General features: G+C 32.6%; 34 protein-coding genes (2 of these 34 cut by a window edge). 18 read left to right on the top strand and 16 right to left on the bottom strand.

Annotated elements, in window-relative coordinates:
* The 5 genes from galB to DK442_RS15340 form a co-directional block, all read left to right on the top strand.
* A protein-coding gene (gene galB / locus DK442_RS15360) for a beta-galactosidase GalB (RefSeq protein ID WP_109437009.1) crosses the window boundary here: on the top strand, positions 1-460 show its 3' portion. 2,033 nt of this gene lie to the left of the window's left edge; the window shows 460 of its 2,493 coding nt (coding positions 2,034-2,493); its start codon lies off the left edge, out of view; it ends in the stop codon at positions 458-460.
* Between the two features lie 6 nt (positions 461-466).
* Positions 467-2,143, top strand: a complete 1,677-nt coding sequence (locus tag DK442_RS15355; RefSeq protein ID WP_109436778.1) for a sulfatase-like hydrolase/transferase — start codon at positions 467-469, stop codon at positions 2,141-2,143.
* Positions 2,144-2,153: 10 nt separating this feature from the next.
* Positions 2,154-3,545 (top strand): glycoside hydrolase family 28 protein, encoded by a 1,392-nt coding sequence (locus DK442_RS15350; protein ID WP_109436777.1) that lies wholly within the window; start codon positions 2,154-2,156, stop codon positions 3,543-3,545.
* Between the two features lie 135 nt (positions 3,546-3,680).
* Entirely contained in the window at positions 3,681-5,090 is a 1,410-nt protein-coding gene (locus tag DK442_RS15345) for a glycoside hydrolase family 28 protein (RefSeq protein ID WP_109436776.1), read from the top strand.
* A 1-nt stretch (position 5,091) separates the two neighbouring features.
* On the top strand, positions 5,092-6,654 hold the full coding sequence (locus DK442_RS15340; protein ID WP_109436775.1) for a sulfatase-like hydrolase/transferase: 1,563 nt from the start codon (positions 5,092-5,094) through the stop codon (positions 6,652-6,654).
* Positions 6,655-6,733: 79 nt separating this feature from the next.
* Here DK442_RS15340 and DK442_RS15335 read toward each other — a convergent pair whose 3' ends face one another.
* The 8 genes from DK442_RS15335 to DK442_RS15300 form a co-directional block, all read right to left on the bottom strand.
* A complete protein-coding gene (locus DK442_RS15335) occupies positions 6,734-8,071 on the bottom strand; it encodes a family 43 glycosylhydrolase (RefSeq protein ID WP_109436774.1) in 1,338 nt (445 codons plus the stop codon).
* A 564-nt stretch (positions 8,072-8,635) separates the two neighbouring features.
* A complete protein-coding gene (locus DK442_RS15330) occupies positions 8,636-10,207 on the bottom strand; it encodes a carbohydrate-binding protein (RefSeq protein WP_109436773.1) in 1,572 nt (523 codons plus the stop codon).
* 687 nt (positions 10,208-10,894) lie between these two features.
* Positions 10,895-13,138, bottom strand: coding sequence for a glycoside hydrolase family 3 C-terminal domain-containing protein (locus tag DK442_RS15325; RefSeq protein ID WP_109436772.1), 2,244 nt, complete (start codon positions 13,136-13,138; stop codon positions 10,895-10,897).
* A gap of 199 nt (positions 13,139-13,337) precedes the next feature.
* A complete protein-coding gene (locus DK442_RS15320; protein ID WP_109436771.1) occupies positions 13,338-16,643 on the bottom strand; it encodes a VCBS repeat-containing protein in 3,306 nt (1,101 codons plus the stop codon).
* Positions 16,644-16,825: 182 nt separating this feature from the next.
* Positions 16,826-18,355, bottom strand: coding sequence for a glycan-binding surface protein (locus tag DK442_RS15315; RefSeq protein ID WP_160114207.1), 1,530 nt, complete (start codon positions 18,353-18,355; stop codon positions 16,826-16,828).
* A 30-nt stretch (positions 18,356-18,385) separates the two neighbouring features.
* Positions 18,386-20,278, bottom strand: coding sequence for a RagB/SusD family nutrient uptake outer membrane protein (locus DK442_RS15310; RefSeq protein WP_109436769.1), 1,893 nt, complete (start codon positions 20,276-20,278; stop codon positions 18,386-18,388).
* A gap of 13 nt (positions 20,279-20,291) precedes the next feature.
* A complete protein-coding gene (locus tag DK442_RS15305; RefSeq protein WP_109436768.1) occupies positions 20,292-23,459 on the bottom strand; it encodes a TonB-dependent receptor in 3,168 nt (1,055 codons plus the stop codon).
* A gap of 828 nt (positions 23,460-24,287) precedes the next feature.
* Positions 24,288-25,637: a family 43 glycosylhydrolase gene (locus DK442_RS15300; RefSeq protein WP_109436767.1), complete on the bottom strand. Its 1,350-nt coding sequence runs from the start codon at positions 25,635-25,637 to the stop codon at positions 24,288-24,290.
* A 273-nt stretch (positions 25,638-25,910) separates the two neighbouring features.
* On the opposite strand from DK442_RS15300, the gene DK442_RS15295 reads away from it, so the two are divergent.
* Positions 25,911-27,422: an arylsulfatase gene (locus DK442_RS15295; RefSeq protein WP_109436766.1), complete on the top strand. Its 1,512-nt coding sequence runs from the start codon at positions 25,911-25,913 to the stop codon at positions 27,420-27,422.
* Positions 27,423-27,626: 204 nt separating this feature from the next.
* Here DK442_RS15295 and DK442_RS15290 read toward each other — a convergent pair whose 3' ends face one another.
* Together DK442_RS15290 and DK442_RS15285 are read right to left on the bottom strand one after the other, a co-directional pair.
* Entirely contained in the window at positions 27,627-30,791 is a 3,165-nt protein-coding gene (locus DK442_RS15290; protein ID WP_109436765.1) for a glycoside hydrolase family 2 TIM barrel-domain containing protein, read from the bottom strand.
* Between the two features lie 83 nt (positions 30,792-30,874).
* Positions 30,875-32,983, bottom strand: a complete 2,109-nt coding sequence (locus DK442_RS15285; protein ID WP_109436764.1) for a glycoside hydrolase family 97 protein — start codon at positions 32,981-32,983, stop codon at positions 30,875-30,877.
* A 484-nt stretch (positions 32,984-33,467) separates the two neighbouring features.
* On the opposite strand from DK442_RS15285, the gene DK442_RS15280 reads away from it, so the two are divergent.
* The 4 genes from DK442_RS15280 (at position 33,468) to DK442_RS15265 (ending at position 38,137) form a co-directional block, all read left to right on the top strand.
* Complete coding sequence (locus DK442_RS15280) at positions 33,468-35,042, top strand: solute:sodium symporter family transporter (RefSeq protein WP_109436763.1); 1,575 nt, start codon at positions 33,468-33,470, stop codon at positions 35,040-35,042.
* 301 nt (positions 35,043-35,343) lie between these two features.
* Entirely contained in the window at positions 35,344-36,501 is a 1,158-nt protein-coding gene (locus tag DK442_RS15275) for a cytochrome P450 (protein ID WP_109436762.1), read from the top strand.
* A 53-nt stretch (positions 36,502-36,554) separates the two neighbouring features.
* Positions 36,555-36,869: a 2Fe-2S iron-sulfur cluster-binding protein gene (locus tag DK442_RS15270; RefSeq protein ID WP_109436761.1), complete on the top strand. Its 315-nt coding sequence runs from the start codon at positions 36,555-36,557 to the stop codon at positions 36,867-36,869.
* Between the two features lie 11 nt (positions 36,870-36,880).
* The gene (locus DK442_RS15265; protein ID WP_109436760.1) at positions 36,881-38,137 is read left to right on the top strand and encodes an NAD(P)/FAD-dependent oxidoreductase; all 1,257 of its coding nucleotides are present in this window, start codon (positions 36,881-36,883) and stop codon (positions 38,135-38,137) included.
* Between the two features lie 52 nt (positions 38,138-38,189).
* On the opposite strand, the gene DK442_RS15260 is transcribed toward DK442_RS15265, so the two are convergent.
* Entirely contained in the window at positions 38,190-38,948 is a 759-nt protein-coding gene (locus DK442_RS15260; RefSeq protein ID WP_235010971.1) for an AraC family transcriptional regulator, read from the bottom strand.
* A gap of 273 nt (positions 38,949-39,221) precedes the next feature.
* On the opposite strand from DK442_RS15260, the gene DK442_RS15255 reads away from it, so the two are divergent.
* Both DK442_RS15255 and DK442_RS15250 read left to right on the top strand, forming a co-directional pair.
* On the top strand, positions 39,222-41,780 hold the full coding sequence (locus DK442_RS15255; protein ID WP_109436758.1) for a sugar-binding domain-containing protein: 2,559 nt from the start codon (positions 39,222-39,224) through the stop codon (positions 41,778-41,780).
* Between the two features lie 50 nt (positions 41,781-41,830).
* Positions 41,831-43,240 carry a sulfatase gene (locus DK442_RS15250; protein ID WP_109436757.1) on the top strand — a complete coding sequence of 470 codons (1,410 nt, stop codon included), beginning with the start codon at positions 41,831-41,833 and terminating at the stop codon, positions 43,238-43,240.
* A 41-nt stretch (positions 43,241-43,281) separates the two neighbouring features.
* Here the strand turns inward: DK442_RS15250 and DK442_RS15245 are convergent, their stop codons facing one another.
* The 5 genes from DK442_RS15245 to DK442_RS15225 all read right to left on the bottom strand — a co-directional run bounded on the left by DK442_RS15245 (position 43,282) and on the right by DK442_RS15225 (position 48,625).
* A complete protein-coding gene (locus DK442_RS15245; RefSeq protein ID WP_109436756.1) occupies positions 43,282-44,664 on the bottom strand; it encodes an SGNH/GDSL hydrolase family protein in 1,383 nt (460 codons plus the stop codon).
* 90 nt (positions 44,665-44,754) lie between these two features.
* Positions 44,755-45,567: an alpha/beta hydrolase family protein gene (locus DK442_RS15240; protein WP_109436755.1), complete on the bottom strand. Its 813-nt coding sequence runs from the start codon at positions 45,565-45,567 to the stop codon at positions 44,755-44,757.
* 8 nt (positions 45,568-45,575) lie between these two features.
* The gene (locus DK442_RS15235; protein ID WP_109436754.1) at positions 45,576-46,697 is read right to left on the bottom strand and encodes a Zn-dependent alcohol dehydrogenase; all 1,122 of its coding nucleotides are present in this window, start codon (positions 46,695-46,697) and stop codon (positions 45,576-45,578) included.
* A 114-nt stretch (positions 46,698-46,811) separates the two neighbouring features.
* Positions 46,812-47,546 carry a LytTR family DNA-binding domain-containing protein gene (locus tag DK442_RS15230; protein WP_109436753.1) on the bottom strand — a complete coding sequence of 245 codons (735 nt, stop codon included), beginning with the start codon at positions 47,544-47,546 and terminating at the stop codon, positions 46,812-46,814.
* Positions 47,546-48,625 carry a sensor histidine kinase gene (locus DK442_RS15225; RefSeq protein WP_109436752.1) on the bottom strand — a complete coding sequence of 360 codons (1,080 nt, stop codon included), beginning with the start codon at positions 48,623-48,625 and terminating at the stop codon, positions 47,546-47,548. Before DK442_RS15225 ends, DK442_RS15230 begins: the two co-directional genes overlap by 1 nt.
* A 291-nt stretch (positions 48,626-48,916) precedes the next feature.
* Here DK442_RS15225 and DK442_RS15220 point away from each other — a divergent pair, with 291 nt between their 5' ends.
* From DK442_RS15220 to DK442_RS15195, 6 genes are all read left to right on the top strand, one after another.
* On the top strand, positions 48,917-51,190 hold the full coding sequence (locus DK442_RS15220; RefSeq protein WP_109436751.1) for a GH92 family glycosyl hydrolase: 2,274 nt from the start codon (positions 48,917-48,919) through the stop codon (positions 51,188-51,190).
* Between the two features lie 10 nt (positions 51,191-51,200).
* Positions 51,201-53,018 carry a sodium:solute symporter family protein gene (locus DK442_RS15215; RefSeq protein WP_109436750.1) on the top strand — a complete coding sequence of 606 codons (1,818 nt, stop codon included), beginning with the start codon at positions 51,201-51,203 and terminating at the stop codon, positions 53,016-53,018.
* Positions 53,019-53,090: 72 nt separating this feature from the next.
* Positions 53,091-55,526: a T9SS type A sorting domain-containing protein gene (locus tag DK442_RS15210; RefSeq protein WP_109436749.1), complete on the top strand. Its 2,436-nt coding sequence runs from the start codon at positions 53,091-53,093 to the stop codon at positions 55,524-55,526.
* A gap of 81 nt (positions 55,527-55,607) precedes the next feature.
* Positions 55,608-56,564, top strand: a complete 957-nt coding sequence (locus DK442_RS15205; RefSeq protein ID WP_109436748.1) for a glycoside hydrolase family 130 protein — start codon at positions 55,608-55,610, stop codon at positions 56,562-56,564.
* A gap of 1 nt (position 56,565) precedes the next feature.
* Entirely contained in the window at positions 56,566-57,663 is a 1,098-nt protein-coding gene (locus DK442_RS15200) for a carbohydrate-binding family 9-like protein (protein ID WP_235010970.1), read from the top strand.
* 1 nt (position 57,664) lies between these two features.
* A protein-coding gene (locus DK442_RS15195) for a putative glycoside hydrolase (protein ID WP_109436747.1) crosses the window boundary here: on the top strand, positions 57,665-57,671 show its beginning. The gene runs 1,100 nt beyond the window's last position; the window shows 7 of its 1,107 coding nt (coding positions 1-7); the start codon lies at positions 57,665-57,667; its stop codon lies beyond the right edge, outside the window.

Below are 57,671 nucleotides of genomic sequence, written 5' to 3'. Positions count from 1 at the left end.
AAAAGGAATGTATACCTCAAAATATCGCCTTTCCTGGGATGTACCTTATCAGCCAGGAAGTATAAAAGTAATAGGGTATAAAAATGGAAAAGCAGTTGCTGAAAAAGAGATTAAAACAGCAGAATCACCTGCAAAAATACATTTAATAGCAGATAGAACAGAGATTAAAGCAGATGGAAACGATCTATCTTTTATTACAGTAAAGATAGAAGATGTATCAGGAAATTTATGCCCAATAGCAGCAAATGATGTGAATTTTGAAGTTACAGGAGAGGGAACCCTTGCAGCTGTAGATAACGGTGATCAAACTGCAATAACTTCATTTCAAGCAAATCATAGAAAAGCCTTTAATGGATTATGTTTATTGGTTGTAAAGTCAAAAAATGATGCTGGAGAAATTAAAATTACAGCCTCTTCAGAAGGCTTAAAATCAGAAACGATAATTGTGAAAACAAAATAGTAAAAGATGCGGCAGCTATGTGTAAAACTAAAATCAGCAATTTTTGGGTTAATTTATGTTATCACGTTTGGTTATAGCATTGCTCAGGAAAAGCCCAATTTTATTTTTATTCTTACAGATGATCAGCCTTATGGCTATATGGGGTGCACAGGTAACACCATAGTGAAAACCCCTAATTTAGACAAATTAGCTAAAGAAGGGGTGTTATTTGAGAATGCACATATTACCAGTGCTATCTGTACACCAAGTAGAGTTTCTATTTTATTAAGTCAATTTGAACGTAAACATGCTGTAAATTTTAATTCGGGGACTAGTGTTTCTAATAAGGCTTGGGAAAAATCATATCCAGTAATTATGAGAAATTCGGGATATTATACAGGTTGGATAGGAAAAAACCATGCACCGATCGGAAAAGGAGGGTATGAAAGTGGTTTAATGGAAAAAAGTTTTGATTACTGGTATGCAGGTCACGGTCACTTATCATTTTATCCAAAAGATCGACATGAAATTTTTAATGATGCAGTTAGTGATACCCAAATAGAAATTATTAATGAAGGCGTTGAAGATTTTTTGGATACTAATGAGCAAAGATTAAAAGGAGCTGTTCATTTTTTGAAAAACAGACCAAAAAATAAGCCGTTTTTGCTTTCCGTTAATTTTAATCTACCTCATGGGGCAAGTACTAGTACAATGAAATTGAAGGCAACTGATAATGAAATGTATAAAACTTTATATAGAGATTTAACCATTCCTTTACCTAAGAATTACATAGCAAAAAGTGATATAAAAACTCCGAAGCTACCCTCAGATTTATTTAAGGTAGAAAACAGACAGATAGGATATAATTATGTAGAAACTCCAGAGGGAGTAAAAGAGAGATACATACGTCAATTACAAGCAATGACAGGGATTGACAATCTCATTGGAGATTTAAGAAAAAGACTTAAAGATCTAAAACTGGATAAAAATACAGTACTTATTTTTACTTCAGATCATGGATTGTTTATGGGAGAACAAGGTATTGGAGGAAAGGCATTATGTTATGAAAAAACAACACATGTTCCATTAATTATCATGCATCCTTTTTATCATAAAAAAACTAGAGGAATTACAAGTAATGCATTGGTTCAAAGTATTGATATAGCTCCAACAATGTTAAAAATGGCAGGAATTAAGATTCCTGAAACATTTCAAGGTAAAGATATTTTACCATTGATTAATGGTGGGAATGATAGTGTAAGATCATATGTTTTTACAGAAAACTTATGGTCAACTCAATTTGGTAACCCTCGCTGTGAGGCTGTACAAAATAAAGAATGGAAATATATTCGATATTATGAGAATACTAATTTCTCAGCATTGAAAAAGATAGAAACAGCTAATCAACTAGGAATCAATGTTAATAAAATGTTGTACTCAGTGCATGATAGTGATATAGCTATGTATCAAAGTTTTATTGAGTCACCCCTTCAAGGAGAAGAACCGGTTTATGAAGAATTATACCATCTTAAAAATGACCCTGAAGAACTTCATAATTTAATCGATCAAGATAAATATGCTTCCGTTTTACAAGAGTTAAAATTAGCCTGGAAGACTGAAATTACAAAAGCTCGGGGAACTGGAATTCCTAACGTTTTAAGATATACAGAAGATAGTAAATTGGAGGCTAAAAAACCTCACTAAAAAGTATAGAATGAAACTAATTATAACTTTTTTATTATTAAGTTTTTGTTTACAAATCAATGCAAAAGAATATAATGTATTAGATTTTGGAGCAAAAGGAAATGGTATACAAAAAGATACTCAAGCGGTACAATCAGCAATAGATGCAGCAACAAAAAATGGAGGAGGTAAAGTTGTAATTCCGGCAGGCAAAACAGTAGTTATAGGAACTATTTTTCTAAAAGATTTTGTTACCCTTTATGTTGAAAACGGAGCAGTGTTATTGGGAAGCCCGGATATAGAGGATTATTCTGATAAAACACATAAGAATATGTATAAGAACGAACCTCACATGGATCGTTGTTTGATTTTTGCTAATGAAGCAAAATCTATTGCCATTGAAGGGTACGGAACCATTGATGGTAATGGTTATCCAAAAAACTTTACAAATAAAACCGGAAGGCCGATGCTTATTAGGTTTATGAATAGTAATGATATTCATGTAAGAGATATAACAATTATTAATCCAGCTGCATGGACTTCTGCATTTTTGTATTGTAATGAAATCACTGTAGATGGTATCAGGATTCATAGCCGTGTTAACCATAATGGAGATGGGCTTGATTTTGATGGATGTTCTAATGTTCGTGTTGCTAATAGTTCTTTTAATACTAGTGATGACTCTATTTGTTTACAAGCCTCTCAACCTAACATTCCTTGTAAAAATATAGTGGTTACTAACTGTACATTCGAAAGTAAGTGGGCAGGTATGCGAATAGGCCTTCTTTCTAGGGGAAATTTTGAGTCTGTGACGGTAAGCAATTGTACATTTAGTAATATAGATGATTCAGGATTAAAGATTCAGATGAATGAAGGTGGAGAAATGAAAAATATGGTATTCTCTAACTTAGTCATGAAAAATGTGCCACGCCCCATTTTTATGACTTTTGCGCAACAAAAAGCATGTGTAGATGCACCAGAAGAAATGTACCCTACGAAATCTATGCATGATTTTATATTTAGAGGTATGGTAGTGGATAATACCGAATTAGATAAGAATTCTGCGATATTTATTACTGGTATAACAGGACATTATATTGAAAATGTTCTATTAGAAGATATACAAATGACAATTGCTGGAGGAGGCACGCTTCAAGATGCTCAAAAAGCAAATATCAAAGAGTATACTTTGGATGTTCTTGATGGTTGGTGGCCAGAGTTTCATTTAGTAGGGACATTACCATCATATGGTATTTATGCAAGACATATCAAAGGACTACATATTGATAATGTTCATTTAAAAATAAAGGATAGTGATAAAAGACCTCCAATTGTTTTTGATGATGTTGTTAATGGTGAAATTAGTAATGTATTTACTGATGGGAAACCTATTTCAGAAAAACAAATTGTAAAGAAGAAATAATAGAACTCAAAGTATAGAACTAAAACGATAGGATACCATATAAATTGAAAAATGGTATTACTGATTTTATATACTTGTTTATGATATAATTCTGAAGGAATTAATAGAATACTATTCTAAAAATAAAATAAATTGATGAATAAAAAGATCATTTTTTTAGTATTTATAGTAGCTTTTGCAATGATATCTTGTTCTACAAAATCTGGTCAATTTGATGTTACTGATTATGGAGCAAAAGGGGATAGTCTACACATGAATACATTGGAAATTCAAAAGGCTATTGATGATTGCAGTCAAAAAGGAGGAGGGATTGTAATATTTAAAAAAGGTATTTACATAAGCGGAACAATTTTGCTAAAAGATAACGTAACACTTCATATTAGTGAAGATGCTAAACTAGTTGGTAGCTCTAATCCATATGATTATCAAAGTATAGACACATTCGTTGATGCAACAGGACAAGAACGAGGAAATTGTCTTATTGGCAGTATAGAGGCTTCTAATATTGGGATTGTGGGTAAAGGGATTATAGATGGAAATGGAACTGCTTTTACATATGAGAACATTTTAGCAAAAAAGAAAATTTTGGGCATTACTTCTAACAATAAAAAATTTGGCACCAATCGTCCTTTCTTATTGCGATTTGTTAAATCATCAAATATCAAAATTAAAGACATAGAATTACGACAGCCTGCTGCCTGGACATGTCATTTTTATCAATCTAACGCAATAGATGTTGATAATATAAGTATTTATAGTCATGCAAATCATAACAATGATGGTATAGATTTGGATTCCAGCTTTAATGCGGTTATTAAAAACTGTAGAATTGACACAGGAGATGATGCTATTTGTTTTAAGACAACCAGTCCGCTACCAACATATGATATCAAAGTACAAAACTGTACTTTAAAAAGTGAATGGGGTGCTTTAAAATTTGGAACAGAATCAATGGGAGATTTTTATGATATCCATATTTCAGATTGTAGAATAGAAGATACAAAAGGAGGAGGTATAAAAATATTAAGTGTTGACGGCGGTAATATACACGATATTGATATTCAAAATATAACAATGAACCAAGTAGATATGCCAATTTTTATTCGTTTGGGGGAACGTTTACGAACCTATAGAGATGCAGAAAAACAAAAAGTAGGTTCTATTGATAATATTAATATTAAAAATATAATAGCAACAACCAGAGATATAGAAAAATCAAGAGTGTCTCCTCCTAGTGGTATTTTTATGACGGGAACTCCCAATCATAGAATAGGAAAAATAAAACTTCAAAATGTTGATATTACACTTCCTGGAAAAGGGAAAATTTCAGAATTGAAGGAGGTAAGTGAGCAAATTGATAAATATCCAGAATTCAGTTTTTTTGAGGCATTACCCGCATATGGTCTTTTTGGTCGACATATAAAGAATATCCAAATGTCTGGCATGAATTTTAATTTAGAAAATACAGATGAAAGAGCATCTATAATTTTTGATGATGTGATATATAGCATAAATGACGGTGTAGAAAATGTGAAAAAGCAGTAAAATGAACTTACAATATAAAATTACAGATTTAGTAATAATGATTTTTTTATTATTATCGTTCCCATCTGTAAAAGCACAAAAAAGTAATACTAACCAGCCTAATGTTTTAGTCATTTATACAGATGATCATCGATACACAGGAATCCATGCTTTAGGCAATCAGCAAGTAGAAACTCCTCATATGGATAATCTTGTAAATGAAGGTGTTTCATTTTCCAATACCTATTTAATGGGAGCATTTTCTGGTGCAACTTGTATACCTAGTAGAGCTATGTTATTATCAGGAAGAAATTTGTTTGATTTAGAAGGGCAGGGGCATGTTATTCCAAAAGAACACATTACCATCGGAGAAACATTTAAAAAAGCAGGGTATTATACACATATTGTCGGAAAATGGCATCAGGATAACAAGTCCCTAAGTCGATCATTTGATTCTGGAGATAGAATTATGGGGAGAGGAGTTTATCTTACAGATCATTTTAGAATGCCGTTATGGGATTGGGATAAAAGGGGAGAATATAAAAAAGATGATGCTTATTTATTAACTTATAATAACAAAGGTAAATTAGTTCGCAGAGCCCTAAATACAAAAGATAAAAGAGGTCCTATAGGAACAGAGAATAATGGGCCTCATACATCCGAAATTTTTGCAGAAAGCGCTTCAGAATTTATCGCCAACTACGATAAAAAACAACCTTTTTTTATGTATTTGGCTTTTCATGCTCCTCATGATCCTCGTCAGGCACCAGAAGTGTATAGAAATAAGTATCAAACAGAAAATATAAAGTTACCACCATCGTATATGATGCAACACCCGTTTGACAATGGTCATATGGTGTTACGGGATGAGGAATTAGCTCCATGGCCTAGAACTAAAATAGTAGCACAGCAGCATCTTGCAGATTATTATGCGATAATCACCCATTTAGATACTCAGATTGGGAAAGTGATTGAAGCCTTAAAGGAAAGCGGTGATTATAAAAATACACTTATTGTTTTAGCAGGAGATAGCGGTTTAGCTGTGGGAAATCATGGTTTGATAGGAAAGCAGAATATTTATGATGAGGATGGAGTACATGTCCCTTTTATTTTAGCTGGTGGAGTAATAAAAAATAAAGGAAAAAAGATAGAAACATATAACTATATTCATGATATTTTTCCTACTATTTGTGAAATTACAAATGTAGCTATACCTAATTCTGTAACTGGCAAGAGTTTATTACCAGTTATAAAACAGGAAACGACAGAGCATAGAAAAACTACTTATCACGCTTATAAACAATTTCAAAGAGCATATAGAAAAGGAGAATATAAATTGATTGAATATGTTCGCGCAAAAGATTTTAATAAGAGAAAAGGAGAATTTGAATCTGGTTCTAGAGTGACACAACTTTTTAATGTAAAAAAAGATCCTTGGGAGACTATAGATTTATCATTTCAATCTAAGTATAAAGAGTTGCTTCTTCAGATGAAAAGGGAAATGAAAGATAAAGCTATCGAATTAGGAGATAAGAAAGAAAATATTTATGGAGAGAAATATGATTTTTGGGACTATTATTATTAAAAAGTATTGTGGGCAAAAAAATCCTGAAGACTGATTCAGGATTTTTTTGTTTATATAAATCATTAAATAAGATGTTTGTTTAATCTTTTAAAATTAACCAATTAAGATTTGCAATTTTATCTGCTCCCCATAATGATTTAAAGACAACAACGATATTATGAACACCTGTTACCTTTTCTTTGATTTTTGCTTCCATGGTTTCCCAGGTATTCCATCCTCCAGTGAAATGTAGAGGAAAATCGGCTATGAGTTTACCTTTAGGGTTGTCTAATCTAACTTCAAAACTACCATTTCTTTGTCCACACGAAAAGCGTGCAGCAATACTTTTGGCTGTACCTTTGCCAAAGTCGACATCATTAAATTTTACATACCCCATCATTCTTGTATCACAAACCATCCAACCTTTAGGTTCATTGCCACCTACAAAGGCAGTTTTGGCTTCTCTGATTTCATTATATCGATCAATCTGAATAGTATCTCCTACAGTTGGTTTTGCAATTCCTCTTAAGGTCGGTTTTACTTTTTTGATAGTCCCATCTTCTTTAAATTCCATATAATCCGCTCGCATAGAACGAAGCCTGCTATATCCGCTAATTTCCCACCAGTGATAAAATAAAATCCATTTTCCTTTATATTTTACTATGGAGTGATGATTTGTTCCGTTTCCTATGTTATCCATTATTTTTCCTTTATAAGTAAAAGGGCCCAATGGACTATCACTAGTTGCATAACCAATGGTATATCCTTCTTCAGGAAAAACATGGGCAAATGTATAGTAATAAACCCCATTATGTTTAAAAGGAAATGATCCTTCTTTGTAACTAGAAGGTAAACCTTCTACTTTAATAGGTTTTCCTGTTATTTCTTTCATATTATCTTTTAGTTGAACGACATAGATATCATCTCCGCCACCATAATATAAATAAGCTTTACCATTATCGTCCAAAAGTAAACCAGGATCAATACCCTTAACACCAGCAATATAGTTTTCTTCCCATTTAAATGGTCCTGTAGGACTTTTTGAAGTACCTACTCCAATTCGTCTAAAAAAAGATCCATCTTCGGGAGGAGCAGGATAATAGTAGTAATAAGTATCTCCCTTTTTTATACAATCAGGAGCCCACATCCCATATGCATCTTTTTTACCCCAAGGTACTTCGTTTTGATCAAGTATTCTACCGTGGTCTTTCCAGGTAGATCCGTTTTCAAGAGAGAAAATATGATAATCAGGCATACAAAACTTCGGAGCCTTTCCTCCAGGTTTTGGCACGATATCATGAGATGGATATATATATAGTTTGTCATCGAATACACGGGCAGTAGGGTCTGCTGTATACATATGTGTAACAAGAGGATTTTGGCCAAATGTATATATACAGATAAAGCAAAAATAAAATAAGAAAGTATATTTCTTCATAACAGTAAAGATTTCTAGGCTATTTGTTTAAAGATATAAGTTCTATACTTACATTCTTTTTTTGCTAAATTCTGATTTAGATAGAAACTTCCTGGTGACAGATGTTTGCATTTATATAACATATGTATTTGAGAAGTGAATAAAATATAGAATTTTAAAGCTAAAATAACCTCCACTTCATTTTTGTATATAAAAAACACCTCTGTATGGGGTATACATTTACAAAGGTGTTTTGCAGTGGTTGGGGAAACCGAATTTGATTATTCTTTAACGAGTTTTAATTGTTCGTTAATTCTTTTTCCTTTATGGTTGAGCATATAAATACTTTTAGGTAAGCTTTGAATGTTTGAGCTCTATTATTTTTCAATTGTTGGTCATCGTTTAAGTTAGTTACTTTATTGCTTTAATATCCTTTTCAATATTTGTTATTTATTGATGATATGTCTATTCTAATACAGCTACCAATTCGGGTCTGTTTTTAATACTATTATTGAAAAAACACCCCTTGAATCTAATAATTCAGGGATGTTTTTTTTAGTATATAAATCATTAATGAGATCGCTTTTATTCGATCACTAGTTTGTCTTGTAAGTTTATATCTTTTCCTTGCAAATTAAGTATATACATACCACGTGGTAATTCTTGTATATTTATAGATTGACTTGTTGTATTTTCTAAGACTTCTCGATATACAATTCTTCCACTAACATCCGTTAATATTGCAGTGACATAACTAATTTTTTGGTTAAAATCAATGTTGAAATTTCCTTTTGATGGATTTGGATAAATTTCTATTTGATTAACCGTTGGTTCTTTTAACGGACCAATAAATGCACTTCTGCTCGAAGAAGTATTCCTGAATACAAATCCGTCGATATTAAATAAATATGGACCAGCACCTTTGTAAACAAGGCGAACTGTTTTTATTCCTGCATTAATAAAAATATTTCCTGTTGAAACTTTTTTGTAGTCATTCCAGTTATTGGTTTTTGGAACATCTAATTTTCCTAATGCATTTCCATTAATAGTAAAATCTATAGTGCCTCCGCTACCCCCAGAAGATGCATATACGTCTATAGCATAGGTTCCTGGAGCTGGGACATCAATATAGTGCTCAGACCATGAATTATTTTTAATATATCCAAGCGCTTTTTTATTATTTGGAATATTTACCACTCTTACTCCAGTAGATAAAGTTTTGTAATTTTCACCTTCAAGTGTTCCCGGAATTTTAACAATAGTTCCATTACCTCCACCATTATTTCCTCCACCACTACTGCCAGGATTACCACCTTGCCAAACTCTTACTGACCTAACTTGAAAAGAAGGAAGAATGTCAGATACTTTTGGTGCAAATCTGGGCGGAGTATCAGGATGAGTTACCACGTGTGGACTTGAAGAAAAAATCAATTTTAAAGGTACAGTTTCTTGAGCTGCATCCGCTGGACGATCCGAAGAGCCAAAAGGTACGCCATCGTAGTACCATGTAATTTTAGTAGGAGTCCAAAGTAAACCCCACCTGTGCCAATTAAATTCATCTCTGGGTGAATTTTTGTCGGTAATAGCGAATTTTTTAGCACCACCAGGTCCAATAGCAGCTTTGTTTCTGTAGTGATGTGAGCTGGTTGCATTACCATTTGCTTTAAAATTGGTCCATCTACTATATTCCATGATATCAAACTCGGTAGGTATATAATTGCTTTGTCCACCTTCCCAAAGCCACCATGTTGGCCAGATTTTTCCGCCTATCCAGTTAAAATTAATACCTTGGCGATTTATTCTTATATCAGCCTCAAAATATCCATATTTCGGAAAAGCCCCACCGTTTCCAAACTTTATTTTGGAATCTACCCATCCTCCTCTTCTTCCAGCTGTTCCTTCGCTGACAAGGTCGTTTTTAATAGTCAAAATACCATTAGCTACACTTACCATATTGGCTTTAAACTGTCCTTCGCCTGTTCCATTACCGCCGTTGTTCTTTACTCTCCACTTACTTGAGTTTAAAGAATTTCCGTTAAAATCATCTTGAAATACGGGGTTGCCCCAGCCACTGCCGGGTGGTTGCGCAAATGTTAATAAAGGAGATATTAAGAAAAATAGAATTCCAATAAGTGTTTTTGTGTTTAGTTGTTTCATTTTGTTTGTGTTTAAATTATAGTTTAGTTAAGGCATAATGATATTATGTTTTGATTGTAATGCTTCAAAACATAATTCTAAATTGATATGCATTTTTATAATTCATTACTATGTTGATTAATTAAGACAAATGTTTCTTAACGAAAACGTTTTCGTATAAAGCAATAGATCTTCTGTTAACACAAATAAATTGTGAAAACTATTAAAAATTTGGTTTAAAAAATTAATTATCGCTTCTATGCATCAGAAGCTTTTTTTGATCTGCAGATTTTAAAATAAATTGTATTTAACTTATGTTTTAATACTTACAATATAACAAAAATTTATCGGTTAAGTATTTGTTAAATAGAATATTACATTGGTTTGGGTGTATTATTGTAATAAATGTAATAAATACATTAATTCGTTAAATATTTTTCAAACATTTCGTTTAGCATAGGATGTCTTTTGGCTCATTTTTATTGAAAAAAAGAAAAATAGAGTCTCATTCAAAAAATAAAATAAATTATCTATTTCAGAATAATCATTTATTCATAATATCCCTTGTAAATTTCTTATTGATTAAAAAGATTATTTATTAATATAACATTTAATACTTAATGCTTACGTCTGATTTTATTTCGGAATTTTAATTTTTAATTTCCAGGTTTAAAATTAACTTTAGGTATAAAACATACCTCCAGTCAGCTATTTTTTAATATTTATTTCTTTTGTAATTACAGGTGTAGCACCTAGATCCTGACTTCGTTGAGAAGGTAGCGTTCCACCAACATAGATTGTATAATTTCCATCTCTTAAAATTTCCTTGCCATTTTCATCAAATTGATTGAAATTATCTATATTTAGTTTAAAAGTTATATTTTTTGTTTCACCAGGTTTAAGTTTTTCTCTTTTAAATGACTTTAGGTCATAAATGGGATCTCCTTTACCAGCAAGAGGAGAGCTTATGTATAATTGAACGACTTCTTCGGCTTCGATATTTCCTGTATTGCTTATTTGTGCTGATACATTAAATTGATCATCTATAGCTAAATTCTTATATTGAAATTGAGTATATGATAATCCAAAACCAAATGGATACAATGGCTCTTGAATCATGTATTTATAAGTTCTACCTTTCATATCATAATTTTCATATGGAGGCAATTGATCTACTGATTTAGGAAAAGTAATTGGAAGTTTTCCTGAAGGAACAACATCACCGAATAAGACATCTGCAACAGCATTACCACCTTCTTCACCAGGATACCAAACAAAAAGAATAGCATCTGCTAAATCATGAATTTCTGGAATTGCAATAGGACTACCTCCAGTTAAAACCAGAATTAATGGATTGTCACTATCCTTTTTTAATTTTTTGATATAATCGATTTGATTTTGAGGTAATTTTAAGCTAGTTCTGTCACCTTTTTCAGAAGAGGCCAAAGCTTCACCTTCTTCGCCTTCTAATAGAGCAGATATTCCCATAACAGCAATACAAACATCAGCCTTTTTTGCTTCCCCAGTAGACCAGTCAATAGGGTTTACATTATCTCTAAATGGTAAAACACCAGATTTATAGTTGATACTTGTTCCCGGACTAACTTTTCCTACGATACCATCCAAGATAGTTTGTGTACTACTTGTTACACCATAATAATTACCAAGTAGTACTTCTTCATTAGAAGCATTAGGACCAACTATATATGCTGTTCGAATATCTTTTTTTATAGGAAGTACATTGTTTTTATTCTTAAGTAAAACAATAGATTTCTGAGCAGTTTCAAGTGCTATTTTTCTGTGCTTATCAGAATCAATAACATCTGCTTTTATAGTATCGTAGAGGTTTGAACCAATGGGATCAAAGAGCCCAAGTTTAAAACGAGTTAATAAATTTTCTTTGAGTCTTTGATTTAATAATTCTTCAGTAATTAACCCTTGATTTAAAGTACTTTTTATATTAGAATATACGTTTCCGCAGTTTATATTAGTACCACTTTTAAGCGCAAGTGCGGTTGATTCTTCTTGGGTATTGGTTACTTTATGATAGGTATGAAAATCGGCTATTGCCCAACAATCAGATACTATATATCCATTAAAACCCCAGTCTTTTCTCAATATATCTTGTAACAGGTAAGGGCTACCAGAACATGGTTCTCCATTTGTTCTATTATAAGCGCCCATCACACCTTCGACCTTTGCTTCTTGAACTAGTGCCTTAAACGCTGGTAAATATGTTTCAAAAAGATCTTTTTTTGAAACTACTGCATCAAATTCATGTCTTAATTCTTCTGGGCCAGAATGAACTGCGTAGTGTTTGGCGCAAGCTGCTGCTTTCATGTATTTTGGATGATCCCCTTGTAGACCTTTTACAAAAGAGACACCTATTCGACTTGTTAAGAAAGGGTCTTCTCCATAGGTTTCTTGTCCACGTCCCCATCTTGGATCTCTAAAAATATTAACATTAGGAGACCAAAATGTTAACCCAGCATATCTACTTCGGTTTCCAATTTTAATAGCTTCATTATATTTTGCTCTCGCTTCATCAGAGATAGCATTTCCCACTCGTTGTATTAAATTTTCATCAAATGTAGCTCCAAAAGCAATTGCTTGAGGAAAAACGGTAGCTCTACCATTTCGAGCCACACCATGTAAAGCTTCATTCCACCAATTGTATTCTGGAATATCTAAACGCTCAATAGCAGGGCAAACGTCTAACATCTGAGAAGCTTTTTCTTCTAAAGTAAGTTCGCTAATTAATGCATCCGCACGTTCTTCATTTGATAACGTAATATCTTGCCATTTATATTTTGGTGGTGTAGATGATTCTTTACTAGGTGCTTTTTCTATTTGTATTGGTTTTTCTTTGGTATCAGTATTACAGTTATAAAAAACTAAAGAGATGGTTACAAATAAAATAGTTTTAAAAAGAGTAGGTAGGTTTGATCTCATAAGATGTGCGTAGTCAGTTTTTAATTATATCATAAATCTGCAATTATTTTAAGAATTTCTAAATTACAGATGTTTGTTTTTGTAGAACAAATGTTTTTTAACCATCTATGCTATTTTTTCTTTTTAATGCTTGGTATGTTGTTCCTGTATTTTTTATACAAAAATCAGAGGTGTATCATAACAGATATTGGTTTGAAGATTAATTGACGATATAGCATTTTAGATGACTATTATTAGATGCAACAAGAACTCCATTTTTATTATTTGATAATTTAATTTTTTTAATGTTTTTAACATTATAAGGAATAAAAAGACCACTTTGATGATAGCTTTGAGCTTTAAATTTTCCTGTTTTAGTACCTAAAAGGACAAGTCCAATAGATGCATCTGATCTGGTAGTTTCTATTTCAACTTCAAAACGATTTCCCCCAAGCAACATATCTTTTATACCATCTTGATTAAAATCATCAATAATAATCCCGTTAATAACAGAGAATTGTGCTTGTGTCGGTAGCTCTTTAATTATGAATTTGCCATTGTCATTTATTAGGAAAATACTTGCAAATATTTCCGCTTGATATTTTAAAGCAGATTCTTGGTCTTTGCCTATGATGTCAAATAATCCTGCATTTGCAAATTCTTTATAGGATTGAAACTTTTTTTCTAAACCAGGAAGTTGTTCTGTAGAACATTGTTTTCCTCTAATAGGTACTAGTTTATCATCCAGTTTTTTGGCAAGAAAAACATCTTGAGTTCCATTTTGGTCATAGTCGCTAGCAAATATATAGAAAGGCTTTTCTGTTGAGGCCTTAAATTTATAGTTTAACCCCAGATTACCGACTACAAAATCCATGTCTCCATCATTATCAATATCATTAGCTTCGATACGATTCCACCATCCGTGTGTTTTTGCAAGTCCCAAATCATCTGTGATATCATTGTACTTTCCGTTTTTCCATTTGAAGACATGTATTTTCATCCATTCTCCAACAATTAATAATTCTTTATCTTGATCAGTATCTATATTACTACTAATTGCAGAAGTAACCATACCTAAATCTTTTAATTCTGGAGCAATAGTGTTTGTTACGTCGATAAATTTTCCATTTCTGTTTTCCAAGATAAAACTTGATGAAGGTTTAGGATACTTTCTTGGTGTGTGTCGACTTCCTATGAATAAATCCAGATCTCCATCATTATCAAAATCTATAGGAACCAAACAAGAACCACTAGTGTTTATTTGAGGTAAACTAGATGACTTTGTAAAATTGCCAGAACCATTGTTTAAGTATAAACGATCGTTGTAAAATTTATTTTCAGACTCGAATTCATTACCACCACTAACTACATATAAATCCAAATCGTTATCGTTATCGACATCAAAAAAGGAAGCAAAAACATCTTCTTGTTCCTGATCGTTCACTAACTCAGGTTGCTCTTTTATTATAAATTTGCTATCCTTTGTTTGAAGATAGATTTGAGAAGAATAACCTTTACTTCCGCCTAGAAAAAAATCTTCTAGCCCATCATTGTTGATATCACCTATGGCAAGGGCAGGTCCTAAAGTAGAAAGTTTATGGGGCAACAAAATTTGATTTTTATAATCATCATATTCATTTTCTATATGATGTAAAGGAGATTTAAAAATTTCATTAGTTATATCTGTTAATAACTGAGATTTGTTTTTTTCTTCCTTAATCGCAGTATGAATAGCATTTTTATACTTAATTACTATTTGTTGATTTACATTGATATCTCTTAAAATATTTTGTTTTCCATCCGTCCAAACTACAGATAAAGAATCAATAGTTTTTATTTGACCCAATCCGAAATGTACTATAGGAGCTACAGAAGATAAATATCCTCTTACGGTTTTAAAATCTTTAAATTGAATACTATCTTGATGAAAAATAGTAATTTTTGCACCCAAACCATTTGAATTTAACTTTGGTCCATTTAATTTTACTTTCAGGAAATTATTTTTGGTAAGGTTTTCGGTTGTGTTTTGATAGATAAATGCTTCATCATCTATGTTATTAACAACTAAATCTAAATCTCCATCATTATCTAAGTCTCCATATGCGGCGCCATTAGAGAAACTTAAATCTTTTAAACCCCAGTCGGTTGCTCTATTTGTAAATGATAAATCACCTTGGTTTTCGAATATGTAATTTCGAAGTTTAACCGATGGGTATAAATTAACTACTTCTTTAATAATTTGGTTGGGAGTTTTATTTCTATCAACAGGTTTTGAAGTGTATTCATTTCTTTTGTTATTAGCATCTCTATCCCATAAATCTCTTTTATATCCGTTAGATACAAAAATATCATTATCGCCATCGTTATCAAAATCTGCTCCCAAACATGCCCAACTCCAATCTGTACTATTAACACCAGCAAGTTGACTTACATCACTAAAAAAACCATTGCCATTATTTAAGTTTAATACATTGTGCATGTATTGATTATAGAATCCATGTTTGAGTATTTTATTGTATGATTGGACATCCATTGGAGCCATTGTGGTTTTAGCACGAACATAATCATTGGGATACATATCTAATGAAAAAAGATCCTCAAAGCCATCATTATTTACATCGACAGCATCCACTCCCATAGTAAAGTAAGAAATATGATTAGAAAATTGATCAATCTGTTCATTAAAAACACCAACACCTTTGTTTTTGAAATAATAGTCATTTTCAAAAAAATCATTTCCAACATAGATATCAGTATGCCCATCTTTATCAAGATCGCTAGTAACTATTCCGAGACCATACCCTAAAGTATTTGTTATACCATTTGTACTACTAACATCTATAAATTTTCCATTATCATTTTTATAAAGTTTGTCACTATAATTATTTGGTATTTGTTTTTTACCTTTTACGACTGCTTCTATTCCTAAAAAGAATTGATTAGGTCTATTAGTAACATATAAATCTAGGTCGTTATCATTATCCATATCAAAAAAGGAAGCCATTAAAGAGAATCCATGATCTGCAATTCCATAAAATTGCGCTTCTTCTTTAAATGTAGCATTACCTTGATTTATATACAGTAGGTTTTTTCGATTTTGTTTGGTTTCATTCCATCCGCCAACAGTGATATAGATATCCAAAAGATTATCTCCATTAACATCTGCCATAACGACTCCGTTATGCCATGCTTTTTTTTGTTTAATACCAGACTTGATTGTAATATCTTCGAAAGTAAAATCACCTTTATTTAGATATAGTTTATCCTCAACTTGATTTCCTACAAAATAAATATCAGATAATCCATCATTATTAATATCCCCAATGGCAACTCCTGCACCGTTATATGCATAGTTGAACACACCAAAAAAATTGTTATAATCTTCAGAAATACTGTTGTTAAAGGTAATATTGGTCTTACTTTGATCAAGTAACGTGAATAAAGTAGAGGAGGAGGTAGGGGTATTTTCTGTTTTTGACTTAGAACAACCAATGATTAGGAAGAATAGGAAAATATATTTATACATAATGAAATAAAAAAGGTTGTAAATTAAGAGTCTTTAATTTACATAAATTTAAATGATCTAGATTTGATATAAATAAAAAAATGTTGAGCTTCTCAATTTTTGTAATTTATGGTAAAAAATATGGCCGCTAAGAAATAACGACCATATTTAAAATTAGATTAAAGTTATATGTTGAATAGAAACTATTCTTCTACTTTATTTATTACAAAGTTATCTAAACGAATTTCTACGGGATCAATACCAGCCGCAGTAATAATTTGGAATTGTAAGCGTCCTAAGAAATCATCTGGACCTACAAACCCAGTACCACCTGCACCTAATAAAGGTATTGTAAAAGTATGCCATTGTCCATCTCTTGTTAAATTATTTGGGCCAATGAACGCTCTAAAGTCATTAAATCCAACACCTGAGCCGGTTAATCTTATGTTCATCTCAGCACCTGTCCACGCTGCCGGAACATTATAATCAAATTGAAGACTCAATCTAGTTCCAGGACCAGGGACAGAAATCGAATTGGCTGGTGAGAAAAGTTCAAAACGGGTATCGCCTGTAGCAACAGCAGTCGGGGTAGTTACGCCTATGGCAAAATTACTACCATTGCCTGCAGGACTAACAGCTTGTACTACAAGACCAGCTGGTGTTGGGAAAGGTCCCCAAAACGAATTATCCTCAAAGGTAGGATCGGTGTTTACAAAAAGATTAGCACTAAAAGTTTCAATTACTGTTGCCGGTAAAGATGGTGCCGGAGCAAGATCTGAAGATGTTAAATTATTTGCAGTATATGCTAACGTCGCAACTTGAGTGTTTTTAATATTTAAGGTTGGAGTAACAATAATGTTTGCTGCATTATTTGGATCTATTACCGCTGAACTAATTGTAGCAGGAGTACCATCTACTATAAGTGTATAACTGGATATAGGATCTAATGATGACGGATCTAAATCTCTAGAAAAACGTAATGTAATTTCACCGGCTTCATTTTCTTGTAGATCGGTTTCTAATAAAAGAGGCTGTGAAGAAGGGACTACTTCAAAATCGAGTGATGCAAAGTCCTGCGAAAAAGGCTCTTCATCAAAAGCTTTAAGTCTTGCAGTATAAGAACCCAAAGAAGTAAATCTTTCATTTTCGACATTAATAGTTTTAATAGTATCTCCTTTGATAGTATTAGTAGTGTTATTAAAAATAACCCACTCAGCACTCTCTAATTCACTACTGGTGTTTGTAAAATTGGCTAAACTCCCAGCTTCTAATTGGAAGGTGCCATCAACTTCTGGAATATCAGTAGTAAAACTAGCAGTGATCTGGTCAAGAACATTAAATGTGTATGTTTCTATTGCTGCCGGTCCTGGAACTGATTTTTCAAATTTTGGTGTTAAGACTACTTCTACAGTAGTTCCTCCTTCTAGAAAAGCAAGGCTAAATTTTTCTAGAGTTGTAGAAGTATTATTATCTTGCCCTATAATATCTACTGCACCTCCAGAAATGTTCCAGGTTCTACCACTAGAAAGTGGTGATAGATCTGTGAAATCCACAATACTTGTATTTACACGAACATCTATGGTTTCTCCTGTACGACCTCTATCAAAGCTATTAATACCAATAGCTCTACCTGCTGTAGTACCTCCGGGCTCTTCATATTCATTCGTAGTACATGACAAAATCGCAATGAAACAAAAACAAATATATATTACGTTTTTAGATATGTTTTTCATAATTCACAATTTTTATAAATAATATTATTATTAGTTTCCAGAATTTAATCCTGGATTCTGTATAAGTTCCTGAGCAGGAATTGGGAAAAAGTAATCTTGCTCGTTAAAATTGACTTTTCTCTGTCTAAAATCTTGAAGTGAGTTATCAATGAATTCTGGAAGTTGCTCAAAATTTTGCACGTCAAATGTTGTGGTAGTATATATAACTTCGCCTAATTGTCTAATTCTCTCAACACCAGTTCCTATATTTGCAGGTCTTCTTCTTAAATCATGCCAACAGATACCTCTTCCTTCCCAGGCAAATTCTGCAGGGCGTTCCTTATTAAATAAATGGCGGAGTATGTTTGTGGCGTTTAGAGCTTGTGGTTCTATTTTAAGAGTTGGATCTAAACCATCATTTATGGTATTGATTTCAGCTATTTTTTCATTAGCTTCTACCATAGTATCAGCAGGATCTGGTCTTAAATCTGGAAATGTGTTTAAAATGATAGGAGCTGTTGGTACGCCATTAAACAAATTTTCTAAAGTTACTAATCCAGATCGTTGTCTTACCATATTAATGTATGTAAGAGCATCAGGTACTCCAGCATCACCTTGACTTCTCAGGAGTGCTTCTGCGTACATAAGAAGTACATCTGCATAACGTATTACTCGCTCGTTAATCCCAGAATTATTTAGCTCTGCGCTTTCCAAAATATTCATAAACTTTTTTGTTTGACCTCTAGAAACAACCCTAACAAAACCATTTGCTCCTCTTGTTGTAATACCATAGAATAAAGTACCATCACCTTCATAAGCCATTGAAGCTTCACTTCTAACAGAAAACCTTCTGTCTTCTTGAATAATGAATGCGGCGTTATCTGCTTCGTTATTATCAGGATCATATCCATCTTCATAAACATTTACCAGTGGAGTATTTATAGGTGCACTTGGATCAAGAACCTCATTTCGATAAAGAGAAGAGATAAAATGAGTAGCAAATACATTACTAAAACCACCAAAACCTCTAGCCCAAGATTTTGATCTTAGTGTAGATTCGTCATTGTTTCTACCTTCACCATCACCAAAAGCACCATCATCTTCTACATTAACAAAAAATTGTACTTCAAAAATAGATTCTCTATTATGTTCTCCTGCTTCGTTAAAGTTATCTCCTATATTTTCAGTAAGTTGATATTGACCAGAATCGATTACTTTTTTAAACTCTTCTGCCGCTCTTGTGAAATTTTCTTCATATAAGTATACTTTTCCAAGAATAGAAGTTGCAGCGCCCCAAGTTGCTCTACCTTGAAGGCCTTCGTTTGCCCAATCTGATCTACCTGTAAGGTTTTCCTGTGCTTTTAATAGATCATCGATGATCTGTTCGAACACTTGCGCTTTTGGTACTGCGGTACCTCTAGTCTCTTCAAGGTTAGAAGCAGCCACCAATGGGTAAGGAACATTACCTTGATTAAATGTTGTTCCTAGCCAAAACATAGCTATTCCTCTAAGGAAATAGGCTTCACCAAGTATTTCTCTTTTGGCAGTTTCATCCATTTCTATGTTTGGAACATTTTCTAATACTTGATTAGCTCTAAATATTACACGGTATAAATCTCTCCACATCGTAAATATTCTATTATTGGCAGAGTTAACTAAAGCATCATCAATTTCGATAGTTTCAGGACTATCACCTACATTTCCAATTCTACCAGATTCAGATAATAGTGCAAAACTAATGACAGAAGATCCTCCCATAACACCACTAAATTGAAGAGCACTATATACTGAGTAAATACCTGCTTCAGCATCATTTTGATTCCGCCAGAAATTCCCTGCGTTTAAAGAGTTTCTGTTTTCAACATCTAATAAATCATCTTGTTTACAGCTTGATACTGAAGTTAAGATACTTATTATGGTTAAAATTATAAATATTTTTTTCATTTGTCTATTTTTTTTAAAATCCTATTTCTAATCCAATTCTACCTGAAGCTGTGATAGGTGTTAATCCTCTATCTAAACCTCTAGAGAATAAACCATCACCACCAACCTCTGGATCAAAACCAGTATAGTCAGTTATAGTAAGTAGATTTGATGCTCCAAGGTATATTCTCAGTTTTGAAATACCATTTTTTTCTAAAATATCTTTTGGTAAACTATACCCTAACTGAATATTTCTAAGGCGTATATAATCTCCATCTTCTAAAAATATGTCTGTTACAGGTGAATAACTTATAGCAGACCCTCCTCTTCGACTAATAGGAATATCGGTAGTTGTATTGGTAGGAGTGTAAGCAAATAATAAATCTCTATGATTTTGAGCATCATATGCTAATGCCTTAGGACCATTTATGATTTTACTACCATAAGAACCAAACCATGACATATTAAAATCAAAGTTTTTATAATCTAGATTTACATTTAAACCTATTTCAAAATCTGGAGTATTGTTACCTTTATAAACTCTGTCATTTGTAAAATCAATAGTACCATCTCCATTTGAATCAACGAGTCTTGCATCTCCAATCTGTGCTCCATCTGCAAGGCCACCAAGTAATTGATATTCGTCAAGTTCTTCTTGGGTACGTATAATACCATCTGTATCTAATAAAAAGAAAGCACCTGCCTGAAACCCTTCTCTTGCAAAATTAAGAGGTTCATCAGCAAGTCTATTATTTCCAGGTGTAATTCTTTCTCCAGTGATTTGAGATGTTTGACCGTTCAATCTTGTTACTTCGTTTCTGTTTGTAGTGAACGTACCATTGATTCCCCATTTAAGTTGATGAGCATTGTTTTTGTAGCCCACACTAAATTCAAATCCTTTATTTGTCATGGCACCAACATTACTAGCTATAACCGATGGTTGATTATTTCCAGCTGGGTCAGCACCAGCAGAAGCAGGAATAACAAGATTAAAAAGTAAATCATCTTTTTCTACTTCATAATATTCTCCTACTATAGTTAAAGCATTATTAAACAAATTAAGATCTAAACCAAGGTTTTTGGATATACTGGTTTCCCATTGTAAATCTGCATTGCTTATTGCAGTTTGATTTAATCCAGAAAGAACATTATCCCCTGTACCTAAAGGAACATTTAAATTGTTAGCTACTAATGGGATTGTTTGAAAATCTGTAATATTTTGATTACCAACTTCACCATAACTAGCTCGTATTTTCATATCATTGATAAAAGAAAGAAAAGAGGCATTTTTAAAAAATTCTTCTCTACTAATGTTCCAAGCCAATGAAGCACCATAGAACACACCAATTCTATTGCCATCTGCAAATTTACTAGATCCATCCGCTCTTACATTTGCTCTAAGCAAATACTTACCGTCATAATTATACCCTAACGTTCCTAGAGTTGAAACTAAAGCAGATTCTGTGTCTTGACCTTGTGCTGTAACATTATCAGGATCGTTAGACTGGTTAATTGTTGGAAGGTCGTTGGTTACAAAGTTTTCTACATTTGTTCGCGTTGATGCAAATAATCTATTTTCTACAGTGTACCCTCCTAATAAAGATAACTTATGCTTTCCAAATTGTTTATTGTAGTCTAAAATTCCTTCAACCGAAGTTTGTTCGAAAGTAGTAGTAGATTCCTGAAGCGTAGCGATAGCCTGTCGTTCTCTACCTACTAATATATCTCCATTTTCATCAGTGAAACGAAAAGACGGGTTGAAAAATATCCCTCTGGTTTGAGTTCTGTTTCCACTAAGGTTTAATCTGGCAGATAAACCATCAACTAATTCATATCTAAATTGAAGAGTTCCCCCTGCAGAGTTACTCTCATTGGTACTAATTTGCTCAATTTTTCTTAATATGTTTCCTAAAACATTAAATTGATCAAGACTACCAGGCACTTGATTTCCGTCTCCTACTCTTTCGGGGCCTTGTTCTGTAGCTGGAGCTACAATAGCGTCATATAATAAAGCCCAAGGTTCTCTATTAGCATCTGATCTACTTAAATTCATACTAGAAAATAAAGAAAACTTTCCTTTCTTGAAATTACTATTGATCCTTAAATTCGTACGTTTAAAGTCTGAATTTATATAAACACCATCTTGATTAAGATGATCTAAAACTAAACTAAAGTTAGCAACATCACTACCTCCAGAGAGCCTGAAGTTATAATTAGTAGATATTGCATCGTCATTAAGTATGATATCTTGCCAGTCGGTATTATTTTCAAAAGCATCTGGGTTTGTTGTTAAAATACCAGAACTTTGAAATGATAACCCAGAATTTTCTATAAACTGAATGTTTTGAGCTATAAATTCTGGACCAGTTAATGTAGGTACGCTAGATGTTATCCTATTAATTGATGTAAAAGTAGAAAAATCAAACTTTAGACTTCCTGGTTTAGCTCGTTTTGTCGTAATTATAATAACTCCTCCTGATGCTCTAGAACCATAAATAGCAGCAGTTGCTGCATCTTTAAGAACCTCGATAGACTCAATCTCATTAGGACTAATATTCGGATTATCAGAAAAAGGAACACCATCTATAACATATAATGGTCCTAAAGTGTTATTAGCAGGATTTATTTCGCCATCAAGAGGGTTTAAACCTGCCGTTCCTGTACTGGAAAGAGAATTCGCTCCACGAATTTGAATATTTACCCTTGCTCCTGGAGCACCGCTTGATGCCTGCACGTTTACTCCGGCCAATTGCCCTTGTAATGCCTCAGCAAAATTTCCTACTGCTTGCCTTTCTAGTACTTCACTTTTTACAGAACTAATAGAACCAGAAATTTCTCTTTTGGATTGCGCCTGATATCCTACTACAATTACTTCATCTAATTCTGAAATATTTGCTGTCAAGGATACATTGATTGTGGACTCAGTTCCAATTATTACCTCTTTACTGTTAAAACCAACGGATGAAAAAACCAAGATCTCGCCAATATTAGCTGTTACTTCGTATAATCCATCAAAATCTGAAACAGTACCGTTTTGAGTACCTTTGACTATGACGTTAACTCCCAACAAAGGATTCCCTCCTTCTGTTACTGTACCACTTACAGTAATCGATTGCGCTTGCATTACACCAAAGCTCATTGCTAATAAAAACAAAACAGTATAGCTTTTATGCTTGCAGTTAGCAAGTAAATTGAATTTCATACTTTATAATTTTTGTGTTTAAATTTTTAGACTTTCCAATTATCCTAACAAAAATTCATATAAATTGATATAATGCGAGTAACATATGTCTTAATTCGTAAGACATATGTTTAATTTCTTAAAATAAGTTAAATTATTGAAGTTTATATATATATCTGGTTAAAAAAATCATGAATTACTAACTGTTTTTGTGCATTGTTAATGCTTTGGTAACCCTGTTTTTTGAATGATAAATATCTGGTTTTCAACATTTAATAAAAGTGCGTGAAGAGTGTTTTATTATATTGTTAAAAAATACTATTACTTACAAGAAAACGATTTTGTTTTAACATAGAGAGTGTGTAAATAATTACTATATATGAAATTATTTATTAAACATATGGTGTATTTTTATGCGTATTTATGTTTTTTAGTCGAAAATTACAATTAAAAATTACGCAGTAACGATATTGTGAAAATTATATGCTTATAAATAGTATTGAATACATATTCATATCATAATGAAAGAAGACATTTATTATTATAATGAAGTATGTCGTCTTCAACAATGCTTTATAATGACGAGAAAAATATATAAGTGTTTCATTAAATAAATAGAAAAGTAAATATTATAATGATGAAACCACTATATAATTACTATGTGTTTAATGATTTGTAAAAGATAGGGTTAATAGCCTGATTGGCGTTAAGAAAAAGAAAAACCTATCCGTTTTTGTGTTAATTTGATATGAATTTACCTAATGGAGTGAACTATTGTTTTTAATTCGTAGTTTTTTAGTATTTGATTCGTTGAGAATAAAAAATACTAATAGTGGTTATATTTAATGTCTATTCGAACTTAATCCAATCTATATTATATAAATATCCTTTAGAACCTTTAAAAGTGACAAATATATTTTTCACACCTTTGGTTTGATTTACAAAAGGTACAGTAATTTCCTTCCAAGAATCCCATCCGCCAGTATTTTCAACTTGTACTTTTGCTAGTAAAAGACCTCTTGGGTTATCAACTCGTATTTCCATAATTCCTCCTTTAGAACCACTAGCGACCCGAGCCGTCAGTTTATTTTGCTTTCCTTTTTCAAAAAGAACATTGTCAAATTGGACCCAACCATATTCTTTAATATAATCTATTTGCCAACCTTTTGTGGGTTGATCTTTTAATAAGCTGATTTTAGCATTAACCAGATCGTTGTAGCGATCTAATTGAATAAGGTCACCCGCTTTTGGTGTTCCAATTCCGCGTAAAGTGGCAACTTTTGGAACAATACTTCCGTTTTTGTTAAATACAATTTCATCTGCTCTCATTGATCTTAATCTATTGTGATTGCTTAATGACCAATAATGATAAAATAGATACCATTTTCCCTTGTATTCAACTATAGAGTGATGATTTGTTCCATTATCTATATTTGGCATAATTACCCCTTGAAACTTGAAAGGACCCATAGGATTATTGCTAGTAGCATATTCTATTTCATAATTATTTTGATTTACACGACCCCAAGAGAAATAGTAGATTCCTTCTCTTTTAAACATAAATGAGGCTTCTCTATATCCCTCTTCAGGAATTCCTATAATATTTTCTGGTTGACCTTGTATTTCGGTCATATTATCTTTTAGTCGAGCTACTTTTAAAGCTCCAGTACCTTTTCCTCCTCCATAATAGATATATGCTTTTCCATCATCGTCTACAAATGGATTTGGATCAATACCTTGAATTCCTTTTATATAATTTTTTTCCCAACTAAAAGGTCCCGTAGGATTATCAGAAACACCAACGCCGATACGTCTAAATGCACTTTTGTCTGCGGGTATTCCTGGGTAATAATAGTAATATTTACTCCCTTTTTTAATACAATCTGGAGCCCACATTCCAAACTTATCTTTAGCTCCCCAGGGAACATCATTTTGATCTAAAGCGACACCATGATCTTTATAGTTTATCATATCTGTTGTAGAAAAAATATGATAATCTGGCATACAGAAACCATTGGATCCTTGATCTTCTGTACAACCTTCGACATCATGAGATGGATAAATATAAAGTATATCATCAAAAACACGAGCTGTCGGGTCTGCAGTATATATATGTGTTACCAATGGGTTTTGAGCCATTAAACTAGTAGTGGTAAACAAGATTAAAAATGCAGTATAAATTGTTTTAACAAAAGTCATTCACTATTTCTTAGTAATTAATTTTGCTAAAATCTTAATAGATTCGAAATGTAGGTATAACAAATGAGTAAAACCTTATGTTGTATGATTTTGGTTTACATTAAAAAGTTTTTTAAATTTTAAAATGAACATAGAGTAGTCGTTGACTTTAATTTCTTAATGAGTATTGATTAATATTCTCTTTATTTGATTAAAAGAACAACAGAAAAACACATTACTCATAACCTTATCTGCTTTTTTGAATTAATTTGTTGATTAAAATATATATAGATCATGAAAAGTAGATTTTTTATTAGCATATTAATTGTCTTATCTTCTTTGGAAGCTTTTTCTCAGGTTAAACCAAAGAAACCAAATGTAATTGTGATTTTGGCTGATGATATTGGTTTAGGAGATATATCTGGTTATAGAAGAATGCATTCAAAAAAAATTATAGTAGAAACTCCACAAATAGATCAATTAATGCAAGAAGGAATGGCATTTACAGATGCCCATTCTCCTACTGCGCTGTGTGCACCTTCTCGTTATAGTATAATGACAGGAAATAATACATACCATAGCTATGCACCTTGGGGTGTTTGGGGGTCTTATGAAAAATCACCTATTAAAGAGACTGATTTAACTATGGGGAAATTAATGAGACAAGCAGATTATAATACTGCTTTTTTTGGAAAATGGCATATGGGAGGTGATTGGTACCGTAAAGGAAGTACAACAGAAATTTATAGAGGACCTCGTTGGAAAACTCAAACAGATGTTGATGTAACCCAAATAATAAGTTCGGGTCCAAAACAAAATGGATTTGATTATAGCTTTATGTATCCTGCAGGAATACAAGATGTTCCTTATACAGTTTATGAAAATGAAAAATGGTTTCCTTTAAATAAAAATTCTAAGATTGGTTTAATTACTCAGAAAAAGATGGATAAATTAAAAGTCAAACTTGATAAGGATGAAGGTTTGGGAGACACCGAGTGGAATCCCTTTGATATGGGGCCTCTTTTAATTAATAAAGCAGTTGATTATATTAATAGAGCAAGTACAGAAAAACCTTTCTTTATGTATTACTGTACGCAAGCAGTCCATAAGCCACATACACCTTCTGAGTCACTTAATGGTAAAAAAATTAAGGGTACTACTCCTGTATATCATCTTGATATGATTGCAGAACTGGATGCTCAAATGGCAATGCTTGTTGATGCATTGAAGAAAAAAGGTGTTTATGAAAATACAGTAATCATTTTTACATCGGATAATGGGGGTTTGCCTTTTAAAGAAACGTTGGCAACAGGACACAGACCTAGTGATATTTACCGTGGCGGAAAAAATCAAATTTATGAAGGAGGACATCGGGTTCCTTTTATTGTTGTTTGGCCGGATAAGATAAAACCAAATTCAAAATCAAGTGCATTAGTATCGGGCACAGATATTATGGCAACAATAGCTGCCATATCAAATAAAAAATTGTCTAAAAATCAGGCTATGGATTCTGCAAATTTGTTACCTGTGTTTTTAGAAAATTCAGAAAAAAGCTCAAGAAAGGTATTATTAATTCAAGGGGGAACTGCCAAAAACGTAGCGTATAGAGAAGGGGAGTGGAAATTAATAGTTAAATATAAAAAGGAAGAAATAAAACCCATAGCACTCTTTAATCTAAATACATCCTCTGGCGAAAAAGAAGCAGACAACTTGATTAATTTGCCTAAATATAAAGAGAGAATTAACAGAATGTTTTTGAGTTATACCAAAATTAGAGATACAAAGACACCGAGTAGAAACTTATAACTACAATTAAAGGTTGATAGTGCCATTTTAATGTGAGGGATTTTAGTATCCTCCAAAAATAAAATTCATTCTTAGAAGCTAATATCAGGTTAAAGGGATATTTATTAAACATTCCTCCTTTAACCTGATCTTGAATTAATACTTCCAGTACTGTTAAAAGCAGAATGAAGTTTGAGATAATTGGATTTTCCAATTACAAAAGAATTATTGTACAGAAAACAAAAATGAATAATCATATTCGTTTTTGTCTAATCTATACTCGGGTTGTGCTATCGCTTTTTGACTCCAACTATCATCTCCACCAACACCCAATTGTCTATAATCGATATTTAATGTAAAAAAATCCTCATTTTTTAGATCATAGGTATGTGTGGCTTCTTCTAAGTTTTGTTGTGAATATGGCCAAATAGAAAAATCAATGGTTGGAAACCCTTTTATTCGTAAAGATTGCTGCTGCTCGCTAATAAAATCTACATACCGTACGTCACTTCTATTTCCATTTTCTTGTGGATAAATATAATCAAAGGCTAATTTGTCAGTTTCACAAGTATGTAACTCCAATTTCCCACTTTCTTTTCTATCCCAATAATTTTCATATGGACCTTTGCCATAATAACTGGTATTTTTGAATTGTTTTGGAATTGTAGTCTGCATTCCTAAACGAATGAATAGCGGTGCGGTATCTGGTTTGTTTATTTTGAAACTGACTTTGACTCCGTTTTCTAGGAAACGGTAAGTAAATTCAAATTTTGAATCAAAAGTAGAAGTACCTTCAACTATAATTGATTTTTGGCTTTTTTGAGTGCTAATCTTTTTAATAGAAAGGTCTTCTGAGAATGATTTCCATTGTTGTGCGTCTTTCACAATCTTATTTCCACGAGCTCTATCATTATCTGTAGATGCACGAACTAAATTGGGCTGTAAAGGGGACAAAATCATAGACTTCTTATTAGACTCATATGAAGTGATAAAACCTGTTTTTTTATCGACTTTGATTTCATATTTGGCTGTAGTAGCTACAATATATTCTTCGTTTTCTACAAATGTTACGTTGCTAGGTGTTTCTTTTATTTCTGAAGTTAATTTTGATAATACAAAATCTTCCCATGCGATTTCATACCCAGCATCTGCAAACATAGTTCTGTCTTTTAAAACAGCATTAATACGAATACTATATTCAATATTGGCTTCTTTAGTAAAGTTATCTACCGGAATCTTAATTATTTTTTCGGATGTAGGTTCAATATTTAGTTCTGATAATTTACCTGCTTGTATTGTTTTTCCGTTGGCTTTTAATGACCAGTTAAACTGATACTCTTTTAGGTTTGTAAAGTGATGCCAGTTCTTAACTTTTATGCTAAATTCGTTATTAGGTACTGCAGAAAACTCAATAGGTTGAAACACTTTTTTACATTCGTATAATGCTGGTTTTGGACTTTTATCAGGATTAATAATTCCGTTAATCAAAAAATTAAAACGACGAGGATCAAACCCAAAGTTTTCATTGGGATCATTTCCATATCCCCAATACGATTCTCCTTTCTTATTTTTTAATAGAATACCTTGATCTATATAATCCCAAATTGCACCTCCAATAATTCTGGGATTACTACGAGCGTCATCCAAATATTCTTTAAGACTTCCTAACGAATTTCCCATGGAGTGCATAAATTCACAGTTTATAATTGGGCGATTATCATTAGGGTCTTTGGCAAATTTTCTTAGAGTTTTTGCAGGAGCATACATTCTACTAATAACATCTACATATGATCTGTCTCTTGGGTTTAGAATATTGGTCAAATTATCCATATCTCCTTGCTTAATATATTTTGGATCGGTTGGATCTCCCTGAGCACCTTCAGAATGAACCAAACGGGTAGGATCGTAATTTTTAACCCATCCAGACATTGCAGCGTGATTTGGACCAGTGCCAGATTCATTTCCTAAGGACCAAAATATAATCGATGGATGGTTTTTATCTCGCTCTACCATTTTTATTGCTCTATCTAAAAATGAGTATGACCATTCTGGTCGGTTAGATAGTTCCCCACGCAATCCATGTGATTCTAGATTGGCCTCATCCATAACATAGATACCCAATTCGTCGCAAAGGTCATAAAGGTATGGATCATTAGGATAGTGACAAGTACGTATCAGGTTCATGTTATTTTGTTTCAGGATAGTAATATCTTCAAGCATTTCTTCGCGGCTTACAGTTTTACCACCTGTTGGGCTATGATCATGTCTGTTGACTCCATACATGATTATGCGTTTTCCATTTACAAGTAATACTCCATCTTTAACATCTATTTGTCTAAAGCCAATTTTTGTACTAGTTGCTTGAACTACTTTTCCTTCCTTTTCTAAAGTCAATATTAATGTATACCTATTAGGGTTTTCTGCACTCCATTTTTTTGGATTAGTAACCTCTGTTTCCAATAAAGCAAAATATACATTGTCTGTTTGCGGATACCATTCGTCAACTATCTTTTTTGCTGAAATTTCTAAAGGCTTTTCTAACACTGCTTTTTCACCATCTAATAAAGTTGCTTTTACGGTATAGCCATCTATTTTTACATCGGGAGCAATATTTAATTTGGGTCTGAGTTTGAGTTTAGCATTTTTATAATTTTCATCTAATGGCGTTTGTACAAACACATCGGAAATCGCAATTTTGGGCCAGGCCTGTAGGAATACCTCTCTAAAAATACCACTCATTCGCCAATTGTCCTGATCTTCTAAATATGCACCGTCACTCCAGCGATATACTTTTACAGCAATAGTGTTCTTTCCTTTTTTGATGTATTTGGTGATGTCAAATTCTGAAGTCGTATAACTCCCTTGATTATATCCTACTTCTTGCCCATTGACATACAAATAATAAGCATTTAATACTCCTCCGAAATTTATAAGTATCGTTTTATCTTCCCAATCATTGGGTATAGTAATTGTGCGTTTATATGAACCTACTGGATTATGATTATGGTCTATATAAGGTTGGTTGTTAGGAAATGGATATCCCGAATTTACATAAGTCATCTTTCCATACCCTTTCATCTCCCAACAGGACGGTACATTGATATCATCCCATTTAGACACATCATAGTCTTCTTTATAAAAATCATTAGGAGCATCTGCAGGTTTATGTACCCAGTTAAATTTCCATATTCCATTTAGTGACTTGTACCAGGGAGAATTCTCTCTGTCCAAAGTTTTGGCTTGCTCAATAGTAGGGTAGGAGTACAGGGTAGCCCTTGATGGGGCTCTGTTTTTCTGAACAACCAATGGGTTTTCCCAGTCATTGGCGTATTGTGCTTGGATATTTAGAGTAATAAAAAATAAGAGAACTATTATTGATAATGATTTCATTGTTGAATACTTGATGTGTGATGTAATTATCTTGGTCTTTTATGATGTATTAAAAGACCGAGATTAGATTACTATAATATTTGTTATTTTATTTCTTTAAATGCGATGGCTTGTCCTCCTCCGGGAGCCAGTTTTAAAGTCATTTTATTTTTAGAGGTAACTTGTTTTTTGATAATTTCAAAGATTTCTGGATTTTCTAACCAGTGTGCATCTTTTGCATCAGCATAAATGGTAGCTTCATAGGTTTTGTCTTTAGATAGAAAAGATAAATCAATATCTAGATTACGACCATTTTCATCACTAATACTTCCTAAATACCAATTATCAGTTCCTTTTTCTTGTCTTACTACGGTATAATAATCTCCAATCTTCCCATTTAAAACTTTAGAATTTGACCAATCTGTAGGAACGTCCTTGATAAATTGAAAAGCAGCATTATCTTCATAGTTTTCTGGCAAATCCGCTGCCATGGGCATTGGGCTATACATAGTTAGGTAATATGCTAACTGTTTACAAATTGTTGTTTTTACTCTAAATGATACTTCACTCCAATCTCTCTTGCCTAAGAACATCTTAAAAACTCCCGGAGTATAATCAATTGGGCCTCCTAGTATTCGGGTAAAAGGTAATACAACACCATGTTCTGGTTGATTTCCTTTGCTCCAGGCATTATATTCTTGTCCTCGAACACCTTCTCGAGCCATAAGATTTGGATACGTTCTTTGTTCTCCTGTAAACTTAATAGGTTCATGATTTACAATCATGAGTTTGTATTCTGCCGCTTTCTGAACCATTTTTTTGTAGTGGCGAACCATATATTGTCCATGGTGATGCTGTTTATATGTCTTTTTCTCTGTATCATAGTTAACATCACCGGTATATCCTACTTTGATTGTTTTAATGCCAAGATCACTACACATTTTGTACAATTCATCCATAGCGGGTTCATAATGATCAATATCAGATATTGTTTCATGGTACATCATCATACGTACTCCTTTTTCTTTGGCATAGCGGCACACTTCTTCAATATCAAAGTCATCTGTAGATGTTTTCCAATCAAATATGCCATATCCTGTCCATGATCCTTCCATATCATCCCAACCTTTATCCCATCCTTCAATTAGAACATCTGGAATTCCGTGTTTAGCTGCAAAGTCAATATGATATTTTGCATTTTTGGTATTGGCACCATGTGGCTTTGTAATGGGTCTGCCAAATTGAGTTTTTTCTGCCCACGCAGTTTTTCCAATATGTAGTTCCCACCAAATACCAATATATTTATACGTTTCTATCCAACTGGTGTCTTCATATGCATTGGGAGGATTTAGATTCATAATCATATCAGACTCCACCAGTCCTCCGGCATTTTCTGAAATCTGAATGGTTCTCCATGGAGATTGAAAAGGCGTTTTTGCTCTTACTAAATCTCCGTTTAACCAAGGAGTAAGATGGGCTTTTAGTTTAGAGTTATCTAATGTGTTTAGTAAGTTCATTCCCGCATAGTCGGTTAGGTCGGCTTCATGAATACTAATAACCAGATTGTCGTTAACCTCAATGGTGGTTGGAGTATTAGCCATATTAGCTCGTTCTTCTTTACCTGGTCTTCTCCAAAACTGAATACTATCTCCAATTTTACTAATAGGAGAGTTGTAGTACTCTTTTTCATAATTATCATAATCCGCAAAATTCCACCATGCTTTATAATCATCTACAAAATCAAATTCTGTAAGTTCATCCATTATGATAAAATCTTTTAAATTTTCTTGTTTTGGAAATACGTATCTAAAAGCAATACCATCATTATATGCTCTTACAACTACATCTAATAATAGGTTTGTTTCTTTTTGTTTTAGATGTAAAGTAAGTTCATTATAATAATCTCTTACTGTTTCTCTTTGTCCCCAGACTGTTTTCCATTGCGTATCATGAGTGGATTCTTCAGAAGAAAGAATTTTAAAATTATTTTTTAAAGAATGTTTCTGTAATTCAAAACCTAAAGCTGATTTTTTTATAAACTTTACATCATTATGCTGGACATTATAGAATAGAACCCCACTGCTATCTACAACAAAAGAAAATTTGTTTTGTTGATCAGGAGATTGCAGATTGGTAATAACCCTTTTTTCTGTTTTTGATGAACAGCTAATAAAAATAATTAGTATGGAGATTATAGAGATATATTTAGTCATCAATAATTTGTTTTTAAATAGCTTTAGTAATTGTACTTATACTTTCAATTAGAATGTATTAACCTAAAAAACGCACTACTTGGATTTATTAGATTGAGACAGAAATGACTTTACCCTTCATAAAAGTATTATCTAAAAATATATTCATAACCTGTAATAATGCATTATTAGATAAAATTACCTTTGTGTGGTTATAAATAGTATTACAGATGGAGTAAATCATACAACATATGTTGTGTTAATGTTTTTTAAAGATGAAAAATGGAATTTTTGGTATAAAGAAATAGTATCATTGTAGCTTTAGTAACGCTTTGATAAATGTTTGGCTACAGATTTTTTGTTTAAATACCACAATATTCCTATTAAAATAAGTAGCGATTAAGAAAAAATTATAGGTAAAAAGACATATGTTCTACAGATGTAAATAATGCATTGATATATTCGTTGCTATTACAAAATAAAAAATTAACAGAATTAAAATATTATGGGAGTTATTTCATTTATAGGATTTACATTATTAGTAGCAGTGATATCATACTTGGCCACAAGGAAAACAAATGAGAATACCTCAGAGGGATATTTTTTGGGAGGAAGAAGCCTTACCGCGACAGTGATTGCTGGTTCTTTGTTGTTGACAAATCTTTCTACAGAACAAATTGTAGGACTAAATGGAGATGCATACACAGATGGTATTTTGGTAATGGCCTGGGAAACATTAGCAGCTATTGCGATGGTTATTACAGCGATATTTTTATTACCCAGATATCTAAAGGGTGGAATCTCAACTCTTCCTACTTTCTTAGAAAGACGTTTTAATAGTACTACCAAAGCATTAACATCTGGATTATTCCTTACAGGGTATGCCGTTGTATTATTACCAATGGTACTTTTTACAGGGTCAAAGGCAATTAGTGGAATGTTTGGAATCCCAGAAATGCTTGGAGTAAGTGATTGGGCTGCTGTTTGGATTTGTGTATGGGGAATAGGTATTATTGGTTCTGTCTATGCAATTTTTGGTGGTTTAAAAGCAGTTGCTGTGTCTGATACGATAAATGCAGTTGGTTTGCTGATAGGAGGTCTTTTAATCCCTGTTTTTGGATTGTTAGCTATCAGTGAGGATGGTAGCGTTTTTGGAGGATTGACTAAATTAGCAACTGATCACCCTGAGAAATTTAATGCAGTTGGAGGTCCAGATTCATCTATTCCATTTGCAACTATTTTCACTGGTATGATGCTAGTACAGTTATTCTATTGGGGTAGTAATCAGCAAATTATTCAACGTGCACTTGGAGCAAAAAACTTAGCAGAAGGTCAGAAAGGTTTAACACTAGCAGCTTTTATCAAAATATTAGGTCCTATTATTGTAGTTTTACCAGGGATTATCGCTTTTCATAAATATGGTCCAAATTTAAATACCAGTGATGTATATCCAAAATTGGTTGCCGATGTATTACCTGATGTATGGGTTGGATTTTTTGCAGCAGTATTATTTGGCGCAATTTTAAGTTCATTCAACTCTGCATTAAATAGTTGTGTAACTTTATATGGTGTTGATATTTATAAGCAATTTATAAATAAAGAAGCAGGAGATAAGAAGATCGTAAAAGTTGGTAAGCGTTTTGGGGTTATTTTGGCTTTCTTCTCTATGTTGATTGCTCCGTTCTTAGTGTATGCCGATAGTATTTTTGGATATTTACAAACGGTAAATGGAGCATATAGTATCCCAATTTTAACAGTTATTGTAATTGGTTTCTTGACAAAACGAGTACCTGCATTGGCTGCTAATGTGGGAATAATATTTGCTTTTACTGTTTATGTTGGTTATATAATTTTAGCTAACGGATTTGAAGCAACAGATCTACATATGTTACATATGCAAGCGATTACGTTTGTGCTAACGGTAATTATTATGTTGGTAATCGGAAAACTAAAACCAAGAGAAGATGAATATGTACAAACATATACTAAAGAAGTAGATGTAACACCTTGGAAATATGTTAAGATAGTAGGTGTGCTTATATGCTTGGTTGTATTATCCACTTATGTGATTTTTAGATAATATTAAATAATACGTTAGATACTAATATTTTCTATCTAATATGAAACAAAACCCTTTACTTTTCTAAGTAAAGGGTTTTGTTTTGATTGACATTTCTCAATATAAAATGAATCAGTGTATATAAATTAATGACAATATAGTTTAAGTATAGGTTAAAATAGAATAATATTGATGAGGCTAATCTAACGTTCTTTGTATGATATAGAGTGAGGTATATTGTAATTCGAGGTAATTATATTACATATATTACTTAAATTTTGATAGGAATTGATGTTGAAATAGAAAAAGAAGATTTAATAAGATGGAAAAAAGTAAACTTTCAGACCCTTTTGAAGAAGCCCGTATAAACAAAGGTTATGGTAAAATGAATGACCAGGATGATCCTGTCACTATGATTTTACGCCTAAAAGATGTTCGTAAATGTGCGCATAATTGGAAAGTTTTTCAATCAGAGGCTGAGCCAGGACGTATTGTTGTTCCTTCTGAAGTAAATATACGAGATACACGCCAAATTCCATTTGAAGTAGATCCACCATTACATAAGAGTTATCGATCATTAATAGAACCTTGGTTTAAAAGACCATTACAGCCCGAGTATCAGGAAAAACTAACGGCACAAATCGAAGAGATTATTGATGAAGTTATAGTTAAAGATTCGGTTGAGGTAATAGAAGATTTTTCATTAAAATTACAGTCTCGTGCCTTGACACTATTACTTAATATTCCTTTTGAAGAATCTGAAATATGGATTTCATGGGGAACACATGTTTTTCGTAGTGAAGGTGAAGCATTAGATGGGGATAAAGCCAATATACTTTATGATTATATTGATAAACAAATTTATAAAGCAATTGAGAATCCTGGAGATGATTTGTATTCGATGTTATTAACGTCAGAAGTAAATGGAAAAAAGTTAACTCATGAAGAAATAAAGGGTATTATAATTTTAACTTTTGCAGGAGGAAGGGATACGGTTATTAATGCAGTCACTAATTCGATTGCTTATTTAGCAGAACATCCAGAATCGTTAGAAAGTTTACGTAGTAATCCAGATATGATTAGTAAAGCTGTTGAAGAATTTATTCGGTACTTTTCTCCATTAACACAAATGGGACGAGTGGTAACCGAGGATACTCAAGTATGTGAACATGTTGTAAAAGCAGATTCTAGAATTTCATTGTGCTGGGCCTCTGCAAATCGTGATGCTTCAGTATTTGAAAACCCAAATGAAATTGTATTAGATCGTAAAATTAATCCACATGTTGGTTTTGGTTTTAGTCATCATAATTGTCTCGGAGCTACACATGCTCGTCAGATTATGAATATTCTATTAACTAGTTTGGCGAAGAAAATCAAATCAATTGATATTATTGATTACAAAGAAAATATAGAAGATTTAGATCAATTCAAGCGCAAAGTAGGTTATGATAGCATTTCTGTAAATTTTAATGCACTTTAACTCTATTTTCTTCAACGTTTAAAAATATAAGATAAATTAAATAAAGAAATTTTATGGCTAAGATCACTTTTGTAACAACCGATAATGAGTCAATTATATTAGAAGGAGCTTCGGGCTCTATAATGCAACTTGCAGTGGATAATGGCGTATCAGGAATCGATGGAGATTGTGGTGGTGTGTGTTCATGCGCAACTTGTCATGTACATGTAGCTCCAGAACATGTTGAAAAAACAGGTGAAGCGAGCGAAATTGAAACGGATATGCTTGAGCTTAATGATCACGCAAATGAATATAGCCGATTGTGTTGTCAAATAGAAATTACTGATGCATTGGATGGATTGGTATTACAAGTAGCTGAAAGCGAATAAAATTAGTTTTGATGTCTGAAAATCTTTCAAATGATAGGACTTGTGTTGTTATAGGAGCAAGTCATGGAGGGGTAAATTTTGCTTTTTCTTTAAGGAAAGCAGGATGGGAGGGAAATATTATACTTTTTGATAAAGATCCTGTTCTTCCGTATCATCGTCCACCACTTTCAAAAGGATATTTAGCAAACAAAGATGCTATTGAAAAAAACTTTTTAAAATCAGTAGAAAGTTATGAAAAAGAGAATATTGTATTAAAACTAGGAGTTACAGTTACTTCAATTAATCGTTCAGAAAATAGCGTTATATTAAAAGATGGTTCTGTACAAGTGTATGACAAATTGATTTTAGCTACAGGTGCACGCCCAATTATTCCTTCAATTAAGGGTATTGAAACCATAAGTAATTTATATTCATTACGTACAGCAGAAGACGTAGAAAATATACGCAATGCATTAACCATAAGTCAACACAAAAGTGTTGTAGTAATTGGAGGGGGATATATTGGTTTAGAGGTAGCAGCTTCTCTTCAAAAAATGGGTGCTTCCGTAACTGTTTTAGAACGCGAAAAACGTATTTTAGCTCGGGTTACAGCCCCAGAAATGTCAACGTTTTTTAAGGAGCTACATGCTAAGAATGGTGTTGATGTACAGACTGATAAAAATGTGATTTCCTTTAATGCTAAAGCAGGAGTGAATACTGTAATATGCTCAGATAGCTCAAGTTTTGAAGCCGATATTGTAATAGTAGGGGTTGGTATTCACGTTAACCTGGAACTGGCAAAAAATGCCGGACTCGAAATCGAAAATGGTATACGAGTTGATGCAACAGCTCAGACTAATGATAAAGATATTTATGCCATAGGTGATTGTACTTTTCATCATAATCCTCATTATGATCGTTTTATTAGGTTAGAATCTGTACAAAACGCGGTTGATCAAGCTAAAGTGGCAGCTGCAGTTATTTGCGGTAAGCCTTTGGTTTATGACACTTTACCTTGGTTTTGGTCAGATCAATATGATATCAAATTACAAATGGTAGGTTTATCCACAGGATATAATAAGGTACTGATACGAAACGAGGAAAGCGAAAACCCAAAATTTTCAATTTGGTATTTTAAAGATGATACATTACTGGCAGTTGATGCGGTTAACAATGCCAAAGCATACGTTTTAGGTACAAAATTTATCAAAGGAAATAAGAAAATAGATCAATCAAAACTAATTGACTCAACAATAGATTTTAAACCTGCTAATTTATTAATAGAGTAGATTAAATAATGATATATTTTTTGCCTCTTATTTTAAAATGAACAAATCTATTTTAGTTTTGTTCATTTTTATTCAATGATTTTCTATAGGTAAATGGAGAGATATGTACTATTTTTTTAAATTGTTTATTGAAATAGGGTACCGAGTTGTAACCACATTCAAAACCAATCTCTTTGATTGGTAAATCGGTATTAGCTAGTAGTTTTTTTGAAAAATCAATACGTACCTTGTTGAGATAGTTGGTGAAGGTATAGCCAGTTTCCTTTTTAAAGTACCTGCAGAAAGAAGAAACCGTCATGTTAACCATTTCAGAACAAACTTCAACCGAAATTTCTTTTTGATAGTTTTCCATAATGTATTCATGTACTTTAAGAATACGATTAGATTTAAAAAAGAAACTCTTTTTTAGATAGCCTTCAGATGCTAAAGATTGAAAACCAGATAAGTTGATTAAATCTAATATCTTGAGAAGTTTTAATAATTGATCAAAAGGAGAGTGTTCAGGAATCTCTTTCAGTAACTGTATAATAGTTTCTTTGTGTTTCCCTGTAATCTTTAATCCACGTTCTGAAGCAAGCAATATCTTTCTAACTCCTTTTAATTCAGGGATGTCAACAAAGTAAGAACCAAAAATATCTTTTTTAAACTGAACATAAATCGATTCACAATATGCTATAGAATTCGGTAGTAAATATTTATCATCAGGAATCCAGGCATGCGGTAAAAATCCTCCCAATAACACTAAGTCTCCTTCTTTAAAGTTTTCTCCGTGGTCTCCAACTAATCTTTTCCCGCTTCCGTTAGTTATCAACAATAATTCATATTCTGGATGATAATGCCACGCTCCACTAAAATATGGCTGACTGTAGACTCCCGTATGAAAAGATGAATGTAAAGGTGTTTCTATCTTTTCAAGAGATACGGCAATTTTATTATTTGTAATAACTCGTTTCAGATGAGAATAATGTTAAAGATATTGCAAATATAGTATAAATTATAACTATTAGAATGTTATAGTTTTGTTTTAAGTCACATAGACTTATGGTCTATGAGGGATTTAAAGGATATAAAAACAAATTGAGTTATGAGGTTATTTTATTTATTACTAAGCATATTATCTGTTTTTTCATCATGTACCAATAATAATGAAGGAATTTCTCGTGTCATTGAGGATTTTAATTATGACTGGAGATTTTATTTAGGCGATGAACCAGAAGCTTCTAAATTATCATTTAATGATACGAATTGGACAGTATTAAATGTGCCTCATGATTGGAGTATCGAAGAAGGGTATCAAAAAGAAGGTGAAACAGCTGCTAGTAGTGGTTTTGTTCCTGGAGGTATTGGTTGGTATAGAAAATCCTTTCTTTTAACAGAAGCGGATAAAAACAAGCAAATCAGTATTCAATTTGATGGGGTTTATAACAACTCAACAGTTTGGATTAATGGAAAATTATTAGGTACACGTCCAAATGGATATATTTCTTTTATATATGACCTTACTCCTCATCTAAAATATGATGGAACACCAAATATGATTGCAGTAAAGGTTGATCATTCTGCCTATGTAGATTCTCGATGGTATACAGGTTCTGGAATTTATCGCAATGTAAAATTAATTAAAACAGGACTCTTACACATAGATCATTGGGGAGTACAAATAACAACGCCAAAAGTATCTAAAGAACTTGCAGAAATTAATATAAAAACTATTTTAAAAAATGCAGGAGAAATTAATGATAAAGAAATAACATTAGATTATTTTATTGTAGATGAAAATAATGTGGCTGTTGCTCGGCAAAGAGAAACAATTGATAACAAATCGTTCTCTGATGAAGTAACAATCCAAATGAATACTCCCAAATTATGGTCCATAGAGACTCCAAATCTATATACTTTAAAAGTAGAGGTTTATCAGGATGATGTGTTAGTAGATGATGTTTCTGAAACTTTTGGAATAAGAACCTTCAATTTTGATGCAAATACTGGTTTTTCGTTAAACGGAAAGCGTATTAAAATCAAAGGAGTGAACTTACATCATGATGCAGGAGCAGTAGGTGCTGCCGTGCCTAAGTCTATTTGGGAATATCGTATGAAGAAACTAAAATCTATAGGTACTAATGCCATACGTTTTGCTCACAATCCACATTCGCCAGAATTGTTAGAGGTGTGTGATGAATTAGGACTTCTGGTGATGAACGAAGCTTTTGACGAGTGGAGCGAGCCTAAAGCTAAAAGTAAAGTGTATCTGGGTGATAATGCGGCCTCCAAAGAAGCTTCAAAAGCTTATCCTGAAGTTTTTAACGAATGGGCAGAACGTGATTTAAAAGATTTGATTCGTCGCGATTTTAATCACCCATCGGTATTTATGTGGAGTATTGGTAACGAAATCGAATGGACATATCCACATTATTCAGAAACATTTAATGAGGTAAATCCTAATTCTAGTGCAGCTGGTTATCAATACGTACCAGTTTATGATGCTAAAAAGATAGCTCCTGTCTTTGAAAAGAATATAGACTCAATTGATCCACTTGTAACTATCGCTAAGAAATTGGTGAAATGGGTAAAAGAAGAAGATGATACACGACCTACAGTTTGTGGAAGTGTCTTACCTTCTATTGGAATGGTAAGTGGTTATGGAACAGCGATGGATGTATATGGTTTCAACTACCGTCAAGCAGATTATGATATAGCACATCAAACTTATCCTGATTTGAAAATCTTAGGTTCAGAAAATTGGGGAACATATTCTGAGTGGAAAGAAGTTATTGATCGAGATTTTGTAGCTGGTATATTTGCATGGACAGGGTTTGCATATATGGGTGAAGCAGGACCTTGGCCGCGTAAAGGATTAAATATTTCTTTCTTTGATTTTGCAGGGTTTAAAACTCCAAGAGGACATTTCTTTGAAACGTTATGGAAAAAAGAACCAAAAGTGTATATGGTAACCACTCCAAATAGTGAATCAGAGTTTTCGTATTGCGAAAAAGACGGTTGGAAATTTGAGATGCAACTAACACCTCCACCGGTATGGAATATGTTACGCCTTTGGGAATGGTATAAGGTATACCCGAAATGGAATTATAAAAATGATGAAGCTATCATAGTACAAGCGTATACGAATTGTGAAGAGGCTGAATTATTCTTAAATGGAACCTCTTTAGGAAAACAGAAATTAGCAGATGTTGTGGAAGATGATCATATCTTAAAATGGTTAGTACCCTATACCGATGGTGAATTAAAGATTATAGGTTATAATAATGGGATAAAAGCAGATGAATATAGTTTAACATCGCAAAAGGAAATTTCTAAAATAGAAATAACCACTAATAAAACGACTATTGATGCTGATGGATATGATGTCGCTGTGATCGAAGTAAAACTTTTAGATCAAAAAGGAACTTTAATAACTGATAATGATACCAAAATAACATTTTCTATAGAAGGTGAAGGGAAAAACATCGGAGTTGATAATGGCTGGGAGATGAATACACAACCACATAAAACAAATGAAATAATTACTCATAACGGTAAAGCAGTTTTATATGTTCAATCAACAAAAAATAATGGGAATATCAATATAAAAGCATTAGTTTACGATAAAAATATTGAGAACGAAGTAACTGTCGTTTCTAATTAAAACATGAAGAAAATTTATATTAAGTTCATAGTTTTTTTTGTTTATACCTTTTGATAGCTGGTTGTAAGCAGACTGAACTCTCGCAGGTATCTGTAGAAAAAAAGAGAGAAAGGCCAAATATTTTAATTATATTATCAGATGATCAAGGGTGGGGGGATGTTGGTTTTAATGGAGGAACAGATATCCCCACTCCAAATCTGGATCAATTGGCTAAAGAGGGTATAAGTTTTGAAGCAGGTTATGCTTCACATCCTTATTGCAGCCCAAGCAGAGCTGGTCTACTTTCTGGACGTTATCAACAACGTTTTGGTCATGAGAATAACACTCCGTATGATCACGCTGATCCTGACGCAGGGCTACCACTAAACGAATTAATACTTTCAGAAATACTACAACAAAATGGATATCAAACTTGCGCTATAGGAAAATGGCATTTAGGTGATGATAAAAAGTTTTGGCCAAATCAACGTGGATTTGATGATTGGTTCGGTTTTTACGGTGGTGGATTAAACTATTGGGGAAATACGGGTGAAGATATTGAACAAAAGATGAAAGGTATTTTAAAAGATGGAGTCCCCGTGCCACAAAATGAGTTAACTTATCTTACAGACGATTTTACAAATGAAGCAATAAGTTATATAGATAAATATTCTAAAAACACAGCACCTTTTTTTATGTATTTGGCTTACAATGCTCCACATGCGCCCATACAAGCTACGGATAATTACCTCAAAGCTATGGAGCATATGGAATATGGAGATAGAGCTGCTTATGGGGCTATGGTGGTAGGAATGGATACGGGTATTGGAAAAGTAATAGAAAAGTTGAAAGAAACAGGAGAGTATGAAAATACGTTGATTTTCTTTTACAGTGATAATGGAGGACACATTCACAGTGCCAGTAGTGCTCCTTTTAGAGGCCATAAAGGCATGCTGTTTGAAGGTGGAATTCGTGTACCTTTTTTGGTTTCGTGGCCCAAGCATTTTTATGGAGGAAAACGATATCAAAAACCTATTTCCGCTTTAGATATTTATCCAACAGTGTTATCTGCTTCGCGAGTTAAACATCCAAAACCTGAAAGTCTGGATGGCGTAGATTTAACGCCATACTTAAAAAATCAAAAAAATGAAAACCCCCATGATATCTTATATTGGAGGTATTCTAATGGAGCTGGATTTGCAATGCGAAAAGGAAACTTTAAAATGGTATATTCTGGTTATAAACAAAAGTTTCACCTCTTTGATTTGGTTAATGATCCCTACGAGCATCATAATTTAGTTTCTGCTATGCCTGAAAAATTAGAAGAGTTAAAAAAAGAATATATATCATGGACAAAAGGAACTATTGCTCCAAAATGGTCAGATCCTCATGCAGAAAATGTATTGAAAGAAGAAAAAAAGAGACAATGGTATATTGATAAGGCTAAAGATGGAGAGAAAGAGAAAATTTATAAGGATTAAATAGTAGTATTTTAAGAGTTTTGAGAGAAATATAAATATTTCTAAATTTTAATCAATTTATAGGTGTGTATAACAGGTTTGTTACTAGTATAGATTTTATCTCTAATAGTATCCAAAGCTTTCCATAGTGAATCTTGTTTAGGGAGTACTTCAAAATATTCTTTTGCTTTTTTCTTTTCATAAAAATACCAGCTTTTCCCTTTGGATTTTTCGTTTTTAGCTTCTAAAAATGCTTTTTTGGCTTCATAGGTATTAGGCCCTTTAAATTCTTTTAGAGTTCTAAACTCAGTTGCTGCTATAGTTCTTAATTTATCATTGGTGTTTTTATATTGAAAACATAAATCAGATACTTTTTCAGCTTGTTTATATTGTGGTGTTAAACTGTTTCTGGATAAATCAATTCCGGATTTTAACTCTTTATGAGAATATATTCCTACCTCGATATCATCAATTAATAATTTGTATTTGCCTTTGTTTAAATGCAGAACAGAAAAATTTTCTCTAGTAATATTTTCCGTTCCCAAGATTAGCTTTTCAGTTGATCTCAAGCTTTCTTTAACCGGAAATGGCAATGCATTTTGCATAACAGAAAATTTATGAATCCCATCTTTTATATCTACTTTACAATTGGTGGTTGTAATAATCATATTAGTTTTAGCATCAATTTCAATATTAGAAGTAAATACAACAGGGATTACCGTTTTGATGATTTCATATGCCATAACCAAATGTCCCTCATCACCAGGATGTATTCTATCATGCCCTACAATGGTAGCTGTTTTGTCCTTGGCCTGGATTTTTTTATTTACGGCCAACATAGAGGTGTTAAAATCTACTACTGGCGCATCGTATTTTTCTGCGATGCTTCTTACGGCCTTTCCAAAATCAATTAATCCATCATTAATCCCAAAGTTATTCTTTCTTTCAATGTCCGCAGTTTGATCATATATAGAAGGTGTTGTAAAAATAAGTTGTACTCCATGTTCAACCAAAAGGGCACTTAATTTTCGCATATTTTTAGTGTATACCTTTAAAATATCTTCGCGTTTTTTTAATGTTTCTGCATCTACTTTTTTACTACCGGGGTATAACCAACGTCCAACATCATTCATTCCAAGCATAATTATGGCATGATTTGGCTTATGGATTAAAATATCTTTTTCTAATCGATCTATAGTTCCTGGCGTATTATCTCCTGCAACACCACCATTGAAATAACTAACTTTTTGATTCGGAAATTGAGTGGCATTAAAAATCTGAAGAAAAGTATGGAAAGATCCTCCATGTGTTATACTATCACCAATTAGCGCCACAACATCACCATCCTTAAATAATGGTAATTCTTGCGCACTAATTGGACATAGTAGCACTATTGTTAAAAATAGTACACTAGATATCCTTTTAATTTTACTTTTTAGTATCATGAAATATCTATAATAGCTTAAAAATAAAAGATTTCACTACCTGGAAAAAGGCATTTGTTAAAAAGTTACGTAAACAAATTCTTTTTTTCGTTACCTGTTTTTAGGATTAATTATATCATCAAAAAAATGAATAGTGTCTTTGATATGCTCTTCCCAATATGGCCATTCATGACCGCCGGGATATTCTCTATAAATATGCGAAATACCTTGCTCCTCAAGTTGGTGATGTAGTTTTCTATTTCCTTCTAATAAAGAATCTGATGTTCCACAATCAAAACGAAACTTTGGCAAATGTTTCTTATGTTTCATAATGGTTTCAAAAACAGATTCATTTTCAATAATATCTTGTTTTAGAAGAGACAAATCTTCTTCTATGAATTTTTTCATTTCATTTAACCGAGTTATTGAAGACAGTCCTGAAACTCCAGAAAACTTATATCCATACTTGGTTCCTATTCTTAAGGCGCCAAAACCACCCATAGAGAGACCGGTAATAAACAATAAAGAAGTTTTACTCGCTTGTGGGATTAATTCTATAGTAGCATCTATAACATCTTCTGCAATCCATTGTTCAAAATCAGAATGATTATGAGGCAAGTATCCGCTTCCATCTCCCCATAGACCATCTGAAGGCATCACAAGAATCATAGGAGAAACCTGTTTGTTTTCTATCCAGGATTTCATTTTAAGATGAATTCCTGTTTTTTGAGACCAAATCCAATGGCTACCATATACTCCATGTAAAAGTAGTACAATGGGTAGGTTTTTATGATCTTCCCCAGGAGGAACAAATACGCTAATATCCCCTCGATGCTTAAGATTCTTACTTTTAATAGTAATATGTCTTAAGTTATTGGCTTCGAAACGAGGATCCGAAATTTCTACAGTTCTAAATTTTGACATAAAAAAAATTAATCAAAAACAATAACACCTTTGGCATTTTTACCTGCCAGCATATCATCAAATGCTTGAGATAAATTTTCAAATTTGTATGTTGTGGTTACCATTTCATCTAATAATAAATCTCCTTTTTTATAAAGGTTAAGTAAAATGGGGAAATCGATTTGTGGTCTGCATTTTCCGTATAAAGGATTGATATAAATCTTGTCCCATTCAAACAAACTCATGTCAATAGTTACTTCTTCTTCAATACCACTAACTTGTACCGCTGTACCTGCATTGCGAACCATCCCTAGTGGCGCAGCACCTAAAGCAGGAATAGCGGTACATTCAAAAGCATAATCTGCACCACCATTACCAGTAATTTCTTTTACAAGTTGAGTAGCGTTTTGTAAATTTTTATCACCCTTATCTACTTGAATAGTATGAGTCGCCCCAAATTGTTTTGCCATTTCTAATCGAGTAGGATTGAGGTCTATCGCAATAATTTTAGTTGCTCCAGAAATTCGAGCACCCTGAATTACATTTAGCCCAACACCACCATTACCAATGACAGCTACAGATGATCCAGGTTTGATCTTTGCAGTATTTACAGCAGAACCATAACCTGTCATAACACCACAACTGATTATAGATGCAGAACTATAAGGAATGTGAGTATCATATTTTACAACAGCTTGTTCCTTAACTACAGTATGTGTAGATAGTGTTCCTATATTAAAAGAACGTTCAATAGGTTGTCCATTGTATAATGTTCTTTCTAATTCAGCATGTCCTGTTGAAACTTCACCATCTGGTAATTTATCCCCAGCAACTACAGGAGAATTATTTTCACAGATATGTTGATTCATCTCTTGACATTGAAAACATCTACCGCATGGAATGGCCCAATTAAGTATTACTTTATCGCCTGGTTTTACTGTAGTTACTTGATCTCCTATGGCTTCGACTATACCAGCGCCTTCATGACCTAGTATGATGGGTCTACCCCAATGTAAAGAATCATGATCTGTATGGCACAATCCTGCTGCCTGAATTTTTACGAGTACTTCGTCTCCTTGTGGAGGGTGAACTTCAATTTCTTCTAAAGTAAATAATCCTTTTCCGTCTGCTATTGCTGCTTTTGCTAACATTTTAATATATTTAATGCTTCACAATATAAAATTTAGAAAATCCTGTTTCTTAACCTATATTGATATATTGTTAGCCTGTATTAACCGATTAATGATAAAATGAATTTGAAATCATTAAGAGAGTAAATTGGTGTCATTTTCATTAAAAATTACACTTTTAACTTCATTGATATAACTTCTACCAATTGGATATCGTATGTCAGCTATTTCAATACTATTTCCTTCAACGGTTTCTACTTTATCGATAGATATAGTGTATGATCTATGAATTCGTATAAATTTATCAGAAGGTAAATCTTCTGTGAAACTACTCAGGGTTTGATGAATAATATATTTATTGGATATTGTATTTATTCTAATATAATCCCGAAGACTTTCTATTGATAATATTTCATCGAGATATACTTTTTTTATCTTTTTTTTGTCAATTTTAATAAAAATATATGATCTTTCATTAGAAGTAGTGATATCATCTTTTTGTTGATATCCTTTAATTTTGAAGGCCTTGTTTACTGCCATAATAAATCTTTGAAATGAAATTGGTTTAACAAGGTAATCCAATACTTCAAGTTCATAGCTTTCTACAGCGAATTCTTCATGTGCAGTAGTAATTATAGTTAATGGCTTATAATTTAGACTTTTTAAAAGATTTAGCCCATCTAGTAGGGGCATATTGATATCTAGAAATAACACATCGATTTCATTACTTTTTCCTACAATATAATCGATACTTTCTACAGCATTATTAAATGAGTTTAAAAGTTCTAACCCTTTCGTTTGGGAAATATAGTTCTTGATGACATTAACCGCTAATGGTTCATCATCTATTATTACGCATTTTAAATTCATTATACTTTAATTTTTAGATCAACCACGTATTGATCATTATCCGTAGTGATATCAAGATGGTACTCATCTTTCTGATATCCCAATTCCAATCTTTTTTTTACATTCCCGATTCCTATACCGCCAGGATAGGTCATAATTTCATTATTATTTGTTTTGGTAGGAATGGGGTTTGAGACTCTAAAGTAAAGAAAATCATCTAATACATTAAAATCTATGTTTATTTCTATGTCTCCTATATTTTTATTTGCGCCATGTTTAAAAGAATTTTCTATAAAGGAAAGAAGTAACATAGGAGCAATTTCTTTCTCTTCAATTTCTCCAGAAATATTGATATTAATTTTTAATAAGTCTCCATACCTTATTCGTTCTAAATCCAAGTAGTTTTGAAGACACATAATCTCTTTGGTAAGGCTTTGTCTTTTTTGATTTGTTTCATGTAAAAGATACCTCATGAATTCAGAAAGTTTTAATATTGTCTTTGGAGTTTTATCTGACTTTTCTACCGAAAGTGAATAAATATTGTTCAAAGTATTAAAAAAGAAATGTGGAGAAATTTGAGTCCTTAAGAATCTCAACTCAGTTTCTAATTGTAGTTTTTCTACATCAATTAATTTTTTATGCTCTCTTAACCAATCTAGTGTTACTTTAATTGCAGCTACGAACGCCATCACATAAAGCTCACCAAGCATCATTTCTATAGCATAATTAAGAGTTAACTCATTAGTAACCTCTGGGCCTTCTGGCCAAACATTATGACTCACCATAAAGTAAGTCAAATAAAATTTTGCTAAAAGCATCACAAAAAGAGAAGCTATTACTGATATGATATAGATAAAGTATTTCCGTTTATGAATAAATTTTGGCATTAAGTAGTATATGTTGAAATAACTTAATGTCATATGAATCACAAAACCTAATGCAGTAGTTTTAAAAGAGTATATGTAATCGTTAAAATAGCTACCCCATCTAAAAGTGGTAAAAACAAAATAAATAAACCAAAATATAATATGATGTTTTAAAGTCACCGAATAGTTATTGTCGGGAGTTATATTTATAATATTTCTAATTTTCTGAAGCATATTTTTCCTTTTTTTTAAGACGTTTAACCGAGTTGCTTTGTTATTGGTCTAAAATTATTCGTTTACAAGTAAGATTTGTAAATATTTATGATGTCGTTGTTTTCCCGAAATAACAATCATAGATGAGATAAATATAAACAGATGAAAGGAACATTGAAAAAAAATATAGTTTTTTCATCAAATGTGAGAACTAAAAGTGTAGGAAGAGAATGTAGTATGATGTAATAGTTATATTTATAGACACCTGTTTTTAAAGGTATCACTTTCAGTTAATCACAAAATTTTAGATGTATGAAAATATTTTACAATATTAAATTGCTGGTAATAGTATCGATAGTAATTTTTTCATGTAATACAAAAGAGCAGAATAATAAAGATAAGGACGTTGAAAAAGAAATAGATGTAACCAAATTCGTTGACCCTTTTATAGGCACAGGAGGTCACGGTCATACGTATCCGGGAGCTACAATGCCATTTGGGATGATCCAAGTAAGCCCGGATAATGGTATTTCTGGATGGGATTGGTGTTCGGGATATCATTATTCTGATTCAACTACCATTGGTTTTAGTCATTTACATCTTAGTGGAACAGGTATTGGTGATCTAAATGATATAAGAATAATGCCAATCAATAAAAAGGTTGATTTATCTACTGCTGTTAAAACAAGAGATGAATTACCATATACATCTAAGTATTCTCATGATCGCGAGACAGCAACCCCTGGATATTATAGTGTCTTTTTAGAAGATTATAATATCACTGCCGAATTGACCGCGGATACAAGAACCGCTTTTCATCGCTATTCCTACAATGATGGAGATGAACAATCATTAATTTTAGATTTAGGGTTTGCCATGAATTGGGATGAAACTGTTGAATCAAATATAAATATAGAAGATAAGTTTACTGTATCGGGATATCGCTATAGTACAGGGTGGGCCAAAAATCAAAAAGTGTATTTTGTTATACAATTTTCAAAATCCATTAATGAGTATGATCTCTATAGTGATAATAATAGTATTGATAAAACTAATCTTGTTAATGGAAAAAATACCTCGGCACAATTATTTTTCAATAAAGGGTCTAAAAATCAGCTTGAAGTAAAAGTTGGAGTTTCTTCTGTTAGCATAGCAAATGCTAAAGAAAATATTTCAGAGTATAAAAATAATTTTGAATTTGATGCTGTTAAAACAAAAGCAGATATTTCCTGGAAACAAAGACTGTCAAAAATTAAGGTTGAAACAAAAAGAGATTCTTTAAAAACTATTTTTTATACTGCAATGTACCACTCACAGGTGGCTCCTGTTACCTATAGTGATATAGATGGTGCATTTAGAAAAGAAAATGATAGTATCGTTTTTGCAAAAGAATACACTGCCTATTCAACGCTATCGCTTTGGGATACCTTTAGATCAGAGCATCCTTTACTTATTTTTTTAACTCCAGATAAGGTCACAGATATTATTAATTCAATGTTGGAGTATTATGAGGATAAAAAAGTCTTGCCTGTTTGGACTTTGTATGCTAACGAAACAAATACAATGACTGGTTATCACTCGGTTTCTGTAATTGCAGAAGCATATATAAAAGGGATAAGAGGTTTTGATGTCCAAAAAGCATATGAAGCAATGAAAGAGACTATGATGCAAAACGATAGAGGACTAGAGTTTTATAAAAAATATAAATATATCCCTTATGAGTTGTTAGATGAGTCAGTTACTATAACCTTAGAATATGCATATAATGATTGGTGTATGGCTCAATTGGCTAAAGATTTGGGAAAAAAAGAGGATTATGAATATTTTTTAAAACGTTCTCAGGCATACTCTTATCTGTTTGATGCAGATACAGGTTTTATGAGAGGGAAATCTAAAAATGGCAATGATTGGCATGAACCTTTTGATCCTAAGTTTTCTGCCCATAGAGTACATGCAGATTATACAGAAGGAAATGCTTGGCAACATAGTTGGTTTGTACCACATGATGTAGAAGGATTGATTAAACTTTTTGGAGGAGATACTGTTTTTGTAAAAAAGTTAGAACAGCTGTTTACAGAAGATTCTGAAATTACTGGAGATAACGTTTCAGCAGACATTTCAGGTTTAATAGGGCAGTATGCACATGGTAATGAACCAAGTCATCACATTGCCTATATGTTTAATAAAGCTAATGCCCCATGGAAAACTCAATATTGGGTAAGTGAAATATTAAAAACTCAGTATAACACAACACCCAATGGATTAAGTGGTAATGAAGATTGTGGACAAATGTCGGCTTGGTATGTGTTCAGTTCACTTGGAATTTATCCAATGAATCCTGCGTCTGGAGAATATCAAATAGGGAGTCCGATATTCGAAAAATCTACATTACAATTGTCAGAAAACACCAATTTTATAATTGAAGCTGAACATGTTTCTGATACCAATATATATATTCAATCAGCTACACTTAACGGAAAAGAATTTAACCGATCATACATTACACATCAAGAAATAATCCAAGGAGGAACATTGCATTTTGTGATGGGAGCATCTCCTAATAAAAATTGGGGTGTAAAGAACTAATATACTTTGAATGAACCTAGCAACCATCGATATTATAATAATTTTATGTTATATATGCATTACACTTCTTTTTGGATTTTATGTTTCTAAGAAAGCATCAAAAGACATGAAATCTTACTTCTTGGGAGGAAACGAAATCCCCTGGTATTATTTGGGATTGTCTAATGCTTCTGGAATGTTTGATATTTCTGGAACGATGTGGGCCGTTACAGCGATGTTTGTGTATGGACTTAAAAGTGCTTGGTTACCTTGGATATGGCCGGTATGGAATCAAGTTTTTATTATGGTTTTTCTGGCAGCCTGGTTAAGAAGATCTAATGTAATGACAGGGGCTCAATGGATAACATATAGATTCGGAACAGATTTAGGAGCACGTCTGTCACATATTATTGTGACTGTATTTGCCATCATAAGTACTTTAGGATTTATAGCGTATTTTTTTGAGGGAATAGGAAAATTTGCAACCATATTTTTTCCATGGGATCTATCATTTAGTATTGGATCAATCCTGATTTCTTCAGAGCAGGCATACGCTCTTATTATTATTGTGATTACTACACTTTATACTTTAAAAGGAGGTATGTATAGTGTGGTAGGCACAGAAGTAATTCAGTTTGTTATCATGACTATTTCTTGTTTGGTTATAGGATATATTGCTTTTACTTCGGTAACTGCAGAGCAAATAGCAACTGCTGTTCCAGAAAACTGGAAAGACTTATTTTTTGGAATGGACTTGGATTTGGATTGGACAGGGTATATCGACAGCGTTAATTCTAAGATTGAAGAAGATGGTTTTTCTCTTTTTGGATTTTTATTTATGATGATGATTTTCAAAGGAATTTTTGCAAGCCTTGCTGGTCCAGTACCAAGTTATGATATGCAGCGAATTTTGTCTACAAAAAACGAAGCGGAAGCTTCAAAAATGAGTGGATTAACAATAGTGGTACTTTCCATTCCGCGATATCTAATGATTACAGGTTTTGCAATTTTAGGATTAGTGTACCTAGGTCCAGAATTACAAGAAGGAACTGGGATTGATTTTGAAACAATATTACCATTGGCCATTCAACGTTTTGTGCCTGTCGGTTTAAAAGGATTGTTACTTGCAGGGTTATTAGCTGCGTTTATGGGAACATTTGCAGCTTTTATAAATGCTGCACCAGCATATTTGGTCAATGATATTTACAAAAAATATATAAAACCAGATGCTACTAGCAAAACCTATATAAGATTCAGTTATCTATCTTCTATTTTAATAGTAATTATAGGTTTGATATTTGGTTTTTTTGCATCATCAATTAATACACTTACAATATGGTTAACTTCTGCTTTATATGGAGGTTATGCGGCAGCAAATATGCTGAAATGGATTTGGTGGCGCTTTAATTCTTATGGGTATTTTGGAGGAATGTTGGCAGGTCTTATTGCTGCTTCTATTGTTCCTGGTTTTTTTCCTGAAACATCAGATATTTATCTATTCCCAATAGTATTGTTTATTTCTTTTGTAGGATGTTTTTTGGGAGTATTTATAGGTAAGCCTGATGACATGGAAGTATTAAAAAACTTTTATAAAACAACAAAACCATGGGGGTTCTGGAAACCGGTTTATAAGGAATTAAAAAAAGAAGATTCAACATTTAAAGCAAATAATGATTTTTGGAAAGATACTTTTAACTGTGTGATAGGAATTGTTTGGCAAATGACCTTTGTGCTGATTCCAATATATCTTCTAATCAAAGAATATTATCAGTTAAGTATAGTAGTTGTCTTAATGATTATAACGACTGTAATTTTAAAACAAACATGGTATAATAAGATAAAAAAATAAGGGAGTAAGGTTAAAATCTGGATGTAAAATTTAGTAAAAGATTTTTTAAATCAATTAACCAAATAATATATTATGAAAACACACAAACGTATTTTTCAATATCTATTATCACTGTTATTATTAGTGATTGTAAGTACTACCCAGCTTATTGGACAAGAGTCTGCGATATATGCGGGAGGGCCAATTTATAACAATAGAAATTCTTCAATTAGTGAATTACGAAATTCTGGATTTACAACGGTAATTGTATGGACAATTCATATAGAATCCAATGGAGACCTTGGATTTAATGGAGAGTTTCCATTAGTTCAAAATGGAGTATATGTAGGAAATCAGTCCTATCCTAATTTTCCGGCAGATATAGCATTATTAAAAACAGCACCAACATCTATCAATCGAGTAGAATTTGGACTTGCAGCAGCGGGTTCAGGAACTTTTGAAGCAGTTCAGAATTTTCATAATTCAGAGGGTTTTGGACCGGGAACAACTCTCTATAAAAATTTTGAAGCTTTAAAAGCTGCGATTCCTGGGATAGATGCTTTTAACAATGATGATGAAGTTACATATCATGCACCATCCGCTGTAGCATTTACAAAAATGTTAGCAGGGTTGGGATATAAAAATGCAATAGTTCCTTATCGTAATAGTACCTTTTGGAGTACTTTAGTAAGTGAAGTAAATGCGGCATATCCAGGTAATATTGATAGAAATTATTTACAATGTTATGCTGGAGGTAGCGGAAATAATCCTTGCTCATCGACTTGGGATTTTGGAATACCTGTTTTTCCTGGTTTATGGGGAGGATCCGGACAATCTAGTGTGTCTACTGTAGAAAGTAGAATGAATTCCTGGCAAAATAACTGCGGTATTACAGGAGGCTTTATGTGGATCTATGATGATTTTGATAGTAGTCCATCTGTTGCCGCTTATGCAGGAGCGATTAATAATGCACTTTCTCCGGGGAGTGTTCCAGGAGTAGCCAATTCACCTAATCCTTCTAATGGAACATCAAATATTAGTACAAATACCTCTCTTGGATGGTCTGCTGGTGCTGGTGCTAATTCTCATGATGTTTATTTTGGAACAAGCTCTTCGTTAGGATCAGGAGATTTTAAAGGAAATCAATCAAATACATCGTATACCCCAGGAACATTAAATACTGCTACTACTTATTATTGGAGAATAGATGAAGTAAACTCATTAGGAACAACTACCGGTGCAATTTGGAGTTTTACCACAGGAACATCAACTACCGTAGATCATACAGATCCAGTAGGAACAGGTATAATAACCGCCAGGGCGCAAATTAACACTGCAGAAAGTGCAGACAAAGCATTTGATAATTTGTTTATAAATGGTACACAGAATATCAATTGGAGTAAATGGTTGGATAATGGAGGCGTTCCTAGTACTTCGAACCCAAGTTGGATTCAAATTCAATTACCAGCAGCAGTTGTGGTAAATAAAATTACCCTAACCAGTGCAAATGATGTACCCGATAGAGATCCTAATAATTTTGATATACAAGGGTCAAATAACGGAACGAATTGGACAACATTAAATAGTTGGTCGGGACAAACCTGGACAAATCGTTTTGAACGTAAAGAATTTAGCTTTACAAATACTACAGCATATACCTATTACCGAATAAATATAACTAAGAATAAAGCTAATATTAGTATGACTCAGGTATGTGAGATAGAACTTCTTGGTCCAGCAGGAACGTCTAATCCTCCTACAGGATGTGCTGATTGTATAGATTTCAATACAATTACATTAGTTTCATATTCGAATCAGGATGCAGATGGAACCAGTTTTGTTGAAGATAATGGAGATACTGCTCGTTTGGTAAATAATACGTGGAAACGTTCTACAAATACGTACTCGATAACGTCCAATACGGTTATTGAGTTTCAATTTAAAAGCACCATAGAAGGTGAAATTCATGGAATTGGGTTTGATGAAGATAATTCATTAAGTAGCAATAGAATTTTTAAGGTACATGGAACTCAAAATTGGGGTATCCAAGATTATGATAACTATACAGGTTCTGAGTTTAAAACTTATACAATTCCGATAGGAAATTTTTATACAGGGAATGCAATGAGTTTGATACTAGTCAATGATAATGACGGCGGAAGTGGTAATAATAGTTCTTTTAAGAATATTAGAGTATATGAAAATTCCAGTGCAAGAGTAGCTGTAAGTTCCTCTGCTAAGACAATTATAAATGAATTAGATGATGAACCAGCTAAAAACCTGAATAATAATTTGAATGTTTATCCAAATCCGTTTACCGATCAACTGAAGTTAAAATTACCTAAAAACCATGATTTTACGAGTGTGAAAATCTATAGTATTTCTGGACAATTACTTGCAGAAAAAAGTATAGATTCAAAAAAGAATATTTCCGAATTTACTGCACTCGAAAAATTAGAAAAAGGCTTATTTATAATGAAACTTGAAAGTGATAAAGAAACAATTTTATATAAATTAATTAAAAATTAAACCTATTGTACTACTGTTGTTTGAAATGTATCTTAAACAACGGTAGTACTAACTATAAAAAACAAAAGTGTGAAAAATCAAATGCCCTGGCAGGATAGACCTATAGGAAGTAATGATGTTATTTGGAGATATACCAAAAACCCAATAATACAAAGAGATGCAATACCTGTATCCAATAGTGTTTTTAATAGTGCTGTTGTTCCTTTTAATGATGGATTTGCTGGAGTTTTTAGATGTGATAATAAGGCGGTGCAGATGAATATTTTTGCAGGATTTAGTAAAAACGGAATCGATTGGGAAATAAACCATGATCCTATTATTATGGAAGAAGGAAATACCAAAATGATTGATTCTGATTATAAGTATGATCCTCGTGTGACTTTTATAGAAGATAGATATTGGATTACATGGTGTAATGGATATCATGGACCAACTATAGGGATCGCATATACCTTTGATTTTAAGGAATTTTTTCAATGTGAAAATGCATTTTTACCATTTAATCGAAATGGAGTATTATTTCCTAAGAAAATTAATAACAAATATGCAATGTTAAGCCGTCCAAGTGATAACGGACACACGCCTTTTGGAGATATTTTTATTAGCTATAGCCCAGATATGAAATATTGGGGAGAACATAGAAATGTGATGCAGGCAACTCCTTTTGAAGATAGTGCGTGGCAATGTACAAAGATAGGAGCAGGATCTGTACCTTTTTTAACAGAAGAAGGATGGTTAATGTTTTATCATGGTGTTATTAATACGTGTAATGGGTTTAGATATGCTATGGGAGCAGCTATTTTGGATGAAGACAATCCTGATATCGTAAAATATAGAACAAAACCATACCTTTTAACTCCCTCTGTTTCTTATGAACAGGTAGGAGATGTTCATAATGTAATATTCCCTTGTGCCACAATACAAGATATAGAACAAGATAAAGTAGCAATTTATTACGGTGCGGCAGATACAGTTGTAGCATTAGCATTTGGAAGAATAAGTGAAATTATTAAGTTTACTAAAGAAAATACATTATAAAGTGATTAAGAACGGTGATCAGTATTTTATATTAGAGGTAATGCATAAAGGATTAAGCATTTTATTGATCTTTTTTATTGCAATTGTCGGCAGTGCTCAAACATTACCAAAGACATATACTGCATACCATATAACAGAATCAATTATTATTGATGGAGTAGCGTCAGAAGAATCATGGAAAAAAGTAAAGCCAACAGACTTATTTATTGATATAGAAGGAAATAAGGTGCCTAAATACAATACATCTGTAAAAATGTTATGGGATGATACTCATGTATACTTTTTTGCAGAAATGGAAGAGCCTCATGTATGGGGAAACTTAAAGCAAAAAGACACTATTATTTTCCATAATAATGATTTTGAAATTTTTATAGATCCAGATAATGACACACATAATTATTATGAGTTTGAGATAAATGCATTAAATACACTTTGGGATTTGTTTATAACAAAACCATATAGAGAGGGTAGTCCTGTACTTAATGATTGGGATGCCAATGGATTTAAATCCTCAGTAAAAGTTCATGGTACGATCAATAATGCTAATGATACTGATAAAGGTTGGTCTATTGAAATAGCAATTCCTTTTGATGCATTTAAAACATCATATTTTCATAAAAATGTTCCTAAGGATCAATTCTGGAGAGTGAATTTTTCAAGAGTAAATTGGAATTTTCAACTTCAGAATAATAAATATTCTCGAAAAGAGAATGATAAAGGAAAAATCGAACATGAATATAACTGGGTATGGTCGCCTATGGGAGTGATTAATATGCATCGTCCAGAAGATTGGGGATATGTATATTTTTCTTCAAAAAAAGCAGGAGAAGAAGATAAGTTTAAAATACCTGAAGATGAAAAAGTAAAACAAATCTTATATCGCTTGTATAGAAAACAAAAAGAGTATCATAAAAAAAATAATCGCTGGGCAACTAAATTTTCTGAATTATCTAATGATGATTCTAAAATAGAAGGGAATAGAGTTATCCGAACAATAGAAAACCATCAAACTGGTTTTAATATTACTGTGATTAGTCCTTTTACAAAGCGCTTGTTTATTATAAGAGAAGATGGGAGAATTATTCAAAAATTAGATTGATATGCGAA

The sequence above is a fragment of the Aquimarina sp. AU119 genome, assembly GCF_900312735.1.
Taxonomy (GTDB): Bacteria; Bacteroidota; Bacteroidia; order Flavobacteriales; family Flavobacteriaceae; genus Aquimarina; species Aquimarina algiphila.
This window is presented reverse-complemented; position numbering and strand designations above follow the sequence as displayed.

Excerpts from the sequence above, each read along its gene's own strand:
- DK442_RS15345 (WP_109436776.1), top strand. The coding sequence starts at position 3,681 with ATGAATAAAAAGATCATTTTTTTAGTATTTATAGTAGCTTTTGCAATG.
- DK442_RS15275 (WP_109436762.1), top strand. The coding sequence starts at position 35,344 with ATGGAAAAAAGTAAACTTTCAGACCCTTTTGAAGAAGCCCGTATAAAC.
- DK442_RS15330 (WP_109436773.1), bottom strand. The coding sequence starts at position 10,207 with ATGAAACAACTAAACACAAAAACACTTATTGGAATTCTATTTTTCTTA.
- DK442_RS15225 (WP_109436752.1), bottom strand. The coding sequence starts at position 48,625 with ATGCTTCAGAAAATTAGAAATATTATAAATATAACTCCCGACAATAAC.
- DK442_RS15350 (WP_109436777.1), top strand. The coding sequence starts at position 2,154 with ATGAAACTAATTATAACTTTTTTATTATTAAGTTTTTGTTTACAAATC.
- DK442_RS15240 (WP_109436755.1), bottom strand. The coding sequence starts at position 45,567 with ATGTCAAAATTTAGAACTGTAGAAATTTCGGATCCTCGTTTCGAAGCC.
- DK442_RS15300 (WP_109436767.1), bottom strand. The coding sequence starts at position 25,637 with ATGACTTTTGTTAAAACAATTTATACTGCATTTTTAATCTTGTTTACC.
- DK442_RS15230 (WP_109436753.1), bottom strand. The coding sequence starts at position 47,546 with ATGAATTTAAAATGCGTAATAATAGATGATGAACCATTAGCGGTTAAT.
- DK442_RS15305 (WP_109436768.1), bottom strand. The coding sequence starts at position 23,459 with ATGAAATTCAATTTACTTGCTAACTGCAAGCATAAAAGCTATACTGTT.
- DK442_RS15315 (WP_160114207.1), bottom strand. The coding sequence starts at position 18,355 with ATGAAAAACATATCTAAAAACGTAATATATATTTGTTTTTGTTTCATT.
- DK442_RS15235 (WP_109436754.1), bottom strand. The coding sequence starts at position 46,697 with ATGTTAGCAAAAGCAGCAATAGCAGACGGAAAAGGATTATTTACTTTA.
- DK442_RS15295 (WP_109436766.1), top strand. The coding sequence starts at position 25,911 with ATGAAAAGTAGATTTTTTATTAGCATATTAATTGTCTTATCTTCTTTG.
- DK442_RS15280 (WP_109436763.1), top strand. The coding sequence starts at position 33,468 with ATGGGAGTTATTTCATTTATAGGATTTACATTATTAGTAGCAGTGATA.
- DK442_RS15290 (WP_109436765.1), bottom strand. The coding sequence starts at position 30,791 with ATGAAATCATTATCAATAATAGTTCTCTTATTTTTTATTACTCTAAAT.
- DK442_RS15205 (WP_109436748.1), top strand. The coding sequence starts at position 55,608 with ATGCCCTGGCAGGATAGACCTATAGGAAGTAATGATGTTATTTGGAGA.
- DK442_RS15340 (WP_109436775.1), top strand. The coding sequence starts at position 5,092 with ATGAACTTACAATATAAAATTACAGATTTAGTAATAATGATTTTTTTA.
- DK442_RS15320 (WP_109436771.1), bottom strand. The coding sequence starts at position 16,643 with ATGTATAAATATATTTTCCTATTCTTCCTAATCATTGGTTGTTCTAAG.
- DK442_RS15210 (WP_109436749.1), top strand. The coding sequence starts at position 53,091 with ATGAAAACACACAAACGTATTTTTCAATATCTATTATCACTGTTATTA.
- DK442_RS15335 (WP_109436774.1), bottom strand. The coding sequence starts at position 8,071 with ATGAAGAAATATACTTTCTTATTTTATTTTTGCTTTATCTGTATATAT.
- DK442_RS15325 (WP_109436772.1), bottom strand. The coding sequence starts at position 13,138 with ATGAGATCAAACCTACCTACTCTTTTTAAAACTATTTTATTTGTAACC.
- DK442_RS15220 (WP_109436751.1), top strand. The coding sequence starts at position 48,917 with ATGAAAATATTTTACAATATTAAATTGCTGGTAATAGTATCGATAGTA.
- DK442_RS15285 (WP_109436764.1), bottom strand. The coding sequence starts at position 32,983 with ATGACTAAATATATCTCTATAATCTCCATACTAATTATTTTTATTAGC.
- DK442_RS15265 (WP_109436760.1), top strand. The coding sequence starts at position 36,881 with ATGTCTGAAAATCTTTCAAATGATAGGACTTGTGTTGTTATAGGAGCA.
- DK442_RS15310 (WP_109436769.1), bottom strand. The coding sequence starts at position 20,278 with ATGAAAAAAATATTTATAATTTTAACCATAATAAGTATCTTAACTTCA.
- DK442_RS15215 (WP_109436750.1), top strand. The coding sequence starts at position 51,201 with ATGAACCTAGCAACCATCGATATTATAATAATTTTATGTTATATATGC.
- DK442_RS15255 (WP_109436758.1), top strand. The coding sequence starts at position 39,222 with ATGAGGTTATTTTATTTATTACTAAGCATATTATCTGTTTTTTCATCA.
- DK442_RS15355 (WP_109436778.1), top strand. The coding sequence starts at position 467 with ATGCGGCAGCTATGTGTAAAACTAAAATCAGCAATTTTTGGGTTAATT.
- DK442_RS15270 (WP_109436761.1), top strand. The coding sequence starts at position 36,555 with ATGGCTAAGATCACTTTTGTAACAACCGATAATGAGTCAATTATATTA.
- DK442_RS15245 (WP_109436756.1), bottom strand. The coding sequence starts at position 44,664 with ATGATACTAAAAAGTAAAATTAAAAGGATATCTAGTGTACTATTTTTA.